The 57,082-nt window shown below is 61.9% G+C and carries 53 protein-coding genes (1 of these 53 cut by a window edge); 33 read left to right on the top strand and 20 right to left on the bottom strand.

Annotated elements, in window-relative coordinates:
* The 3 genes from rnd to GGI60_RS09245 form a co-directional block, all read left to right on the top strand.
* Positions 1-659 carry the 3' portion of a ribonuclease D gene (gene rnd, locus GGI60_RS09235; protein ID WP_183914984.1) on the top strand. It extends 487 nt beyond the left edge of the window, so the window shows 659 of its 1,146 coding nt (coding positions 488-1,146); the start codon falls outside the window, past its left edge; it ends in the stop codon at positions 657-659.
* A gap of 77 nt (positions 660-736) precedes the next feature.
* Entirely contained in the window at positions 737-1,798 is a 1,062-nt protein-coding gene (locus GGI60_RS09240; protein ID WP_183914986.1) for an adenylate/guanylate cyclase domain-containing protein, read from the top strand.
* 105 nt (positions 1,799-1,903) lie between these two features.
* Positions 1,904-3,262 (top strand): esterase-like activity of phytase family protein, encoded by a 1,359-nt coding sequence (locus GGI60_RS09245; RefSeq protein ID WP_183915006.1) that lies wholly within the window; start codon positions 1,904-1,906, stop codon positions 3,260-3,262.
* 260 nt (positions 3,263-3,522) lie between these two features.
* Here GGI60_RS09245 and ppx read toward each other — a convergent pair whose 3' ends face one another.
* The 4 genes from ppx to GGI60_RS09265 form a co-directional block, all read right to left on the bottom strand.
* Positions 3,523-5,043 (bottom strand): exopolyphosphatase, encoded by a 1,521-nt coding sequence (ppx, locus tag GGI60_RS09250; protein ID WP_183915008.1) that lies wholly within the window; start codon positions 5,041-5,043, stop codon positions 3,523-3,525.
* 12 nt (positions 5,044-5,055) lie between these two features.
* Positions 5,056-7,260, bottom strand: a complete 2,205-nt coding sequence (locus GGI60_RS09255) for an RNA degradosome polyphosphate kinase (RefSeq protein ID WP_183915010.1) — start codon at positions 7,258-7,260, stop codon at positions 5,056-5,058.
* A 64-nt stretch (positions 7,261-7,324) separates the two neighbouring features.
* Positions 7,325-8,038, bottom strand: coding sequence for a DnaA regulatory inactivator HdaA (gene hdaA, locus GGI60_RS09260; RefSeq protein WP_183915012.1), 714 nt, complete (start codon positions 8,036-8,038; stop codon positions 7,325-7,327).
* Positions 8,031-9,155 carry an AI-2E family transporter gene (locus GGI60_RS09265; RefSeq protein WP_183915014.1) on the bottom strand — a complete coding sequence of 375 codons (1,125 nt, stop codon included), beginning with the start codon at positions 9,153-9,155 and terminating at the stop codon, positions 8,031-8,033. Before GGI60_RS09265 ends, hdaA begins: the two co-directional genes overlap by 8 nt.
* 246 nt (positions 9,156-9,401) lie before the next feature.
* Here GGI60_RS09265 and purM point away from each other — a divergent pair, with 246 nt between their 5' ends.
* Complete coding sequence (gene purM, locus GGI60_RS09270) at positions 9,402-10,475, top strand: phosphoribosylformylglycinamidine cyclo-ligase (RefSeq protein WP_183934455.1); 1,074 nt, start codon at positions 9,402-9,404, stop codon at positions 10,473-10,475.
* Positions 10,472-11,143, top strand: coding sequence for a phosphoribosylglycinamide formyltransferase (gene purN, locus GGI60_RS09275; RefSeq protein ID WP_183915016.1), 672 nt, complete (start codon positions 10,472-10,474; stop codon positions 11,141-11,143). Before purM ends, purN begins: the two co-directional genes overlap by 4 nt.
* Here the strand turns inward: purN and GGI60_RS09280 are convergent.
* The 3 genes from GGI60_RS09280 to GGI60_RS09290 all read right to left on the bottom strand — a co-directional run bounded on the left by GGI60_RS09280 (position 11,140) and on the right by GGI60_RS09290 (position 15,230).
* Complete coding sequence (locus tag GGI60_RS09280) at positions 11,140-12,309, bottom strand: alpha-D-ribose 1-methylphosphonate 5-triphosphate diphosphatase (RefSeq protein ID WP_183915018.1); 1,170 nt, start codon at positions 12,307-12,309, stop codon at positions 11,140-11,142. The two genes, purN and GGI60_RS09280, sit on opposite strands and share 4 nt — an antisense overlap.
* A gap of 129 nt (positions 12,310-12,438) precedes the next feature.
* The gene (locus tag GGI60_RS09285; RefSeq protein ID WP_183915020.1) at positions 12,439-13,029 is read right to left on the bottom strand and encodes an NUDIX domain-containing protein; all 591 of its coding nucleotides are present in this window, start codon (positions 13,027-13,029) and stop codon (positions 12,439-12,441) included.
* Positions 13,026-15,230 (bottom strand): molybdopterin-dependent oxidoreductase, encoded by a 2,205-nt coding sequence (locus GGI60_RS09290; protein ID WP_183915022.1) that lies wholly within the window; start codon positions 15,228-15,230, stop codon positions 13,026-13,028. Before GGI60_RS09290 ends, GGI60_RS09285 begins: the two co-directional genes overlap by 4 nt.
* Positions 15,231-15,246: 16 nt before the next feature.
* Here GGI60_RS09290 and GGI60_RS09295 point away from each other — a divergent pair, with 16 nt between their 5' ends.
* Both GGI60_RS09295 and GGI60_RS09300 read left to right on the top strand, forming a co-directional pair.
* Positions 15,247-16,116, top strand: coding sequence for a 23S rRNA (adenine(2030)-N(6))-methyltransferase RlmJ (locus GGI60_RS09295; RefSeq protein ID WP_183915024.1), 870 nt, complete (start codon positions 15,247-15,249; stop codon positions 16,114-16,116).
* A 56-nt stretch (positions 16,117-16,172) separates the two neighbouring features.
* The gene (locus GGI60_RS09300; RefSeq protein WP_183915026.1) at positions 16,173-16,769 is read left to right on the top strand and encodes a glutathione S-transferase; all 597 of its coding nucleotides are present in this window, start codon (positions 16,173-16,175) and stop codon (positions 16,767-16,769) included.
* An 84-nt stretch (positions 16,770-16,853) separates the two neighbouring features.
* On the opposite strand, the gene GGI60_RS09305 is transcribed toward GGI60_RS09300, so the two are convergent.
* Positions 16,854-17,489 (bottom strand): outer membrane protein, encoded by a 636-nt coding sequence (locus tag GGI60_RS09305; protein ID WP_183915028.1) that lies wholly within the window; start codon positions 17,487-17,489, stop codon positions 16,854-16,856.
* Between the two features lie 364 nt (positions 17,490-17,853).
* Between GGI60_RS09305 and GGI60_RS09310 the strand changes: the two genes are divergently transcribed.
* The 5 genes from GGI60_RS09310 (at position 17,854) to GGI60_RS09330 (ending at position 22,385) form a co-directional block, all read left to right on the top strand.
* Positions 17,854-18,621, top strand: a complete 768-nt coding sequence (locus tag GGI60_RS09310) for an SDR family oxidoreductase (protein ID WP_183915030.1) — start codon at positions 17,854-17,856, stop codon at positions 18,619-18,621.
* Positions 18,618-20,657 (top strand): excinuclease ABC subunit UvrC, encoded by a 2,040-nt coding sequence (gene uvrC, locus GGI60_RS09315; protein WP_183915032.1) that lies wholly within the window; start codon positions 18,618-18,620, stop codon positions 20,655-20,657. The genes GGI60_RS09310 and uvrC overlap by 4 nt, the downstream gene beginning before the upstream one ends.
* 165 nt (positions 20,658-20,822) lie before the next feature.
* Positions 20,823-21,413 carry a CDP-diacylglycerol--glycerol-3-phosphate 3-phosphatidyltransferase gene (gene pgsA, locus GGI60_RS09320; protein WP_183915034.1) on the top strand — a complete coding sequence of 197 codons (591 nt, stop codon included), beginning with the start codon at positions 20,823-20,825 and terminating at the stop codon, positions 21,411-21,413.
* On the top strand, positions 21,410-21,664 hold the full coding sequence (gene moaD / locus GGI60_RS09325) for a molybdopterin converting factor subunit 1 (protein ID WP_183915035.1): 255 nt from the start codon (positions 21,410-21,412) through the stop codon (positions 21,662-21,664). The genes pgsA and moaD overlap by 4 nt, the downstream gene beginning before the upstream one ends.
* Positions 21,665-21,923: 259 nt before the next feature.
* Complete coding sequence (locus GGI60_RS09330) at positions 21,924-22,385, top strand: molybdenum cofactor biosynthesis protein MoaE (protein WP_183915036.1); 462 nt, start codon at positions 21,924-21,926, stop codon at positions 22,383-22,385.
* Between the two features lie 101 nt (positions 22,386-22,486).
* On the opposite strand, the gene GGI60_RS09335 is transcribed toward GGI60_RS09330, so the two are convergent.
* On the bottom strand, positions 22,487-23,383 hold the full coding sequence (locus GGI60_RS09335) for a branched-chain amino acid ABC transporter permease (RefSeq protein ID WP_183915037.1): 897 nt from the start codon (positions 23,381-23,383) through the stop codon (positions 22,487-22,489).
* Positions 23,384-23,448: 65 nt separating this feature from the next.
* On the opposite strand from GGI60_RS09335, the gene GGI60_RS09340 reads away from it, so the two are divergent.
* The gene (locus GGI60_RS09340; RefSeq protein ID WP_183934456.1) at positions 23,449-23,994 is read left to right on the top strand and encodes a CGNR zinc finger domain-containing protein; all 546 of its coding nucleotides are present in this window, start codon (positions 23,449-23,451) and stop codon (positions 23,992-23,994) included.
* Positions 23,991-24,494 (top strand): hypothetical protein, encoded by a 504-nt coding sequence (locus GGI60_RS09345; RefSeq protein ID WP_183915038.1) that lies wholly within the window; start codon positions 23,991-23,993, stop codon positions 24,492-24,494. The genes GGI60_RS09340 and GGI60_RS09345 overlap by 4 nt, the downstream gene beginning before the upstream one ends.
* A gap of 83 nt (positions 24,495-24,577) precedes the next feature.
* Here GGI60_RS09345 and ndk read toward each other — a convergent pair whose 3' ends face one another.
* A complete protein-coding gene (ndk, locus tag GGI60_RS09350; protein ID WP_004680549.1) occupies positions 24,578-25,000 on the bottom strand; it encodes a nucleoside-diphosphate kinase in 423 nt (140 codons plus the stop codon).
* An 81-nt stretch (positions 25,001-25,081) separates the two neighbouring features.
* A complete protein-coding gene (locus tag GGI60_RS09355) occupies positions 25,082-25,771 on the bottom strand; it encodes a glutathione S-transferase family protein (RefSeq protein ID WP_183915039.1) in 690 nt (229 codons plus the stop codon).
* A 138-nt stretch (positions 25,772-25,909) separates the two neighbouring features.
* Here GGI60_RS09355 and GGI60_RS09360 point away from each other — a divergent pair, with 138 nt between their 5' ends.
* The 6 genes from GGI60_RS09360 (at position 25,910) to GGI60_RS09385 (ending at position 33,728) form a co-directional block, all read left to right on the top strand.
* Entirely contained in the window at positions 25,910-26,419 is a 510-nt protein-coding gene (locus GGI60_RS09360) for a DinB family protein (protein WP_183915040.1), read from the top strand.
* Between the two features lie 143 nt (positions 26,420-26,562).
* Complete coding sequence (locus GGI60_RS09365; protein ID WP_183915041.1) at positions 26,563-27,612, top strand: diguanylate cyclase; 1,050 nt, start codon at positions 26,563-26,565, stop codon at positions 27,610-27,612.
* Positions 27,613-27,721: 109 nt separating this feature from the next.
* Positions 27,722-29,605, top strand: coding sequence for an ABC-F family ATP-binding cassette domain-containing protein (locus GGI60_RS09370; RefSeq protein WP_183915042.1), 1,884 nt, complete (start codon positions 27,722-27,724; stop codon positions 29,603-29,605).
* 128 nt (positions 29,606-29,733) lie between these two features.
* Positions 29,734-30,576, top strand: a complete 843-nt coding sequence (locus tag GGI60_RS09375; RefSeq protein ID WP_183915044.1) for a polysaccharide deacetylase family protein — start codon at positions 29,734-29,736, stop codon at positions 30,574-30,576.
* A gap of 65 nt (positions 30,577-30,641) precedes the next feature.
* Positions 30,642-32,684 (top strand): prolyl oligopeptidase family serine peptidase, encoded by a 2,043-nt coding sequence (locus GGI60_RS09380; RefSeq protein WP_183915046.1) that lies wholly within the window; start codon positions 30,642-30,644, stop codon positions 32,682-32,684.
* A gap of 117 nt (positions 32,685-32,801) precedes the next feature.
* The gene (locus GGI60_RS09385) at positions 32,802-33,728 is read left to right on the top strand and encodes a Gfo/Idh/MocA family protein (RefSeq protein ID WP_183915048.1); all 927 of its coding nucleotides are present in this window, start codon (positions 32,802-32,804) and stop codon (positions 33,726-33,728) included.
* Between the two features lie 55 nt (positions 33,729-33,783).
* On the opposite strand, the gene GGI60_RS09390 is transcribed toward GGI60_RS09385, so the two are convergent.
* Together GGI60_RS09390 and GGI60_RS09395 are read right to left on the bottom strand one after the other, a co-directional pair.
* Positions 33,784-34,233 carry a DNA polymerase III subunit chi gene (locus GGI60_RS09390; protein WP_183915050.1) on the bottom strand — a complete coding sequence of 150 codons (450 nt, stop codon included), beginning with the start codon at positions 34,231-34,233 and terminating at the stop codon, positions 33,784-33,786.
* Positions 34,233-35,723, bottom strand: coding sequence for a leucyl aminopeptidase (locus tag GGI60_RS09395; RefSeq protein WP_183915052.1), 1,491 nt, complete (start codon positions 35,721-35,723; stop codon positions 34,233-34,235). The genes GGI60_RS09390 and GGI60_RS09395 overlap by 1 nt, the downstream gene beginning before the upstream one ends.
* A 144-nt stretch (positions 35,724-35,867) precedes the next feature.
* Between GGI60_RS09395 and GGI60_RS09400 the strand changes: the two genes are divergently transcribed.
* The 7 genes from GGI60_RS09400 to rsmA all read left to right on the top strand — a co-directional run bounded on the left by GGI60_RS09400 (position 35,868) and on the right by rsmA (position 44,329).
* A complete protein-coding gene (locus GGI60_RS09400; RefSeq protein WP_183915053.1) occupies positions 35,868-36,641 on the top strand; it encodes a phosphatase PAP2 family protein in 774 nt (257 codons plus the stop codon).
* Between the two features lie 100 nt (positions 36,642-36,741).
* Positions 36,742-37,923: an LPS export ABC transporter permease LptF gene (lptF, locus tag GGI60_RS09405; protein WP_183915055.1), complete on the top strand. Its 1,182-nt coding sequence runs from the start codon at positions 36,742-36,744 to the stop codon at positions 37,921-37,923.
* Positions 37,920-39,008 carry an LPS export ABC transporter permease LptG gene (lptG, locus tag GGI60_RS09410; RefSeq protein ID WP_064682109.1) on the top strand — a complete coding sequence of 363 codons (1,089 nt, stop codon included), beginning with the start codon at positions 37,920-37,922 and terminating at the stop codon, positions 39,006-39,008. The genes lptF and lptG overlap by 4 nt, the downstream gene beginning before the upstream one ends.
* A complete protein-coding gene (locus tag GGI60_RS09415) occupies positions 39,008-41,338 on the top strand; it encodes an LPS-assembly protein LptD (protein WP_183915057.1) in 2,331 nt (776 codons plus the stop codon). Before lptG ends, GGI60_RS09415 begins: the two co-directional genes overlap by 1 nt.
* A gap of 184 nt (positions 41,339-41,522) precedes the next feature.
* Positions 41,523-42,467, top strand: coding sequence for a peptidylprolyl isomerase (locus GGI60_RS09420; RefSeq protein WP_183915059.1), 945 nt, complete (start codon positions 41,523-41,525; stop codon positions 42,465-42,467).
* A 6-nt stretch (positions 42,468-42,473) separates the two neighbouring features.
* Complete coding sequence (gene pdxA / locus GGI60_RS09425) at positions 42,474-43,502, top strand: 4-hydroxythreonine-4-phosphate dehydrogenase PdxA (RefSeq protein ID WP_183915061.1); 1,029 nt, start codon at positions 42,474-42,476, stop codon at positions 43,500-43,502.
* Positions 43,502-44,329: a 16S rRNA (adenine(1518)-N(6)/adenine(1519)-N(6))-dimethyltransferase RsmA gene (gene rsmA / locus GGI60_RS09430; protein ID WP_183915062.1), complete on the top strand. Its 828-nt coding sequence runs from the start codon at positions 43,502-43,504 to the stop codon at positions 44,327-44,329. The genes pdxA and rsmA overlap by 1 nt, the downstream gene beginning before the upstream one ends.
* A gap of 44 nt (positions 44,330-44,373) precedes the next feature.
* On the opposite strand, the gene gmk is transcribed toward rsmA, so the two are convergent.
* From gmk to fabD, 7 genes are all read right to left on the bottom strand, one after another.
* The gene (gene gmk, locus GGI60_RS09435) at positions 44,374-45,036 is read right to left on the bottom strand and encodes a guanylate kinase (protein ID WP_097580303.1); all 663 of its coding nucleotides are present in this window, start codon (positions 45,034-45,036) and stop codon (positions 44,374-44,376) included.
* Positions 45,037-45,039: 3 nt separating this feature from the next.
* Positions 45,040-45,927, bottom strand: a complete 888-nt coding sequence (locus GGI60_RS09440; protein ID WP_183915064.1) for a YicC/YloC family endoribonuclease — start codon at positions 45,925-45,927, stop codon at positions 45,040-45,042.
* 19 nt (positions 45,928-45,946) lie between these two features.
* On the bottom strand, positions 45,947-47,164 hold the full coding sequence (mltG, locus tag GGI60_RS09445) for an endolytic transglycosylase MltG (RefSeq protein WP_183915066.1): 1,218 nt from the start codon (positions 47,162-47,164) through the stop codon (positions 45,947-45,949).
* Between the two features lie 130 nt (positions 47,165-47,294).
* Complete coding sequence (fabF, locus tag GGI60_RS09450; RefSeq protein WP_183915068.1) at positions 47,295-48,557, bottom strand: beta-ketoacyl-ACP synthase II; 1,263 nt, start codon at positions 48,555-48,557, stop codon at positions 47,295-47,297.
* 92 nt (positions 48,558-48,649) lie between these two features.
* Entirely contained in the window at positions 48,650-48,886 is a 237-nt protein-coding gene (locus GGI60_RS09455; RefSeq protein ID WP_003547058.1) for an acyl carrier protein, read from the bottom strand.
* Positions 48,887-49,171: 285 nt separating this feature from the next.
* On the bottom strand, positions 49,172-49,909 hold the full coding sequence (fabG, locus tag GGI60_RS09460) for a 3-oxoacyl-[acyl-carrier-protein] reductase (RefSeq protein ID WP_183915070.1): 738 nt from the start codon (positions 49,907-49,909) through the stop codon (positions 49,172-49,174).
* A 30-nt stretch (positions 49,910-49,939) separates the two neighbouring features.
* Positions 49,940-50,884, bottom strand: a complete 945-nt coding sequence (gene fabD / locus GGI60_RS09465; RefSeq protein ID WP_183915073.1) for an ACP S-malonyltransferase — start codon at positions 50,882-50,884, stop codon at positions 49,940-49,942.
* Between the two features lie 209 nt (positions 50,885-51,093).
* Here fabD and GGI60_RS09470 point away from each other — a divergent pair, with 209 nt between their 5' ends.
* The 6 genes from GGI60_RS09470 (at position 51,094) to rplI (ending at position 56,813) form a co-directional block, all read left to right on the top strand.
* Positions 51,094-52,137, top strand: coding sequence for an aldo/keto reductase (locus GGI60_RS09470; protein WP_183915075.1), 1,044 nt, complete (start codon positions 51,094-51,096; stop codon positions 52,135-52,137).
* 191 nt (positions 52,138-52,328) lie between these two features.
* Positions 52,329-54,104, top strand: a complete 1,776-nt coding sequence (locus GGI60_RS09475) for an adenylate/guanylate cyclase domain-containing protein (protein WP_183915077.1) — start codon at positions 52,329-52,331, stop codon at positions 54,102-54,104.
* 255 nt (positions 54,105-54,359) lie between these two features.
* Complete coding sequence (rpsF, locus tag GGI60_RS09480; RefSeq protein ID WP_004680499.1) at positions 54,360-54,818, top strand: 30S ribosomal protein S6; 459 nt, start codon at positions 54,360-54,362, stop codon at positions 54,816-54,818.
* Between the two features lie 12 nt (positions 54,819-54,830).
* Complete coding sequence (rpsR, locus tag GGI60_RS09485) at positions 54,831-55,079, top strand: 30S ribosomal protein S18 (RefSeq protein ID WP_004680498.1); 249 nt, start codon at positions 54,831-54,833, stop codon at positions 55,077-55,079.
* A 147-nt stretch (positions 55,080-55,226) separates the two neighbouring features.
* On the top strand, positions 55,227-56,213 hold the full coding sequence (locus tag GGI60_RS09490; RefSeq protein WP_183915079.1) for a DUF2232 domain-containing protein: 987 nt from the start codon (positions 55,227-55,229) through the stop codon (positions 56,211-56,213).
* Between the two features lie 21 nt (positions 56,214-56,234).
* The gene (gene rplI, locus GGI60_RS09495) at positions 56,235-56,813 is read left to right on the top strand and encodes a 50S ribosomal protein L9 (protein WP_183915081.1); all 579 of its coding nucleotides are present in this window, start codon (positions 56,235-56,237) and stop codon (positions 56,811-56,813) included.
* The last annotated feature ends 269 nt before the right edge of the window (positions 56,814-57,082 follow it).

Raw genomic sequence — 57,082 nt, forward strand, 5'->3', positions numbered from 1 at the left:
TGAGTTCACAGCTCGACCGCGAAGGCCGCACGTCGTGGCTCCGCGAGGAAATGGACATTCTCGAGGCCCGCGAAACCTACGACATGCATCCTGATGACGCCTGGCAGCGGCTGAAGATGCGACTGCGCAAGCCGCAGGAGCTGGCGATCCTGAAATATGTCGCCGCCTGGCGCGAGCGCGAGGCGCGGGCGCGTAACGTGCCACGTTCGCGCGTATTGAAGGACGACGCGATCTATGAGATCGCCCAGCAGCAGCCCAAGGATGCCGAAGCGCTCGGCCGATTGCGCACCATTCCGAAGGGCTGGGAGCGCTCCGCCTCCGGCACGGCCGTCGTCGAAGCCGTCAATGCGGCACTCGCTCTTCCGAAGGCAGATATGCCGCATGTGCCGCGGCAGACGCAGGCGCCGGAGGGCGCAGCTGCCGCAGTCGAGCTGTTGAAGGTGCTGTTGAAGCTGATCTCGGAAAAACACGGCGTCGCGCCGAAGGTGATCGCCAACAGCGAGGATCTCGACAAGATCGCCGCTGATGGCGAGAAGGCTGACGTCGCTGCTCTGCACGGCTGGCGGCGCGATCTTTTCGGCGAGCCGGCGCTGCAGCTGATCCAGGGCCAGATCGGACTGCGATTCGCGGGCCGGAAGGTTGAAACCGTCGCGCTCTGACACCAAATCGAATTCGCTTGACGCTGTTTTCCCAGCTGAAACAATGGCCGGGTGAAACTGCGAAGCGAAGGGGCGGCATGCGGGAAATATCTCCGACGCAGAACTGGATCCTGATCGTCCTCGTCCTCGCGGTGAGCGGCGTCGTCTATGATTCGATGTTCTACTCCGATCAGACGCCGGTCATCGGGGCGATCTTCGCGCTGTTCATCGGCATGCCGATCATCGCCTTCGAGCGCAAGGTGCTGTTCCGCGGGCTCTACCGGCGCGTCCAGAAGCTGCCGACCTTCGCCTTCATCATCACCGAACTGGTGATCTACGAAATCCTGATGAGCATCGGTTTCGCCTTCGCCGGCCTGTTGCTTCGCTCGCTCGGCGTGCTGAAGCCGTCGTCGCTCCTCGATCTCATCATCATGCCGTTCGACGTCTTCCTCTATGCGCTTGCCGTCTGCTCGGCGCTGATCTTCATCCTGCGCGTGCGGGAGCTGCTCGGTCGCGAAGTATTCATCAGCATGCTCATCAGCCGCTATCGCAATCCGGTCAAGGAAGAGCGTGTCTTTCTGTTCATCGATCTCGTCGATTCGACGGCTTTTGCCGAAAAGCACGGCGACCTCCGTGCGCAGCAACTGCTGAGCTCGCTGTTTGCGACCTTCGCCGAGCCGGTGCGGCGCCACAAGGGCATGATCAACGACTATGTCGGCGATGCGGCGATCATTACCTGGCCGCTTGCCCGCGGCGTCAAGGATGCGCGCTGCGTGCGCTGCATCTTCGATATCATTGCCGATATCGAAGCCAATGCCGCCGGCTGGCGGAAAAATTACGGACAGGTGCCGAAGCTTCGCGCCGCTCTTCATGGCGGCGAGATCATCACCGCAGAAGTCGGCGTCGATCACCACAAGATCAGCTATTTCGGCGATACGGTTAATACGACCGCCCGGCTGGAGACGCTCTGCCGCAGCCTGAACCGGCAGGTGCTGATCTCCGCGGAGCTTGCCCGGCGCATGACCTTTCCCGACGACATCTCCTGCGACGATCTCGGCATCCATGCCGTCAAGGGACGCGGCCAGGCGCTCGGCGTCATGGCGCTTTCCTCGCGGGCGGTGACCGTGCTCAACACGCCCGCGGTCGTTTTGCACGGCTGAGCAACGCTCTTATCACCAGTCACCAAAGCTTCACCCAACCGTCAATTCGCTGACACGGAAGCCCTGCTAAGCGGAAGCCATTCGCATCCGTTCCATGGGGATATTATGAAGAACGTCCTTTTTGCTTCCGTATCGCTTTTCATTCTAATTGCCGGTCCCGTTTCGGCCGATCGGCAACAATTCCCGTCCAAGCTCGCCGGCCAGGCGATCCTGCCTGCCAACACCATGGTTGCGGCTCCGGCCGACGCCTCCGATTTCCTCAAGCATTCCGGCAAGTTCACGACGCCGGACCGCAGGCGCGCCGAAGCGCTCGGCACCGTTCCCGGCAAGGACGGCGCACGTGTGACTGACCTGAAGCTTCCGTTCGACGGCCAGCCGATCCAGGGTTTCTCGGGCATCAAGACCATGGCCGACGGCACCTTCTGGACGCTCTCCGACAACGGCTTCGGCTCCAAGGCCAATTCTTCCGACTCCATGCTGTTCCTGCATGAGATGAAGTTCGACTGGGCCGCCAACAAGGCCGAAGTCGTCAAGAACCTCTTCCTCTCCGATCCGAACAAGATCGCTCCGTTCCCGATCATGCTCGAAGGCACCGACACGCGCTACCTCACCGGCGCCGACTTCGACATCGAATCGATCCAGCCGGTTGCCGATGGTTTCTGGCTCGGCGACGAGTTCGGCCCCTATATCCTGAAATTTGATACGGCGGGCCGCCTGACCGATGTCATTGCGACCACACTCGACGGCAAGCCGGTGCTGTCGCCCGACAATCCGCTGATTCAGCTGCCGGGCAATCCGGCCGCGAAGATGCCGGTCTTCAATCTGAAGCGCTCCGGCGGCTTCGAAGGCCTTGCCATGTCGAAGGACGGCGCCAAGCTCTACGGCCTGCTCGAAGGCGCCATTTACAAGGATGACGGCACGATGGAAACGGCCGACGGCCACACCGCCATCCGCATTATCGAATTCGACGTCGCCGCCAAGAAGTGGACCGGCCGCAGTTGGCTCTATCCGTTCGATGACAAGGGCGTGTCGATTGGCGACTTCAACATGCTCGACGATACGACCGCTCTCGTCATCGAGCGCGACAGCGGCGCCGGCACCAAGGACAAGGCCTGCGCCGATCCGAAGCAGCCGAAGCCGGATTGCTTCGAGGCGCCTGCCGAGCTGAAGCGCGTCTACAAGATCGAGTTCAACGACGCCAATGCCGGCAAGGCCGTCCGCAAGATCGGCTATATCGACCTCTTGAACATCCAGGACCCCGACAACAAGAAGAAGGCCGGAGCCAAGGACGGCGTCTACGACATGCCGTTCGTGACGATCGAAAACGTCGATCGCGTCGACGCCACCCACATCATCATCGGCAACGACAACAACCTGCCCTTCTCAGCCGGCCGCGCCGTCGACAAGGCGGATAATAACGAGTTCAGCCTGCTTGAGGTTGGTAAGTTTTTGAACGCGAAGTAATTCGGGTTTGATGTGAGATGGAGGGGCGGTGCGGAAGTGCCGCCTTTTTCTTTGGTTTACGCACCCACTTCCTCCCTCATTCCTGTGCTCGTCACAGGAATCCAGTGCGCTCAAGTCCTTGAGCGCGGGAGACTCTTTAAAGGCAAGTGAGTCATTCACCGCGCGGACGCGCGGTGGCTGGATTCCTGTGACGAGCACAGGAATGAGGGAGAGTGGAGGGATGGCGCCGTCAACAACGGCCCGCCTTAAAAATCTCTGCCCTATTCGAACCGAAACGCCAGCCTCTTATTCGTCAGCCGCGACAGCTGCTGCAGGCGGCCGTCCAGGCGTTCGCCGGCGAAATCGCGGTATTCGGAGGGAACGACGAATTCGAGGTCGAAGTCCGGGTTCGATGATTTGCGGAAGGTCAGGTTCTTGACGATGCCCGGCATCGAGGCCGAGAAGAGGTAGACGACGCGGAGCATGCCGCCGAGCAGCTTGGCGCGCTCGATGAAGGGTGGCGTGGCGATCTGCGCAAGCGGGCCGGTGGCGCCGTCGTCGTGCAGCCCCTCGAAACGGTAATAATTGGTCAGTGCGATGAAGGCACGGCCGGGATGGCTGATGCCGACGAAGGAAGAGTGGGCGATGACGTTCAGTGCCTGCAGGCCACGATAATCAGGGTGGGCGCGCCAGCTGATATCGGCTAGCAGACAGGCGGCCTGACGATAGCGGCTTTCCTCTTCGGTTTCCTGGACGTCGAAGAAGGGCATCATCCGGCCGGTCCATTCCGCCAGTTCGCGGGCATGCTCGGGCGAACGGGCACGCAGGATCGCCAATTCACCGGCGGCGGCCAGCAGCGGATCGAGGCGTCGCTCACCCTCAGACAGCAGCGAGTAGAGATACCCCTCGCGCACGCCCTGCGCCGAGAAGGAAATCATCGACGGCCTCATCGCGCTCAGCACTTCCTTCATGGCGACGGCGCCGAAGGGCAGCAGCGACCGGCGGTGCTTGGACACGGCTTGCAGCGCCGGCTCTCTGGAATCGCGTGCGGTCACCACCTGTTCGAGGAACAGCATCATCGCCTCGAGCGAGACCTCATACCCCTGCATCATGTGCAGCGGATAATGGGTGATTTCCATGTGCAGCTTAGCGATGTTTCGCCAGGTGCCGCCGACGGCGTAGAAGGTGCGCCCCTCGCCTTTCGACAAGAGCTTTGCCGTCTTCACCTGCTTGCGGGCGAAGGCTCTAGCCTTGGAAAGCGAACCGCCGGCATATTCCGACAGGCGCAGGCCGCCGAGTGGCAGTGTGATGCCCTTGCCCACTTCCTTGCCCTTGATGTCGATCAGCTCCAGCGAGCCGCCGCCGAGGTCGCCGGCGATACCGTCTGGATCGTAGAAGCCGCTGATGATGCCGAGCGAGGCGAATTTCGCCTCTTCCTCGCCCGACAGCACGCGAACCTTGCGGCCGAGGATGGTTTCCGCCTGATGGATGAAATCGGGACCGTTGCTCGCCTCGCGCGCCGCGGCCGTCGCCAGCACATACATGGTGGCGGCGCGCGCCTGATCGGACAGGGCCTTGAAACGGTGCAGCGCCGCCAGAGCCCTGATGACGCTCTCTTCATTCATCTTGCCGGTGACGGCTATGCCCTTGCCGAGGCCGCAGAGGACCTTTTCGTTGAAAAGGATGGTCGGCGAGCGGGACAGGCCCTCGTAGACGACGAGACGGATGGAATTCGATCCGATGTCGACAACGGAGACCGGAGCGATCCCCGGAAGGCGCCCCTGGGCTTCAGATTCAACCATTTAGGTCCAGTATTACTTGTTGTTGCGGCCTTCGAGCAGGCCGGCGATGAGCTTCGGCGCGCTGGACTTCAAAGCTTCACCACGGCCCGAAAGGCTCGGATTGGTCATGAAATACTGCTGCGCATTGAACGGTTCCTCGCCCCTGCGCACTTCCATGCGGCGCGACGTACCGTCGGGCAATATCTCGTAGCTTTGTTGATTGTCAATCACGTTGCCGAGCATAATCTGTGACAAGACTTGCTCGTGAACGGTCGGATTCGTCAGCGGGACCATCGTTTCAACGCGGCGGTCGAGATTTCTCGGCATCATGTCGGCCGAACCGATGTAGACCAGCGCCTTGTCGGACGGCAGGCCGTGGCCATTGCCGAAGCAGAAGATGCGGCTGTGCTCGAGGAAGCGGCCGACGATCGACTTGACGCGGATCTTCTCCGAGAGACCGGGCACCTGCGGACGCAGGCAGCAGATGCCGCGCACGACGAGATCGATCTCCACGCCGGCGTGGCTGGCGCGATAGAGCGCGTCGATGATATCGGGATCGACAAGCGAATTCATCTTCATCCAGATCGCCGCCGGCGCGCCGTTGCGGGCATGCAGGATCTCTTCCTCGATGTGGCGCAGGATGCGCGGGCGCATCGTGTAGGGCGAAATCGCCAGCTGCATACCCTGTTCCGGCTCGCCATAGCCGGTGATGAAGTTGAAGATGTTCGCCATGTCGTGGGCGATAACGGGATTGCAGGTGAAATAGGAGAGATCCGTATAGATCTTGGCGGTGATCGGGTGGTAGTTGCCGGTCCCGAGGTGGCAATAGGTCCTGAGCTTGCCCTCCTCACGGCGGACGACCATCGACATCTTGGCGTGGGTCTTGAGCTCAATGAAGCCGAAGACGACCTGCACACCGGCGCGTTCGAGGTCGCGCGCCCAGCGGATGTTCGCCTCTTCGTCGAAGCGAGCCTTGAGCTCGACCAGCGCCGTCACCGATTTGCCGGCTTCGGCGGCGTCGATCAGCGCACGCACGATCGGGCTGTCGTTCGAGGTACGGTACAGCGTCTGCTTTATCGCCAGGACGTCAGGATCGCGCGCAGCCTGGAGAAGAAACTGGACGACCACGTCGAAAGACTCATACGGGTGATGGACGACCATGTCCTTCTCGCGGATGGCGGCGAAGCAGTCGCCGGCATGTTCGCGGACGCGCTCGGGAAATCGCGCATTGTAAGGCTGAAACCTGAGATCGTCGCGCGGCGCCTTGGTGATCTCCGACAGAGTGTTCAGCGCCAGGAGTCCCGGCAGAACGGCGACGCGATTGTCGGGGATGCTGAGTGCGTGCACGACGAACTGGCGCAGCGAGGCCGGCATTTCAGAATCGGTCTCGATGCGGATGACCTTGCCGCGGCGCCGCCGCTTCAGCGCCGTTTCGAAGAAGCGGACAAGATCCTCGGCCTCTTCCTCGACTTCGATATCGCTGTCGCGGATGACGCGGAAAGTACCCGAGCCCTGCACCTCGTAGCCCGGATAGAGCCGGTGGATGAAGATGTTGGCGACATCTTCGAGCGTGATGTAGCGGATCGTATTCGCATCATCCGGCAGGCGGACGAAGCGGTCGAGCGCCGGCGGCAGGCGCAGGAGCGCCGTCATCGGCTCGCGGCCGTTCTTGCTGACGAGCTGCAGGCCGATCGAGAAGCCGAGATTGGGAATGAACGGGAACGGATGGGCCGGGTCGATCGACAGCGGCGTCAAGACCGGAAAAATCGCCTGTTCGAATTCGGCGGCCAGCCACTGGCGGTCGGCATCGCTGAGCGCGCCGGGGCGCACGATCAGGATGTCTTCCTTGGCGAGGTATTGCTGCAGCACGGCGAGTGAGGCCTGCTGCTCCATCTGCAGATGGTCGATCTCCTGCAGGATCGAGTCGAGCTGTTCGGCCGGTGTCTTTCCGTCGGGGCTGCGGATGGCGATATTCTGGCGCACCTGGCCCTCGAGACCGGCGACGCGCACCATGAAGAACTCGTCGAGGTTGGCGGCCGAGATCGACAGAAAACGGACGCGCTCGAGCAGCGGGTGCTCGGTATTCAGCGTCTCTTCCAGCACGCGGCGATTGAATTGCAGCCAGGAGAATTCGCGGTTGATGAAGCGCTCCGGGCTGGTTAGCAGCTCTCCCAGCGGTGGGGTGTTGTCGTTGGTTTCCGGAGTGAGTTCCTGATGTTCTGCGACTGCGCTATCCATGGTCCACTACCCCGTTTTCAATCGCGACGGCAATTATATCAGTTTCACGACGGAACTGTGACAGTCAATCGGCCGGTTCCGAATTTCCCAATTCATTCAATACTTCGGCAGCAAGAGACCGGGTGATCTTCGTGCCCCGGGACAGGGCCAGCCGGTCGAGCCTTTCCACGATCGTCTGGGCCGCGTTCAGCGATCGCTCCATACGGTTAACGATATAGAGCACGAGTTTGTCATCTATATAAAGCTGCCGGTCGGCGAAGAGCTTGACGATAACCTGCGACAGCAGCGCTTCGTCGGGTTCGCCGATCTCGACGATCGTCGCAGCCTTCAGGCGCGAACGCAGATCGGGCAGAGAGACCGGCCAGGAGATCGGCCAGAGGCGGCTGGTCATCAACAGGCTGGTGCCATGTTCGCGAACGCTGTTGATGACGTGGAAGAGCGCATTGTCGTCAAAGCCGAGGCGGTCGGCATCCTCGAACAGCACCGGGCCGGCGGCGGCGGCGACGGCGGCGTCCGAGCCAAGCTCGGGATGAATGCTGACGGCGCCGCTTAGTTCCCGCCAGATGCGGGCGAGATGCGATTTCCCCGAACCGACCGGACCGGCAAGCACGACGACCGGCGATGGCCATGCCGGCCAGGCATCGACGATCGACACGGCGGCGGCAAGACGTTCCGAGATCAGGAGATCGTCGCGGCCGCTGGCGGAATCGTGCGAAAAGACCAGCGGCAGCTGCTCTCCGGCCTTGCGCTTCGGATCAGCGTTCTTCACGTCATTCATTGGGAACTGATTTCGTCTTCTGAGCGCGGCCACTCGGCGACCCGCCAAAATAAAGATCGCTCTGAAGGTAGCGCGAAAGCGCGAAACGAACAAGGACGCCGACGGCGGCGGCTGCCGGCACCGCGACCAGAAGCCCGACGAAGCCGAAGAGCGCGCCGAAGGCAAACAGCGCAAACATAAGCCAGACCGGATGGAGGCCGACGCTGGAGCCGACGAGCTTCGGCTGCAGAATGTTGCCTTCCAGGAATTGGCCGCTGAAGAAGACGACGAGCACCAGCCCGATCCAGGGATAATCCGGCCAGAACTGCACGATCGCCACCCCGACGGAAAGAACGAGGCCGACCAGCGAGCCGACATAGGGGATGAAACTGATCATGCCGGCAAAGAGGCCGATCAGCAGGCCGAAATTCAAGCCGACGAGCGAGAGGCCTGCGGCATAATAGATGCCGAGGATGAGGCAGAGCGAACCCTGGCCGCGAATGAAGCCGGCGATCGCCTGATCGATCTCCTTGGCGATCTGGCGGACATCGGCGACATAATCGCGCGGAATCCACTGATCGACCTTGGCGATCATGCGGTCCCAATCGAGCAGGATATAGAAGGCGACTACCGGGGTGACGACGAGCAGCGAGATGACGTCGACGATCGCCTTGCCGGAATTCCAGATCTGCGCGAAGAGCCCGGTCAGGAAGCCCATGCCTTCGGAAAGAATGCCGGAGAAATTATCCTTGATCGTGCCGGCCTGGCTCCGGACCCATTCCGGCAGAAGCGAGTTTTTGGAGGTGTCAATGAACTGCTGCAGCTGGCTGATATAGCCCGGCAGCCGCTCGGCGAAATCGTTGAACTGGCTGACGAGCACGGGAATAAGGATCATCAGCGCCAGCGTGAAGGTGATGACAAAGGCGATCAGGATGACGATCGTCGCCATCATGCGGCTGAGGCCAAGTCGCTGCAACCGGTCTGCCACCGGATCGAGGAAATAGGCGATCGCCATACCGGCGATGAAAGGCAGAAGGATCGAGCTGAAGACATAAAGAAAGGCGATGAAGAAGACGAGCACGGCCAGCCAGAAGAATATCTGGCGCTTGAGACTGTTGCCGCTGACATGCTGTGGCATCGCTTCCCCGCTGATCGCTCGCCGCCGCTAAACGCCGCGTCTTCCCCGACGCGGTCATTCAGCACATAGGATGCAGGCGTAAAGATGGTCAACCCTGTCGCGGTAATTCCGGAAAATGCCGGCTGAAGACGCGGGAAATTGGGGGCTTTTCCCATGCAGCGCTTGCATAAACGGCCCTGTCATGCAATTGCGACCGGCAGATGACGCGGCGTGTCGGCCGCCTGAAAACAGCCATCGGAGACCAGCATGAGCCAGTCTGGGAAAAACGGCCTGACCTACAGCGATGCGGGCGTCGATATCGATGCCGGCAATCTCCTTGTCGAGAAGATCAAGCCGGCGGTACGCTCGACGCGCCGTCCCGGCGCCGACGGCGAGATCGGCGGCTTCGGCGGGCTCTTCGACCTCAAGGCCGCGGGCTTTACCGACCCGGTGCTCGTCGCCGCCAATGACGGCGTCGGCACCAAACTGAAGATCGCCACCGAAGCCGATTACCACGACACCGTCGGCATCGACCTCGTCGCCATGTGCGTCAACGATCTGGTGGTCCAGGGCGCCGAACCGCTGTTCTTCCTCGATTATTTCGCCACCGGCAAGCTCGACCCCGACCAGGGTGCTGCGATCGTCGGCGGCATTGCCGCCGGCTGCCGCGAGGCCGGCTGTGCGCTCATCGGCGGCGAGACGGCTGAAATGCCGGGCATGTATTCCTCCGGCGATTACGATCTTGCCGGCTTTGCCGTCGGCGCTGCCGAACGCGGCAAGCTGCTCCCTTCCGGTGACATCGCCGAGGGCGACGTGATCCTCGGCCTCGCCTCCTCCGGCATTCATTCCAACGGCTTCTCGCTGGTTCGCAAGATCGTGGAACTGTCCGGCCTCGGCTGGGACGCGCCGGCGCCGTTCGCCAAAGGTAAGAAGCTCGGCGAAGCCCTGCTCGAGCCGACCCGCATCTATGTAAAACCGCTGTTGAAGGCGATCCGCGAGACCGGTGCGCTGAAGGCGCTCGCCCATATCACCGGCGGCGGCTTCCCGGAGAATATTCCGCGCGTGCTGCCGAAGCACCTGTCGGCCGAGATCGACCTTGCGGCCGTCAAGGTACCGCCGGTGTTTTCGTGGCTCGCCAGGACGGGCGGCGTCGAAGCCAAGGAGATGCTGCGCACCTTCAACTGCGGCATCGGCATGATCGTCGTCGTCGCCGAGGAGAATGTCGCCGCAGTATCGGACGCGCTCAAGGCCGAAGGCGAAAAGGTCGTCACGCTCGGCAGCATGATTGCCCGCGCCGAAGGCGCTGCCGGCACGGTCTACAAGGGTACGCTTGCCATATGAGCACGCCGCGCAAACGCGTCGTCGTCTTCATATCGGGTGGCGGCTCCAACATGATGGCGCTGGTCGCGGCTGCGAAGGCCGCCGATTATCCGGCCGAGATCGTCGGCGTGATCTCCGACAAGGCGGAGGCCGGCGGGCTTGCCAAGGCAGCGGCCGAGGGCATCGCCACCTTCGCCTTTCCCCGCAAGGATTACGCCAGCAAGGATGCGCACGAGGCGGCGATCTTTTCGGCGCTCGACGAGCTCTCGCCCGACATCCTCTGCCTGGCCGGCTATATGCGGCTGCTGACGCCGACTTTCATCCAGCGTTATGAAGGCCGGATGCTCAACATCCACCCTTCCCTGCTGCCGCTCTTCCCCGGCCTGCACACCCATCAGCGCGCCATCGACGCCGGCATGCGCATTGCCGGCTGCACCGTACATTTCGTCACCGAAGGCATGGACGAGGGACCGGTGATCGGCCAGGCCGCCGTTCCGGTACTTTTCGGCGACACAGCCGAAAGCCTTGCCGCACGGGTGCTGACCGTCGAACACCAGATCTATCCGCAGGCGCTGCGGCTGTTTGCAGAAGGCCGCGTGACGATGCAAGGCGGCAAGGCGATCGGCGCCGAGGCTTCGGGCGTTGCGCCCAAAGCTCAGCTCATCTCACTGATCGGCGATCGCGCTTAAGCCGCCAGCACCCGCAACGGATGCAGCGTGCCGTCGCTGTAGACGAAGCGGCCGGCGCGGAAAGTGGCGCGGATGCGGTTGATGTCGCCCGGCTCGACCGCCACCAGATCGGCGCGCTGGCCGATGGCGATTTCGCCCCGGTCCAGGAGACCGGCGGAGCGGGCGGCGTTGCCGGTCGCCATGGCGACGGCGGCCGGCAGGCCGCCATCCACCGTGTCGGCGAGCTTGAAGATGCCGGGCACGAATGCGGCCGGGTGATAATCGGCAGCGATGACGCTGAGCAAGCCCGCCCTTCCGGCATCGAGAGCGCTGAGATTGCCCGACATCGACTGGCCGCGCAACGCGTTCGGCGCACCCATCAGCGTCCAGAGCCCTCGGCGGCGCGCCTCTTCGGCTGCCGGGGCGGTGACCGGAAACTCGCTGATGGTAACGCCGAGGTCGTGCATTTCGGCCACCTTCTCGACGCTGTCATCGTCATGCGAGGCAAGCGACAGCCTGTGCTTCAGCGATAGCGCGACGATCTCTCTCAGCTTGGCCTCGATGTCCGGGTTATTGCGCATGGCGATGCGCTTGGCGACGATCTCGGCGGCCATTTCCTCGGAGATGGCGCGGCGCTCGGAAATGCTGAGGATATAGCTTTGCAGATTGTTGTACTGTCCCTGCCCCGGCGTGTGGTCGGTCAGCGAAACCATGTCGATCTGGTCGGCATTCAGCAGGCGCTCGAGCGCAGGCGCTGCGCCAACATTGGTGATTTCATAGCGGGCGTGGACGCGGTGGTCGATCAGCAGATCGTCGCGCAGCCGGTTGATGCCCTCGATCACCGCCGACGTCGTCTCCAGCGAGCGGACATGGCCGTAGACGCTTTCGGTGGCGAAGGAGACAGCGGCAAAGGCCGTCGTCACACCGGCGGCGGCAAGTTTCTTGTCGAGCTCGTGGATGCCGAAATCGATCGGCATGGTCGCATTCGGCCGCGGCGCGATCTCGCGCTCGATCATGTCACCGTGCAGATCGACGAATCCCGGCATCAGCAGCCGTCCGCCGCCATCAATCGCAGCCGCCACCACCGGCTCCGGCCGGATTTCGGCGATAGCGCCATCCTCAACACGCACGGAACCTTCGCTCACCACCTGGTCGGGGAGAACGAGGGTGAAATTACTGAGCCACATAGGCCTTCTCCTGACCGATCCGAGATTGGCAAGCCCGCAGCGGATAGAACCGCTCCATGACATTCGTATGAAATCGTAAGCGCTATTATCTCAACCTGGAAAACGTCATGGGCTCAACCGCCTCATCCGCTATCGAATTTTGTGCCTGTTCAAGGCTGCCCACTGCAGCAGCACGATCGTCTTGGTGTCGAAGATCTCGCCGGTTTCGATCATCCGGGTTGCCTCGTCCAGCGGAATTTCAAGAACCTCGATATCCTCATGCTCCTCGGCCAGACCGCCGCCTTCCGCGATGCGGTCGGCGGTATCGATGAAAGAAACGAAGAAATGGACGACCTCGGCGATAGCGCCGGGCGAGGGATAGGATTTGAAAAGGAAGCGAGCCTCACGCAGGCGGTAGCCGGTCTCCTCCATCGCCTCGCGGCGGATCGCCTGTTCGGGATGGTCGTCGTCAAGAAGGCCGGCCGGCACCTCGATCATCCAGGCGGGATCGCCGTTGAGATGGACGGCGAGACGGAACTGGCGCACGAGGACGACGAGATCGCGTTTCGGATCATAGAGCAGGATGCAAGCGGCCGGCGTGCGGTGGTAGACCTCCCGCTTCAGCCGCTGGGTCGCGCCCTTGCGGTCGATATAGTCGAGCAGATAGCTGCTCAGCCGCGTCCATCCATTCGACAGGATTTCCTCGCCGACGATCTTCACCCGTGATTTCGGCTGCATCATACCGTGTCCTTGCGAAGCCAGACCTTGTTGTCGTGCACGGCCGCGCCGCCATAAGGCGCGACCGGATCGGCGCCGGTCAGGACATTGATCCCCTCGCCGTCGACATGCGCCTTGTTCGGCCAGAGGCCCTCGGCGATCAGCACACCCGGCCTGACCTCGGTGGTGATACGGGCGTGGATGCGCAGATCGCCGCGGCGGTTGCCAATGCGGACAAGGTCGCCATGCGCAATGCCGTTGGCCTCGGCATCAACAGGATTGATCATGACCTCGGGACGACCTTCCTTCTGACGCGACGTCCTGGTTTCGGAAAAGCTCGAATTGAGGAAGTTGCGGGCCGGCGACGTGGCCAAGCGGAAGGGATGCTCGGGATCGGCCACTTCGATGACATCGACCTGATCGGGGAAGACAGGAAGCTCCCCATGCGGGCCGAGCGCGCCGATCGCCGCCGGCGGCTTGTTCGGCGCCGGCTGGTTGATCCAGTCCGGCCGGAAGTGGAACTTGCCATCGGGATGGGCAAAACCGTTGAGGAAATGCGCCTCCTCGAAAGCCGGCTGACGATCGAACCATTTGTGTTCGAGGAAATAGTCGTAACCTGGCAGGCCACTCGATTCGAGCACGCGGTCGACCATCTCGCGGGCGGTGAAGCCGAAGCCGGGACGATCGGCGACGCCGAGGCGTTTTGCCAGTTCCTCGATGACGAAGAGATTGGTGCGCACGGTTGGCGGCGGCTCGACCAGCTTCGGCCCGAGCAGAATATGGTTCTGGCCGCCGGCCCGGTAGATATCGTCATGCTCGACGAACATCGTCGCCGGAATGACGATATCGGCGATCTCGGCCGTCTCGGTCATAAACTGCTCATGCACGGCGACGAACAGCTCGTCTCGGGCAAAGCCGCGTCTGACCAGGCGCTGCTCGGGCGCGATGTTGGCCGGATTGGTGTTCTGGATCAGCATTGCCGTTACCGGGCCGCGATGGCGCAGGGCCACCGGATCGCCGGTCAGCACGCGGCCGATCTGCGACTGATCGAGCATGCGGATATCGGCATCCTTCATCGAGCGGCCGGTCAGTTCCGCATTGTTCATGCGGAAGATATCGCTGTTCGAATGGAAGGCGCCGCCGCCCTCATATTGCCAGGAGCCGAGCACGGTGGCGACCGAGGCGGCCGCATGCATGGCGACCGCGCCATTGCGCTGGCGAGTGAAACCGTAGCCCAGGCGGAAAAAGGTCTTCTTCGTCGCGCCCACGAGGCGGGCGAAGGCCTCGATCTCCTCGGCCGAAAGGCCGGTGATATCGGCCGCCCATTGCGGCGTCCTGGTTTTCAGATGCGCTTCGAGACCTTCGGGATCATCGGCATATTTCGCCATATAATCTCGGTCGGCATAGCCGTCGCGGAAGGCGATATGCATGACGGCGCAGGCCAGTGCCGCGTCGGTGCCGGGCCTGACGATCAAGGCCATGTCGGCCTGCTTCATCGTCGGATTGTCGTAGATGTCGATGACGACGATCTTGGCGCCGCGCTCCTTGCGTGCCTTGATGGCGTGGGTCATCACGTTGACCTGGGTCGAAACCGCATTGGTGCCCCAGATGACGACGCAATTGGTGCGGCCCATCTCGCGCGGGTCGGGGCCGCGCAGCACGCCGGTCGCCATGGTGAAGCCGGTCCAGGCCGGATTGGTGCAGATCGACGAGAAGAAACCGGAATAGCGCTTGGCGTGGCGCAGACGGTCGATCGAATCGCGCTGCACCCAGCCCATGGTGCCAGCGTAGAAATAGGGCCAGATCGCCTCGCTTCCGTCACGTGCCTCGGCCTTGACGAAGGCTTCGGCAATCTCATCCAGCGCGTCGTCCCAGGAGATCTGCTGCCACTCCCCTGCCCCCTTGGCGCCGCTGCGGCGCAAGGGATGCATCAGCCGCTCGGGATGGTAAAGACGTTCGGCATAACGGGCGACCTTGGCGCAGATGACGCCCGCGGTGTAGGAATGATCATTGGCGCCGCGCACGCGGCCGATGCGGCCGTCCTCAGATAGTTCGACCTCCAGCGCGCAGGTGGAAGGACAATCGTGTGGACAGGCCGTGTGGCCCAGCCTGGTGTCCGACTTCGGGGATTTGGCGTCGATGGGGGTCGCAATGTTCATGGCATTTGTATATTCCAAGCCTGGAATGGCCAAAAGCCAGAAAAACTCCCCATGACGCGAATTCATACGGACATCAGCGAAAATGAACTACCGCCACATCTACCACGCGGGCAATTTTGCCGATGTGCTGAAACACGCCGTGCTGGCGCGGATGATCCGCTACATGCAGAAGAAGGAAGGCGGATTCCGCGTGCTCGACACGCATGCCGGCACAGGGCTCTACGACCTTTCCTCCGAGGAGGCGCAGAAAACCGGCGAATGGCTTGAGGGCATCGGCAGGCTGATGGAAGCCGACCTCGGACCGCAGGTTTCCGAGCTGCTGGAACCCTACCTCTCGGCAATTCGCGAACTCAATCCCGAGGGCGGCATCCGCTTTTATCCCGGATCGCCGAAACTGGCGCGCATGCTATTCCGGCCGCAGGACCGACTGTCGGCGATGGAGCTGCATCCCGAGGACTATGCCCGCTTGCACCGGCTGTTCGAAGGCGATCACCATGCCCGCATCACCGAACTCGACGGCTGGCTGGCGCTCGGTGCGCATCTGCCGCCGAAAGAAAAGCGCGGCATCGTACTCGTCGATCCGCCCTTCGAGGAAGAGGACGAATATCAGCGTCTGGCCAAGGGGCTGGAGAGGGCCTATCGGCGCTTTCCCGGCGGCACCTACTGCCTGTGGTATCCGCTGAAGAAAGGCGCCCCGATCAAGGAATTCCACGAGACGCTGCAGTCGCTCGACATTCCGAAAATGCTCTGCGCCGAACTGACCGTACGCAGCGATCGCGGCATAACGGGACTGACGGGCTCCGGCCTCGTTATCGTCAATCCGCCTTTCACGCTGAAGGACGAATTGCATCAGCTGCTGCCGGCGCTGAAAGACCATCTGGCGCAGGACCGTTTCGCTTCGCACCGCGCCTTCTGGCTGCGCGGCGAGAACAAGACGGCCGCGGGCGATTGACCCTGCAACCGGCTTCGGGGATAGTCCGCGCCATCCACAATCTCGTCAGGTGTCCCATGAAGCTCCTTTGTTCGCCCGCATCGCCCTATTCCAGCAAGGTGCGGATGGCCGCGCATTTCCTGGGTATCGAGTTGAACGCCATCCGAGTCGACACCAATACCGGGCCGGCGATCCTGGTGGACAACAATCCGCTCGGCAAAATTCCCACCCTTCTGACCAATGACGGCGCTTCGGTCTTCGACAGCGTGGCGATCATGCATTATCTCGACCGGCTGACGAAGGGCGGGCTCTATCCATCCAAGAAGAGCAAGCGCACCGATGCGGAAGTCCTCGAAGCGCTGTGCGACGGCGTTTGCGATTGCCTGCTCACGATCGTCTACGAGCGGCGCTTCCGCGACGAGGAAAAGGTCCATCAGCCCTGGATCGACCGGCAATGGAAGAAGGTGACGGCCGGGCTTGCCCATCTCAGCGCCAAGCCGCCGAAACTCGGAAAGAGGCTCAATGGCGGACATTTTGCACTCGCCGCCATGCTCGACTATCTCGACCTTCGATTCAAGGACCAATGGGAAGCCGATCATGGACCGTTGATCGACTGGCTGGCGCAATTCGAAAAGAAATTCCCGGCTCATAGCGAGCTCAAGGCCAGCGCCTGATCCGGCAGCCGATTTACGAAGGATCGTGCCAACAAAAAAAGCCGGGCGACGTGCCCGGCTTCCTCGTATTTCTGTCCAGTCGGCTTAGAACTTGACGCCGATACCGAGCTTGACGCTGTTCTCGTCGTAACCGCGCGAGAAGCTGCCGGAGTCGAGGTCGTAATCCTTGCTCTGGTAGTCGGTGTAGCGATATTCCAGGCGCGTCGTGATGTTGTTGGTCACGAAGGCTTCAACACCGGCGCCGACCGTGTAGCCGTAGTTCGTTTTGCTTTCGTCCGAGGTGCCATCGGAAACCTTGACATTGCCGAGGGCAAGACCGGCCGTGCCGTAGAGCAGGAAGGGGTTCATGTCGTAGCCGACGCGGCCACGGACGGAGCCGTTCCAGCCATACTTGTTCTTGACGCCGCCCGAGGAAACGTCGTCACCGCTGTAGCCGAGATCGGATTCAACGCCGTAAACGATCTGGCCTGCTTGCCAGTTATAGCCGGTGAAGACCTGGCCGCCGAAACCGTAGGTGTGACGGTCGGAGCCGAAGTCACCCATATTGTAGGTGCCGGCGCCGCCGAGGTAGAAGCCCTCCCAGTTGCCGGCCGGCTTGACCGGGGCGTCCTGGGCGACCGGTGCTTCCGGAACCTGATCGACGGCATCGGCCGCCTGAGCTGCCGAGATGCCCGCGATTGCAAAAGCAGAGGCCATGAGGCCAGCAATGAGTACACGCATACTTTTCTCCTTTCAGTCCCGCGCCGCTTTCATCTGTCTATCAGCGAAGCATTGGCGGGGAAATTGCCAGATGTCCCTTCCGGATCGAGGCTGAAATTGAAACTGAAATGCGGATTTGAAAGAGCCAAATTGTGATATCATTGTGGCGGCCGCATGGCTGAAATTCGATGTTGCTTAAGCGCAACATACACTTCATTAACCATACCAAAGTGTTAAACTTAAAATACTTATTTTAAGAAATCGCGTTCTTAAATAATACATAGAATATCAGGGCGACGAAGGCAGCCGCAGCGGCCTATTTATATAATCTCCCCGGCCACCTATATAGTCTGCCAACAGACTCGCGGGATCAGAAGGCAAGATCTTGAACCACAAAAGACTTCGCGCGGCCCTAATAACAGGGGCTGCCAAGAGAATAGGCCGGGCAATCGCCGAAGACCTTGCTGCACATGGCTTTTCCGTCGCCATCCATGCAAACGGCTCCCTCGGCGAAGCCGAAGAGCTGGCGGCGGAATTGCGGCGGAAGGCATATCAGGCGATCGCGCTCAAGACCGACCTTACCGATATCGGCGAAACTAGCGAACTGATAAAAAGAGCGTCGGAAGCACTCGGTCCGATCGACCTGCTGGTCAACAATGCCTCTATCTTCCGCCAGGATTCGGCTCGCGCGTTCGATGCGGAAGCATGGGCGCAGCATTTCGATATCCATGTGCGCGCGCCCTCGATTCTGGCCGCAGCCTTTGCCGAACAGTTGCCTGACGAAACGAACGGACTGATCGTCAACATCATCGACCAGCGCGTCTGGGCGCTCAATCCGGGCTTCTATTCCTATACGCTCTCGAAGGCGGCGCTGTGGACCGCGACGCAGACGATGGCACAGACCTTTGCGCCGAAGCTGCGAGTCAACGCCATCGGCCCCGGCCCGACGGTGCGCAGTGCGCGGCAATCGGAAGAGGACTTCCAGGCTCAGATAGACGGGCTTATCATGAAGGCAGGGCCGGGATTCGGCGAGTTCGGACAAACGATTCGCTTCCTCTTCGACACGCCCTCGATCACCGGCCAGATGATTGCCCTCGACGGCGGCCAGCACCTCGCCTGGCAGACGCCCGACGTGGCGGAGATTACGGAATGAACGGACGAAAGCTGCCGGATGGCGGCGTTCTCTACGACGATACGGATGAGAGCGAAGACGATCTCGAGGTGGAAGGCGAGGTTTCCGCTGCCCCCCTCGCGGCAGCGGTCGACTGGAACGCCGGCAGCCTCAACGAGACCGGACTCATCGGCGCAGAACTGATCGGCGAATTCGTCAAGCGGCTGCCGAACAGCCCCGGCGTATACCGCATGTTCAATGCCGAAGGCGACGTGCTCTATGTCGGCAAGGCGCGCAGCCTGAAGAAGCGCGTTGGCAATTACGCCGTCGGCCGCGTGCATTCCAACCGCATCGCCCAGATGGTGCGGCAGACGGCGAACATGGAATTCGTGACGACGCGCACGGAAACCGAAGCGCTGCTGCTGGAAGCGAATCTGATCAAGCGCTTGCGGCCGCGATTTAACGTGCTGCTGCGCGACGACAAGTCGTTTCCCTATATCCTGATTACCGGCGATCACCGGGCGCCGGCGATTTTCAAGCATCGCGGCGCCAGGGCGCGAAAGGGTGATTACTTCGGGCCGTTCGCTTCGGCCGGCGCGGTCGGGCGGACGATCAATTCGCTGCAGCGCGCCTTCCTGATCCGCACCTGCACCGACAGCGTCTTCGAAACGCGCACCCGCCCCTGCCTGCTCTACCAGATCAAGCGCTGCTCCGGGCCCTGCACGCACGAGGTCAGCGACGAGGGTTACGCCGAACTGGTGCAGGAGGCGAAGGACTTCCTGTCCGGCAAGAGCCAAAAGGTGAAATCGCACATGGCCGAAGCGATGAACCAGGCGGCTGATGATCTCGACTTCGAACGGGCGGCGATCTACCGCGATCGCCTGGCGGCGCTTTCACATGTGCAGAGCCACCAGGGCATCAATCCTGCTGGAGTCGAGGAGGCCGACGTTTTCGCCATTCATCACGAAGGCGGCGTCTCCTGCATCCAGGTGTTCTTCTTCCGCACCGGCCAGAACTGGGGCAACCGTGCCTATTTCCCGAAGGCCGATCCGCAGCTTTCCAGCGCCGAAGTGCTGGGTGCCTTTCTGGCGCAGTTCTATGACGACAAGCCGGTGCCGAAACAGATCATGCTGTCGGAGACGGTTGAGGAACTGGAGTTGCTCGCCGCAGCGCTCAGCGAAAAGGCTGGCCACAAGGTGTCGATCCTGGTGCCGCGGCGCGGCGAAAAACGCGATCTCGTCGACCATGTCGTCGGCAATGCACGCGAGGCGCATGGGCGAAAACTTGCCGAGACCGCGTCGCAGTCACGGCTGCTCGAAGGCTTCAAGGACACCTTCGGGCTCGCCTATGCGCCGCAGCGCATCGAGATCTACGACAACTCGCATATTATGGGCACCAATGCCGTCGGCGGCATGGTGGTGGCGGGGCCGGAAGGCTTCGTGAAGAACCAGTACCGCAAGTTCAACATCAAATCGACCGACATCACCCCGGGCGACGACTTCGGCATGATGCGCGAGGTGATGACGCGGCGGTTCTCGCGGCTGATCAAGGAGGAAGGCATTCCCGACCGGACGGCGCAGGCAGCTGCCGCCGACGCCGCCGACATGCCCTTCCCAGCTTGGCCCGACGTGATCCTGATCGACGGCGGCCAGGGGCAGATGACGGCGGTGCGCGCCATCCTAGCCGAGCTCGGCATCACCAACAGCGTCACGGCGATCGGCATCGCCAAGGGTGTCGACCGCGATGCCGGGCGCGAACGCTTCTTTCCGCCGGGGCGGGAGAGCTTCACGCTGCCGCCGCGCGATCCGGTGCTCTACTTCATCCAGCGCATGCGCGACGAGGCGCATCGCTTCGCGATCGGCTCGCACCGGGCGCGGCGCAAGAAGGAAATGGTCAAGAACCCGCTCGACGAGATCGGCGGCATCGGCCCGTCGCGCAAGCGGGCGCTGCTGCAGCATTTCGGGACGGCGAAAGCGGTTTCGCGCGCCGCTCTTTCCGACCTGATGGCGGTGGAGGGCATCTCGGAGGCCGTCGCCAGGCAAGTTTACAACCATTTTCACGACGACGCCGCGAAATAGCCGGGGGCCGTCGTAAATTCCACGCAAAGGCAGTGAAAAGACAGAAACAATGTTGACGGTCTGCGGGCAAAGCCGTCATCTACGGCATCGGCCTCGAAAATCGGAATCGATTTTCGTAAAGACGCGCGGCGCTATCGCGGCGCATCAGTTCAGAGAAACGATCCCATGGCATCGCGTGCGTACAGCCTTCCCAACCTTCTGACTTACGGCCGCATCCTCGCCGTGCCGTTGATCGTCCTCTGCTTCTTCATCGAAGGCAGATTGTCGATCAGCAATACGGCGCGCTGGGTGGCGCTGTGGATCTTCATCATCGCCTCTCTCACCGATTTCCTCGATGGTTACCTCGCCCGCATCTGGAACCAGACGTCGAATATCGGCCGCATGCTCGATCCGATCGCCGACAAGCTGCTGGTCGCCTCGATCCTTCTCCTGGTCGCGGCCGACCAGACCATCGCCGGCTGGTCGATCTGGGCGGCGATCACCATTCTCTGCCGCGAAATCCTGGTGTCCGGTCTGCGTGAATATCTGGCGGCGCTGAAGGTCAGCGTGCCGGTGACACGGATCGCCAAGTGGAAGACGACGCTGCAGCTCGTCGCCATCGCCTTCCTGCTCGCCGGCCCTGCCGGCGACGAGATTGTCCCCTATACGACCCAGACCGGCATCGCGCTGCTGTGGATCGCCGCATTGCTGACCATCTATACCGGCTATGATTATTTCCGCGCCGGGTTGAAACATATCGTGGATGACGAGGAATGACGCGACTTGTCTATTTCGCCTGGGTGCGCGAGCGCATCGGCAAGGGTGAGGAGGAGATCGACCTCCCCTCTTCCGTCGTCACCGTCGCCGATCTTCTGAATCATTTGAAGAGCCTGGGCGAAGAATATCAGGCCGCACTTCAATATCCCGAGGTGATCCGCGTGGCGCTCGACATGGAGCATGTCGAGCATGACGAACCGATCGCGGGGGCGCGTGAAATTGGAATATTTCCGCCGATGACGGGGGGGTGATTGCGGTGACGGCCGTGCCAGATCTCCCTCCTCTGCCCTGCCGGGCATCTCCCCGACAGGTGCGGAGATTGGCTGGGAGTGCCGGCTCGCCCAAACAATCAAAGTTTCAGCCCGGCGGAAAGGTAAAGGGGCAGGAAGGTCGTGCCACGTGTGATCTCTCCACCCGTGGGGGAGATGGCCGGCAGGCCAGAGGGGGGCTTCCGCGGCACAGCGTTTCCGCATTCTTTGCAGTTGCATCAAAGCAGCGGAGGATTTCGCTGTGACCATCACCCCCACCATCCGTGTCCAGCGCGAGGATTTCGACCTTCAGGCCGAGGTAGACCTGCTCTCCAAGGGCAAACCCGGCGTCGGCGCCGTCGTCACCTTTTCCGGCCTATGCCGCGATGACGGCGGCATGCTCGCCGCGCTCGAACTCGAACATTACCCCGGCATGGCCGAAGCCGAGATGAGCCGCATCGGCGCACTCGCCATCGCCCGTTTCGGGCTGCTCGGGCTGACCGCCATCCACCGCTACGGTAAGATCGCCGTGGGCGAGAATATCGTGCTCGTCGTCGCGGCCGCGCCGCACCGGCAGGCGGCGTTCGATGGCGCCAACTTCGTCATGGATTACCTGAAGACCGCGGCCCCTTTCTGGAAGAAGGAGCACGGCAAGGGCGGCGCCGTCGGCGACTGGGTCGCGGCAAAGGATGCCGACGATGCCGCACGCGACAAGTGGAAATAAATCAGCGCATTTCCTGATTATCCGAGCGAGGGAAATGCGCTGCTCTTCTTGTTTTACGCAATTCCGGACGCAAAACCGCTGCGCACTTTTGCTGGAATTGCTCAGAGCACCACACGCTCTCTGCGGCTCATGACCAGCAATAGGACGAGCAGCGAGAAGATGACGAGATCGCGCCAGACGAAGGGGCCGTAGGCGCCCCATAGGGTTTCGACGACGGCAAGCGCGGCAGCGCCTCCGGCCGAGCGCAGGGGATCGGAATAGCCGCCGACAGCGGCGATCAGCAGCACTTTCAATCCGAACATCAGGCCGGCGCCGAAATCCATCGAGCCGTAATAAAAGGTGGCGAGGATGCCGCAGATCGTGGCGACCAGGGCCGCCGCCGCATAGGCAACGAGGAAGACGCGGCTGGCGCTGGTGCCGCAGAGCTCGGCGGCCAGCGGATCGTCGGTGACGGCGCGCCAGATGCGGCCCCAGGCGGTGCGCCTGAGGATTAACGCACCCACCGCGACGATGGCCGCCATCAGCGCCGTGTCGATCAGCTGGATATAAGTGAGGGTCACCTTGAACGGGCCGTCGCGCCAGAAGACGACCGTGTCGTTCAGAAACGGCGGCAGCCAGATCGCCCTTGTATCGGCGGCGAGCCGGGCGGTTTCCATCAGCACGATCATGATGCCGAGGGCGGCGACGATCACCGTATTCGGCGACTTGCTGACCAGCGGCAGCATGATCGAACGGCCGATCCAGATGCCTGCCGCCAGTGAATAGATGATCGCGGCACAGGCCCCGAGGGCAAGGGCCGCCGGCAACACCAGCCAGAAACGGTTGAAAGCGAGCTCGGTGAAAAGCAGCAGGATCTGGCCGGAGAAAGCGAAAATCGCCCCATAGGTGATGTCGGCCCGCTTGGTGACGCCGAAGGCGACGGCATAACCGAAGGCGAGCGCGGCATAGAGGGCGGCAAGCGGAACCGCATTCGCCAGCTGCTGCAGAAGATAGGTCATTCCGGACACTCCGCGTCGCCAAAATTATAACTGGTAAAACTCATTTCGCCAGTTATAATTTCATGATGAGCTTTTCCTGGACCCCTCACCGCTTTGCCGGCGGCGCGCTGGCACTCGATGTCGCCAACAGCGTCGTTCTGCGCCACGATGCAGCACGGCGGATCGACCGCTTTGCCGTCAGCAATCAGATGCGCGACTTTCCGCAGGCTGCCGCCGAATTCTGCGCCGAGCGCGCTCTCTTCGGCAAGATCGTCCCGGTGGCTAGGGAAAACGAGGCGGATTTCATCGCGCTGCGGGAAGCGATCGACCGCTATTTCCGCGAGCGTATACTAACGGGCGGCGACGACCAATCGCTGGCGGCACTGCTGGAGGCGATGGCGAAGGTGCTGCGCGAAGCCAACCCCGGCAGCGTGGCGGCGGCGACCGCCCATTCGGTGCTGCGTCTGATCGCCATGCCCGATCCGGAGCGCATGAAGATCTGCGGCAATTGCGGCTGGCTGTTCATCGACCGCAGCAAGAACAGGAGCCGGGCCTGGTGCGACATGGCAGTCTGCGGCAACCGCGCCAAGGCGAACCGGCACTACCGCCGCAAGAAGGAGGAAATCCCATGAGGAAACATCTGATCGTCACGGCGGCGGCAATTGGCTTGGCGCTGTCCGCCTGCCAGCGCCAAGCGGAAAACCTGGTCGAGGTCACCGGCCATCTTTTCGTCTTCAACTATCGCGTGGCGAGCGCCACCTATCTGCTGACTCTGAAGAAGACGGGACCTATTCCGGACGGTTCGGTCATCATCGCCGAATTCGAAAATCCTCAAGGCGGCGACCCGCTGGTGCTGAACCAGAAAATCTACCCGATCGACGACAAGATCGCGCTACAGAGCGAAAATCTCCATTGCGTGCGCAAGGACCGCCCCTATTCGGTGAATGTCCGGCTGGTGGACAAGGACGGCAAGGTGCTGCAGCAATTGAAGACTGAGTTCCGCTCGGACCTCGACCAGACGGTGCTACCGAGCAAGCCGCTCGTCGTTGGTGCGCTTTATGAAAAGAACCCGGAGGTCTTCAAGCCGGACGGCACCGTCGATTTTTCGAACACCGATAAATGCCCAGAATAGAGTGACCATAGAAAAAGCCGGAGCGAGGCCCCGGCTTTTGAGAGTCAATTCAAGGCATTGCGAGGCAATGCCGAAGCGTGGCCTCAGCCGACGATTTCGGTGTCGGAGAACCAGTACTTGATTTCCTGGGCAGCCGTTTCCGGAGCGTCCGAGCCGTGAACGGAATTTTCGCCGATCGACAGCGCATGAACCTTGCGGATCGTGCCTTCATCAGCGTTTGCCGGGTTGGTCGCGCCCATGATCTCGCGGTTCTTCAGGATGGCGCCTTCGCCTTCCAGGACCTGAACGACGGTCGGGCCGGAGGTCATGCCTTCAACGAGTTCGCCGAAGAAGGGACGGTCCTTGTGAACGGCATAGAAGCCTTCGGCTTCGCGGCGGCTCATCCAGACGCGCTTGGAGGCGACGACGCGCAGGCCGGCATCTTCGAGCATCTTGGTGATGGCGCCCGTCAGGTTGCGCTTGGTTGCATCCGGCTTGATCATCGAGAAGGTGCGTTCAATCGCCATAGTCAAATCCTCTGTTTTCTCGGGAAAAGTGGGCGGTCTTTACCCGCCCCAACGCCCGAAAACAAGAGGTCGACGGCAATTTCACGCCGCTGTCACAGTCCGGCCGCGGCTTTCATGGAGATCGAGGCAGCGTTCGAACCAGGCCAGGACGGGATCGTCGACGGCCAGCATCGCTAGACCAACGCAGACACGCAGCCACTGCAGCGCGCCGAAGACGATATAGTCGGCAAAGAGCGGCGTCTCACCGCCGATGAAAGGCTGGAACTTCAGCATGTGCCGGAGCGGCTCCAGCTTGGCGCCGAAGGCGGGTTTCTCCGCCTCACTGTCGGCGGCAATGACTTCCATCGACTTGCCGAGACGAGCTTCGCGGCTTTGACGGAAATAGGCCTTATCTTCCTCGTCGAGGATCGCATGGATGTCGAGAAGGGCGATCCGCATGATCGACGGATGGACGATCATCTGCGAATAGCCCTCCACCATGCGCGACAGCGCCTTGCCGCCCTCGCCGTTGAAGAGCGACGGCCGCTCCGGATAGGCCTCCTCCAGATAGAGAGCGATGGCGAAACTGTCGGGGATCAGCCTGCCGTTGTCATCGAGGACGGGCAAGGTCGGCGAGACACCGCCGCCGATTTCGCGGATTCGGGCGTATGTGGTCGGAATTTCTTCGAAATCGAGCCCCTTATGCGCCAGCGCCATCACCGCCTTCCAGCAATGGGGCGAAAAGAAGCGCCGCTCATCGGCGCCGCAGAGGGAGTAGAGGGCTCTGGTCATGACAGTCCTTTCGAGATCGAAACTCTGTGCATTCGACGACAGAAAGCGCCTGCGATCAAATCAGGAAATTTCATGGCGTCATCACTGCGATTTCGGCGGAAGCAAGCTAGATTGCCCTTCCCATGACAGGAGGAACGCATGCTCAGGCAATACAGGATGTTCGCCGCGTATAATCGCTGGGCCAATGCCAAGGTCTATGCGGCGGCGGCCGAACTCAGCGATCCGGAATTCCGCAGCGACCGCGGCGCCTTCTTCGGCTCGCTGCATCGAACCCTCAACCACCTGCTCGTTGCCGACCGGATATGGATGAAACGCTTCACCGGCACCGGCGAGGCGCCGACGAGCCTCGATGCCGTGCTCTTCGAGGAGTTCGATGCGCTTGCCGCTGCGCGTAAGGCAGAGGACGAGCGGATCATTGCCTGGACGGGCACGCTGGACGAAACAAGCCTTGCTGCCAACTTCACCTACTCGACGGTGACCCAACCGATCGTGATGACCCAGCCGCTGTGGACCGCGCTTTCGCATCTCTTCAACCACCAGACCCACCATCGCGGCCAGTGCCACATGACGCTGACGGCGCTCGGCAAGCCGAGCCTCGGGCTCGACCTCATCTATTTCCTGCGCAGCGAGGGCCGCGAGTGGATGTGAGCGTTTCCGCATCAACAGGGCATTAACCGCCTTTACCGGTTGCGCCTGGAATCCAGCACTTCCCATCCAGAAATTCAGCCTCTCTTAAAAGCTTGCGGGGCATAGCGGAATGACGGAAAAGGCCGGGGCCGCGAGGGATCATCATGCCGAATGCAAGCGCAAACGCACTGGTGCCGCGCGAAGCGGTGCGCCCTGGACCTATCGCGGACATCCAGAAAATCGCCCAGCACATGGCGCGTCTCAACATCGCCGGGCTACCGCGCAATTACGAACTCTTCCATGAGGCGATCGTCGGGCTCAATGGAGGCCTCGCACAGGATATCGCCGCACTTGGACCTCACCCCCAACAAGCAATGCTTGACGAGCTCGGGTTGAAATACCGCCTCGTCGGCCATTGCGGGCTGGCGGGCGAGACCTCGCGGTCCGAGGCGAGCCGTTTGCTGCGCGAGGTGGCGGAGAGGCTTGCCGAAGGGTTGCGGCACCGGGACGCCTTCGCGCGCGCCTGCGACACGATCCTAAAATCCGTCTCCAGTCATGAAGACCAGAGCCTTGCCGCCTTCATCGGCGAGCTCGACTACCTCTCGGCCTCGCTGATGAGCGTGTCCGCTGCGGAGATGCAAATCGGTGCCAGGCTGGCGGATGACATCAAGAGGCTGGAAACGCTCGAGCGCGGCATTTCGGCGATGCAGGCGGCCGCCGTCGCCGACAGGATCACCGGACTTCCCAATCGCATCGCGCTCAACCGCGTGATCGCCGACCTCTACGAGCGCGAAGAGGGTGCTGCCGGCAGTGCGCTTGTCATGGTCGATGTCGACAATTTCACCGATCTCAATGAGAGATATGGCACGCCGGCAGGCAACAAGCTCTTGAAGAAGCTCGCCGGCCTCTTCCAAAAGTCGGTCAAGAAGAACGACTTCGTCGTCCGCACCGAGGCGGACGAATTCGCCTTGCTGTTTTCCAATGTCGGCATGCAGGATGCGATGGCGATTGCCGAGCGCCTGCGCGCCTCCGTCGAAGACAATCTGGTCTTTGCGACCTCAGACAAGGGCGACAGCGGCAGGCTGACCATCTCGGTCGGCGTGGCGCTCAGCACGGACGCGGCAACACCGGGGCAGTTGCAGGCCAATGCCCGCGTTGCCCTCCTCGCCGCTCAATCGAACCCTCGCCAGCCGGTGCAGGCCTTCGGCCGCTGAGGCGGATTCGATCTCTTGCGGCGGATGAGAGCCTTGCCGGGCCGGCAAGCAAGCTGACCGGCGCCAAGTGCTCTTGCCTTGGCAAGCGCTTTCGGCCAAAACGCCGGCCATGATCACGCTCACCGAAATTTCCGCCCGCATAGCCGGGCGCCTGCTTCTCGACAATGCCAGCCTGTCGCTGCCTTCGGGCACCAAGGCCGGCCTCGTCGGCCGCAACGGCGCCGGCAAGTCCACGCTGTTTCGCGTCATTACCGGCGATCTCGGCTCAGAGACCGGATCGGTGTCGATCCCGAAGGCTGCGCGCATCGGCCAGGTGGCCCAGGAAGCGCCGGGAACCGAGCAGCCCCTGATCGAGATCGTGCTTGCCGCAGACAAAGAGCGCGCGGCCCTGCTTGCCGAAGCGGAAACGGCGAGCGATCCGCACCGCATCGCCGAAATCCAGATGCGCCTCGTCGATATCGATGCGCATTCGGCCGAGGCGCGCGCGGCGAGCATCCTCGCCGGCCTCGGCTTCGACAGGGAAGCGCAGGCCCGGCCCGCCTCCTCCTTCTCGGGCGGCTGGCGCATGCGCGTGGCGCTCGCCGCCGTGCTGTTTGCCGAGCCGGACCTGCTTCTGCTCGACGAGCCGACCAACTATCTCGATCTCGAGGGCACTATGTGGCTGGAGGATTATATTCGCCGCTATCCCCATACGGTCATCATCATCAGCCACGACCGCGACCTCTTGAACAATGCGGTCAATTCCATCGTCCATCTCGACCAGAAGAAGCTCACCTTCTATCGCGGCAATTACGACCAGTTCGAGCGGCAGAAAGCGGAAGCCGACGAACTGCAGACGAAGGCCAAGGCCAAGAACGAGGCAGCGCGCAAACATCTGCAGAGCTTCATCGATCGCTTCAAGGCCAAGGCCTCCAAGGCCCGGCAGGCGCAGTCGCGCGTCAAGGCGCTCGAGCGCATGGGCACTGTTGCGGCTGTTATCGAGGACCACGTACAGCCGATCACCTTTCCCGAGCCCGAGAAGCAGCCGGCCTCGCCGATCGTCGCGGTCCAGGGCGGCGCCGTCGGCTACCAGCCGGGCAAGCCGATCCTGAAGAACCTCAATCTGCGCATCGACAATGACGACCGCATCGCCCTTCTGGGTTCGAACGGCAACGGCAAATCTACCTTCGCGAAATTCATCTCCGGCAGGCTTGCCCCGGAGAGTGGCGAAGTGAAGCTTGCGCCCTCCCTGAAGATCGGCTTTTTCGCGCAGCACCAGCTCGACGACCTCATCCCCGAGCAGTCGGCGGTGGAGCATGTGCGACGGCTGATGCCTGGCGACTCGGAGGCCAAAGTGCGCGCCCGTGTCGCCCAAATGGGACTCGCGACCGAGAAGATGGCGACCGCCGCCAAGGATCTTTCCGGCGGCGAAAAAGCCCGCCTGCTGATGGGCCTTGCCGCCTTCCATGCGCCGAATCTGCTCATTCTCGACGAACCGACCAACCATCTCGACATCGACAGCCGGCGCGCACTGATCGAGGCGCTGAACGACTACGAAGGCGCCGTCATCCTGATCTCGCACGACCGTCACCTGATCGAGGCGACGGTCGACCGGCTGTGGCTGGTCAACGGCGGCACGGTCACCGCCTTCGAAGGCGATATGGACGAATATCGTGACCTGATCGTCGCCTCGGGCAAAAAAAAAGAAGAAAAGCCGCAGCCGGCTGACGATGCGACCTCCAAGGCCGATCAACGCAAGCTCAATGCGGAAAGGCGCGCTTCGCTGACGCCACTGAAGAAAAAGATCAACGAAATCGAATCGTTGACGGCGAAGCTGGAGAAACAGATTCAGGCGCTTGACGCGGAACTTGCAAATCCCGCTCTCTACGAGAAGACGCCCGCCAAGGCGGCCGAAAAGGCAAAGCAGCGCGGCGAGGCCGCGGCAAAACTCGCTGCTGCCGAGGAAGAATGGCTGATGCTGTCGTCGGAATACGAAGAAGCGAGGGCGGGATAGCCACAGTCCTGGTGGAAAGCGCGGCGAAGTGGCGCGCATCAAGACAATTGCCGGCGATCTCAACCGATCGTTAACCATAATTCGAAAGGTTGTCTCAACATTCATTACCGATTTGTTGAGCCCTTTCCATGCATCGCTTTTCCGTCCTGGCCTGCATCGCCCTTACGGCCGCCCTCTCCGCCTGCAGCACGACCAGACAACCCCCCGACACATCGATCAAGACCTCCTCGGTGATCGCGCCCGAGGAGCGCAAACTCGCCTATGCCGACGACGAAGCGGCGCCGCGCATGACCGGCTGGCACCATCTGGCCGGACGGACGCTGGAAGTCTCCTCGCTCGCCGATCTCAAGCTGCAGGATAAGGAAGTGATCCTCAGCTTCGACGACGGCCCGATCCCCGGCCGGACCGACAAGGTGCTGGCGATCCTCGACCAGTTCGGCGTCAAGGGCGCATTCATGATGGTCGGCGCGATGGCGGAGATGCACCCGGCGCTCGCCCGCAAGGTGGCGATGGACGGCAATACGATCGGCAGCCATACCTATGACCATGCCGACCTCAGCTCGCTGAGTTTCGATGCGGCGATGGCGGAGGTGATAAAGGGCCAGCTGGCGGTGACCAAGGCGACGGGAAGCGACGTCTCCTTCTTCCGCTTCCCCTATCTCTCCGAGAGCCACAGGCTGCGTGCCGCGATCGCCATGCGCGACATGGTGGTCATGGATGTCGACATCGACAGCAAGGACTATTTCGCCACGACGCCGGCCTCCGTCACGCAGCGGACCATGGACCAGTTGCACAAGCGCGGCCGCGGCATCATTCTCATGCATGACATCCATAAGCGCACGGCGAAGATGCTGCCGACCCTGCTTTCGAAACTCGAAGCCGAAGGCTACAAGGTTGTGACGCTGAAGTTCAAGAAGACGCAGGCCCCGACCAATCTCGTCGCTTCGGCCGATTTCGTGATGACCCGCTAACGCGGGTTGTCAAGTCGAGACCGGCTGCCTAGATCTGATCGACGTCAACGGAAGCCGGTAGGGACATGAACCTTCATCTCGAAGCGGACGAGGATCCGCGCACCCGCCAGTTCATCGACGAACATAACGCGCTGTCCGACGCGGCATTGAGGACGCCGGAATTCGCTGAGGATCGCGATGCGATCAAGACGCTGATCGAGCGTCAGGACCGGCTGATCGTGCCGATGCGCCGCGGCGGGTGGCTGTTTGATTTCCGTCAGTCCAAGGACAATCCGCTCGGCGTCTGGCTGCGCCTGCCGGCCGATCAGCAGCCGTTGCCGGAGGCCGATTGGGAGGAGGTCTTCGATCTCGACGCCTTCTGCGTCGGCGAAGGCAAGCGCTGGACCTGGCGCGGCGTCGTCACCTGCCCCTGGGAACCGACGCGCGTGCTGCTCACGCTTTCGGACGGCGGCTCGGACCTTGTCCGCCTGCTCGAATTCGACGCAGAGAACAAAGAGATCGTGACGGGCGGCTTCGACACGCCGGCGGCGCGATCGCATGCCAATTGGCTAAGCCGCGACGAGATCTGCTATTTCGGCTCCATCGACCGATTTTCGGCGACCCGTTCGGGATGGCCGCGCGTCGGGCGGCGATTGAGACGCGGGCAACGGCCGGAAGATGCCTCCATCCTCTTCGAAGCCGCCGACGAGGACGTCTATGGCTTCAATCTCGTAATCGACCCTGCCCTGTCGGGCACCTCAGCGGATGCCGGCTTGATCGACATCTTCGTCGCCGCGCACGAGATCGGCGTCGCCAGCGCCTATCTGATATCCGATGACGGCAGGCAACAGCGCATCGACCTGCCTAAGGAGGCGGACTTTCAGTTCAACCACGATCACTGCCTCTGGCGGGCAAAGACCGACGAGCGCGTTCCGACAGGCAGCCTGGTGCTGCAGCGCTTCGATCCGAACTCTCAGACAGTTCCGCTCGGGCCGGAGCGGATCTTGTTTCAACACGGTGAAGCCCAGTCGATCTCGCAGATGATGCTGATGCGCGAGTGGTGCGTGTTCATTGTCTCCGACCGGCTGCGCCCGCGTCTCATGGTGCTCGACCTGACGAAGCCCGATGCCGAACAGCGGGAAATCGCGCTGCCGGCGGATATCCAGACGGCTCATTTCAGGCCGCTCCATGCGGATCTGCATCTCGGCGACGACACGCTCTACATCGTCGGTCAGGGTTTCCTGCAGCCACCCACCTGCTATCGCCTCGAACTTTCCGATCGCAGCAAGCCGCCCGAGCCGGTGTTGACCGCCGTGGCCCCGAGCTATTTCGATGCGACCGGCATGTCATCCGAGCTGCTGGAGGCGGTTTCCGAAGATGGAACGAGGGTTGCCTATCGGCTGGTCCTGCCGAGACAGTGGACCAGGGGCGCGCTGCCGGTGCTGATTTACGGTTATGGCGGCTTCGACGTTGCGCTATCGCCGAATTATTCCGGCGTGACCGGTCGCTGGCTTGAGCAAGGCGGCGCCTATGCACAGGCTTATATCCGCGGCGGCGGTGAATTCGGGCCCGACTGGTATCGCAGCGCCAAACGGCAGGGGCGAGACAGGGCCTTTGCCGATTTCGTCGCCATCGCCCGCGATCTCGTCGCCCGCGGCTACACCGTGCCGTCGCGGATCGCCTGCCAAGGCGGCAGCAATGGCGGTCTGCTGACCGGCGTAATGCTGACGCGCTATCCGCACGATTTCGGCGCGATCTGGTGCCAGGTGCCGGTGCTCGATATGACCCGCTTCCACCTGTTCAGCGCAGGGCAGGCCTGGATGGACGAATATGGCGATCCGGAGGTCCAGGTGGATCGGGACTTCATGCTCGGTTATTCACCGCTTCACAATGTCAGGCCGGCGAGCGAGATCGCTTATCCGCCGATCTATATCGAAAGCTCCACCAATGACGACCGTGTGCACCCCTCGCATGCACGCCGCTTTGCCGCGCGGCTGGAGGAGGAAGGACACAAGCCGCTCTTCCATGAATTCGGCCTGGGCGGGCATGGCGGCGACGGCGATTCGCAAGAGCGCGCCGCCCGCGCGGCGATGGGTTACAGCTTCCTTCGCCAAACTATCATGAGATAGACGGGCCATCATGGGGTAGGATGAAGCAATAGAATGAAGGGAGAGCTTGTCGGCGCTCCTCTTTCTGCTACAAGACGCGCAATAAATCATACTTTTCACAGGTTCGAGCGAAACACCATGTCTCCCATCAATCTCGCCATCGTCGGCGTCGGCAAGATCGTCCGCGACCAGCACCTCCCCTCCATCGCCAAGAACGCCGATTTCAAACTCGTCGCCACGGCCAGCCGTCACGGCACGGTCGACGGCATCAACAGCTATACGACGATCGAGGCGATGCTCGACGCCGAGCCTTCGATCGACGCCGTTTCGCTCTGCATGCCGCCGCAGTACCGCTATGAGGCCGCTTATAAGGCGCTCGTCGCCGGCAAGCATGTCTTCCTGGAAAAGCCGCCCGGCGCGACGCTGAGCGAAGTGGCCGACCTGGAGGCGCTTGCCGGAAAGCAGGGCGCGTCGCTTTTTGCCAGCTGGCATTCGCGCTATGCGCCGGCGGTCGAAGCCGCCAAGGCGTTTCTTGCCTCGACCACGATCAAGAGCGTTCATGTGATCTGGAAAGAGGATGTCCGCCACTGGCATCCGAACCAGGACTGGATCTGGCAGGCCGGCGGTCTTGGCGTTTTCGATCCCGGCATCAACGCGCTGTCGATCGTCACCCACATCCTGCCGCGGCCGATCTTCATCACCGAGGCGGTGCTCGAATTTCCCGAAAACCGCGATGCGCCGATCGCCGCCGACATTCATTTCCGCAATGCCGACGGCCTGCCGGTCCGCGCCGAATTCGACTGGCGCCAGACCGGCAAGCAGAGCTGGGACATTGTCGCCGAAACGGCAGCCGGCCAGATGGTGCTTGCCGAAGGCGGCGCCAAGCTTTCGATCAACGGGACGCTGACCTTCGCCGAACCGGAGCAGGAATATCCCTCGCTCTACCGTCGCTTTGCCGAAATCATCAAGGCCGGCAAATCGGATGTCGATCTGGCGCCGCTGCGCCATGTTGCCGACGCCTTCATGCTCGGCAAGCGGAAATTCGTCGAAGCCTTCCACGATTGAGCCACTTGGCGGTCCTTGCCCGTCAGCCCGACGGCAAGGACCTAGAGGGGCCTGCTCAGGCCTTCTTCTCCCACCGTCCTTCCGGCGTCTGCTGCCAATAGGTGAGGTTATGCCCCTCGCCTTTCAGCCTCTTCCATTGCGCGCGCGCCGCTTCCAGTTGCTCCTGATCGTGACCGTCGAACATGAAGACGATGCGCTCGTAAGGGTCTGCCGGCGGCGGCTCGGCGCCGTCGACGATGAAACGCACCGTCGCCGCATTGGCGTTGTCCGACGTGACCGTCAAAAGCACCGGCTGGTTCTCGGCGAAATCGGCCTGGTCGGTGCCGTGCGGCAGGAAACTCTCTTCGCGGAACGTCCAAAGATGCGCATCGAGCGCATCGCGCCGCGCCGGCTCACGCGTCTGAACGGCGACGCGCCAGCCGCGCTCGACGCTTTTGTCGATGAGCGGCGGAAGCGCGTCTTCCAGCCTGGATTCGGTCAGATGATAGAAGAGAATGTCGGTCATCAGGCTTCATAATGGGCGCGGACGAGCTCGTCGAGCAGGCGCACGCCGAAACCCGATCCCCAGGACTGGTTGATCTCGTCCTGCGGCGAGCCCATCGCCGTGCCGGCAATATCGAGATGCGCCCAGGGCGTGTCCTGCACGAAACGCTTGAGGAAATGCGCTGCGGTGATCGAGCCGGCCTGGCGGCCGCCGGTGTTCTTCATGTCGGCGAACTTGCTGTCGATCAGCTTGTCGTAATCCTTGCCGAGCGGCATGCGCCAGAGTTTCTCGTTGGTCGAAAGGCCGGCTGCCGTCAGCTGGCCGGAAAGCTCATCGTCATTGGAAAACAGACCGGCATGAACATTGCCGAGCGCCACGACGATCGCGCCGGTCAGGGTGGCGAGATTGATCATGAACTGCGGCTTGAAGCGATCATTGCAATACCAGAGCGCGTCGCAGAGCACGAGGCGGCCCTCGGCATCGGTATTGATCACCTCGATCGTCTGGCCGGACATGGAGGTGACGATGTCACCGGGACGCTGGGCGTTGCCATCAGGCATGTTCTCGACCAGGCCGATGATGCCGACGGCGTTGACGGCCGCCTTGCGGGAGGCGAGCACATGCATCAGCCCGGTCACGGCTGCGGCGCCGCCCATATCGCCCTTCATGTCTTCCATCCCGGCGGCCGGCTTGATGGAAATGCCACCGGTATCGAAGACGACGCCCTTGCCGATGAAGGCGACGGGACGATCCTTGGATTTGCCGCCTTTCCACTGCATGATCGCGAGACGCGGCGGGCGCACGGAACCCTGGGCGACGCCGAGCAAGGCGCCCATGCCAAGACGGCGCATTTCCTTCTCGGTCAGGATTTCCACGTCGACGCCGAGCTTTTCCAGCTCCTTTGCCCTGGCGGCGAATTCGACGGGGCCAAGTGCATTCGGCGGCTCGTTGACAAGGTCACGGGCAAGATTGACGCCGCCTGCGATCGCTTCGGAATCGGAAAATGCTTTCTTGGCGCCGGTCACGTCGGCGGTGACGATCGTCACCTTGACGGGTTTCGCCGGTTTCTCCTCGTCGTCATTCTTCTTTGTCTTATAGGCGTCGAAGCTGTAGCCCCGTAGCAGCATGCCGAGCGCAAAATCGGCGGCCGCGCGCGCGTCCGTCGTCAGGCCGGGGACGTCGAGGAAGACGGCAGCCTTGTCGGTATTCTTGATTTTCGATGCCGCAGCACCGCCGGCCTTCAGCCAGTCATGGGCGGTGAGTTCGGCGGCCTTGCCAAGCCCGAGGACGACGATGCGTTCGACCGGCGCACCTTCCGGGGCGACGATATCGAGCGCGGCCATGGATTTGGCGGAGAATCGCGCGATCTTCGCAGCCTTGGCGATCACGCCTGCCGGATCGGCCGTTTCAGCGCCTGCGGCGCCGTCGGCCTCCGCAGTCTTCAACAGGATCGCCAGGCCGCCATGGAGCTTCGCCGACTTCGAGAATGAAATTTCAAACTTTGCTGACATGTCTTCTCCGCTGGGATTCTCTGAAATCCGTCCCTGGCGGATAATTTCGCGTTTGTCGGGTCTGTCAATGGCTTGCGACACTTGTTATGGTCGCCCGCGGCCGTCCAGGCTCACATGTTTTCGTCAGTTTCGTAGATATTCGCGTTGACAGGTTTTTCGAAAAATCGATGGCGGGGCCCGGTGATCCGCCTGCCGAAGACGAGTTTCGGTGCATTCATGCTGTTGTTCTGGGCGTGGTGGGGGCTGCTGATCGTCTTCCGCGCCTTCCCCGGGATCGACATCTATTTTTCCCAGCTTTTTTTCGTTGGCACCGAGTGCGACGCGACCGTCTCTGCCGGAAGCATCTGCGGCGGCTTTCCCTATCGCGACTCGGGGAACTTCGACCTGCTGCGCACCATCTTCTTCCGCCTCCCCTATGTCGTCGCGATCGTAATGGCGTGGAAACTCATCGAATGTTACCAGCAGCACGGCGCAACCTTCAACGCCGAGCGGGCGCGCAAGCTCAAAGTCGCCTTGGGAACGCTGCTGATCGGGCCGGTGCTGCTCGTCAATGTCATCCTGAAGGAACATTGGGGCCGGCCGCGGCCGGTGCAGACGGATATTTTCGGCGGCGCCTTGCATTTCGTCGAGGCCGGTTCGCTTGCCGGCAAATGCGTTTCAAACTGCTCCTTCGTCTCCGGCGAGGCGGCGAGCGCAGGATGGCTGTTCTGCCTGCTGCTTTTCGTCCCGAAATCGCTGCGCTACGCGCTGGTGCCGCCCATCGCCGCGATCTCGATCCTTACGCCGGCCATGCGGCTATCCTTCGGCGCGCATTACCTCTCCGACGTGACGCTCGGATGGCTGTCCTCGCTTGTCGTCTTCGCAGCGCTGCTGGCGTTAACTGAGTCGCAACAGAGCCAAAAAAATTCTGAAATTTGAATGAATTTTTGACACCTGCTTGTCGCAAAAGCGCGACAAAGAGCGTAGAGGGATTCTCCTGCAAGCCGTTTGGGGCCTGCAGGTGCTTTCAAGGGCCGGCATGAAACTACTCGAGACATACATATTGCGGCGCGTCGGCCAGATGTTTCTCGTGGCGCTCCTGCCCGTGCTGGCGATCATTTGGACGACACAGGTGCTGCAGCGCATCAACCTCGTCACCGACAGCGGCCAGTCGATCGGGTCGTTCGCCAAGCTGGCGACGATGATCCTGCCGTCGATCATTCCTGTCGTGCTGCCCTTCGCGCTTGTCATCGCCATCACCCAAACGCTGACGACGATGAACAACGATTCCGAGCTGACCGTCATCGACGCGGCCGGGGCACGGCGCAGCATTCTGATCCGCCCGATCCTGCTGCTTGCCGCCGTCATCAGCGTCTTTTCCTTCTTCGTCGACAATATCGTCGAGCCGCGGGCAAAGACCGTGGCGCGTCAGATGATCGCCGAAACCTATGCCGATCTTCTCTCCTCGGTTATCGAGGAAAAAACCTTCCGCAAGATCGACGAGGGGCTCTATGTGCAGATCTCGAAGCGTCTGGCGGGCCGCATGCTGAAGGGCCTGTTCGTCGCCGACGAGCGGGACCCGGCCTACGAGCTGATCTATTACGCCAAGGAAGGCGCGGTCGACGACACCGGCACGACGCTGATCATGCATGACGGCGAGGTGCATCGCAAAACGCCAGACGGCAACGTCTCGGTCATCAATTTTGATTCCTATTCCTTCGACCTCTCTGACATGACGGAGAGCCGCGGTCAGGCGACGCTGAAAGCCAGCGACCGCGACCTGTGGTTCCTGTTCAATCCGGATCCGAACGACAAAGACTATACGATCCGGCCGCAGAGCTATCGCGCCGAGTTGCATCGGCGACTGACGGACTGGATCCTGCCCGTCGTCTTTGCCCTGTTTTCGCTGGCGATCGCCGGCGATGCGCGGTCGCATCGCGAAGCACGGCTGCATCCGATGGTGAGCGCGCTCGCCTATGCCTTCGCGTTCCGATGGGCTGCGTTCTACGCGGCGAACCAAATCGACACCGATCCGGAATATATCGCCGTTCTCTACGCCATCCCGATCGTCAGCAGCATCGTCTCGATCATCTTCCTCAGCATGCACAAGCGGCTCGTCATGCCTTCGTTCATCCGGGAGCGGATATCGGCTTCCTGGAGACGCACGCAGGAAAGACTGCTTGCCGCGACCAGCAGGTCCGGCGGGGGCGCTGCCCAATGATGTTCGGAACATTGTCGCGTTATTTCTTTCGCCGCTACCTGGCGACGACGGGCTGGTTCCTGATCGGCGTGTCGGCGATCGCCTTTCTCCTCGATTTCAGCGAGACGGCGGGCCGCATGTCCGGCCTGCCCGGCTACACCATCGGTGGCGGCATCGTGATGACCGCCGTGCGCCTGCCGCTCATCCTGCAGCAGACAATCCCCTTCATCGCGCTCTTCGTCGGCATGACGGTGCTGATCGGGCTCAATCGCAAATATGAGCTCGTCGTTACCCGCGCGGCCGGCATCTCGGTCTGGCAGTTCATGTTTCCCTTCATCGCCGGTTCGCTGGCGCTCGGCGTGCTGACGATGACGGCGCTCAACCCGCTTGCCGCCTGGGGGCAACGCCAGGCACTGCTCGTCGAATCCGACTGGCGCGGCGAAAACGCGGTTCTGCGTAAGGCACCGCAGATTCCGTGGCTGCGCCAGATCAGCGGCCGCGACGATGTCATCATCGGCGCCCAGACGGTCCAGGAGAACGGCACCAAGCTGGTTGACGCCGTGTTGATCCATTTCGATTCAAGCGGCCGAGTCATTCTGAGACAGGATGCCGCCACGGCAAAGTTGGAAGATGGTTACTGGCAGCTTAACGGTGTCGTTGAGCGTAAGCCTGGGGAAATCCCGCTGCGCAAAGCTTCGGTCCAACTTCGCACCAATCTGAAACAGGATTTCGTCCAGGAGCGGCTGACAGCGCCGGAAACAATTGGTTTCTTTGACCTTTCCAACCGCATCGCGGCGGCCAAATCCTTCGGCATCTCGACCAAGGCATTGGAGACGCAATTCAACTCTCTGTTGTCCCAGCCATTGCTGCTGGTGGCCATGACTCTCATTGCTGCAACAGTGTCCCTAAAATTTAGCCGGTTCAACCAATCCCGCCCCGTGATTCTGGGTGGAATCCTGTCAGGCTTCATGCTTTATGTCATCACCGTGCTTGTAAAAGCATTCGGAAGCAGTGGAGTCGTGCCTCCCTTCGTGGCGACCTGGATACCGGTGGTCGTCGCGCTGGCCTTGGGCGCGACTATTTTGCTTCATCAGGAGGACGGCTAGTGGCGGTAGGCGACCGCAAGTATTTTAGTAAACAACTGGTTGCCCTGCTTGTCGGTGCGGCTCTATGTTCCTATTTCGGCAGCGCCCCGGCATCCTACGGCCAGGCCAGCACGCCTGAGCAAAATATCAAGAATAAGATTCCCGAAGGCGCCAAGCTGCTGCTTTCGGCCAATGAACTCGTCTATAATCGTGACGCCGACCTCGTCTCGGCGGTCGGCGGCGTGCAGATCAACTATGGCGGCTACAAGATGGTCGCGCAGAAGGTCGAGTACAATCAGAAGACCGGCCGGATGATGGCGATCGGCAATGTCGAGATGGTCAGCCCGGACGGCAACCGCATCTATGCCGACAACCTAGACGTGACCGACAACTTTGCCGACGGGTTCCTGAACTCGTTGCGCATCGAGACCTCCGACAATACGCGTATCGTCGCCGAAAGCGGCGAGCGTGTCGGCGGTACGAAGATGATTCTCAACAAGGGCGTCTACACCGCCTGCCTTCCCTGCGCCGAAGATCCGAAGCGTGCGCCCTTCTGGCAGGTCAAGGCCAAGCGCGTGATCCAAAACGGCGAGACCCATACGATCCGTCTGGAGCGGGCCCGCTTCGAGCTGCTCGGTTACCCGATTGCCTTCGTGCCGTTCATCGAGGTTCCCGACAATACGGTGAAACGCAAGTCCGGCTTCCTGTTCCCGACGATGAGCCTGTCGCAGAATCTCGGCTTCGGTCTTTCCATTCCTTATTATTACGTGATCTCGCCGAGCATGGATGCGACGGTCACCGCAACCGGCTACACGGCCCAGGGCTTCCTCGTCGAAGGCGAATTCCGTCAGCGCTTCGAAAACGGCACGCATATCCTGCGCGTCGCCGGCATCGACCAAGCGAGCCCGGGCAATTTCAGCTCCGGTACGAGCGATGCCGAAGCCGAACAGCGCGGCATGGTGGCGTCAAAGGCGGAGTTCCGCATCAATCCGCGCTGGACGTTCGGCTGGGACGTCATGATGCAGAGCGACAACAATTTCTCGAAGACCTACAAGCTCCGCGGCCTGAGCGGCACGGATCGCACGAACCAGATCTACCTGACCGGCCTCGGCAAACGGAATTATTTCGACATGCGGGCGTTTTATTTCGACGTCCAGGATGCCGACCGCACGAACACCGCCGAAAAACAGCAGGCGATCGTCTATCCCGCGCTCGATTATCATTATGTCGCCCCCCAGCCGCTTGCAGGCGGCGAACTGTCCGCGGATGTCAACCTGACGAATATTTCGCGCACACATGACGACTTCTATACTGTCGACGGATTCGACCGCTTCCGCGGCCTGAAAGGCCAGACGTCGCGCCTGACCGCCGAACTTCAATGGAAACGCACGTACGTCACGCCGACCGGCCTGGTGATCACGCCGCTTCTGGCCGCGCGCGGCGACGCTTTCGCGCTGAACATGAATGATCCAACCGGTTACGCCGGCAATTACCTTGACGATAATTCCGCCACTCGTTCGATGCTCACCGCCGGCTTAGAAGTGCGTTATCCAATTCTGATGACGACGGAAAACAGCACCCATATCCTCGAACCGATCGCACAGATCTATGCCCGTCCCGACGAGCAACTCGCCGGCCGGCTGCCAAACGAGGATGCACAAAGCTTCGTCTTCGATGCCACGTCGCTTTTCGACCGCGACAAGTTCTCAGGCTACGACCGTATTGAAGGCGGCACCCGCGCCAATGTCGGCGTCCAGTATACCGGGACTTTCGACAGCGGTTACAAGCTGCACGGCATCTTCGGCCAGTCTTACCAGATCGCCGGCCAGAACTCGTTCGCAACCGATGACCTCGTCAATGTCGGCGCGGATTCTGGCCTCGAAACCGACCGCTCCGATTATGTCGGCCTCGGCGGCGTCGAAACGCCATACGGTGTGTCCGTCGCCGCCTCCTACCGTCTCGACGAGAAGGATTTCGAGTTCCGGCGCGGCGACCTGACGACGGCCTATCAGAACGACACCTTCCAGACGCAGGTGACCTACACCCATCTCAGCGCCCAGCCGGCCTATGGTTTCGCCGAGGACAATGACGAGATCCAGACCAGCAGCAAAGTCAAGTTCAAGGACTACTGGTCGATCTTCGGCGGCATCGCGTGGGATCTGAACAATGATGTGATCAGCCGCCGTACACTCGGCCTTTCCTATGAGGACGAATGCACGATCTTCACGATCGCCTATACGGACAGCAGGGATTCCGAGGACGAGTCGGCAAGCGACTGGACGATCGGGGCGCGGCTGACTTTCCGGACGCTCGGCGACATCAAGATCGGCACCGATACCCTCTCCAACTAGCGGGCGGACGGCGTGAATATCACCTCAAGTCATTCTTTCGCCGTAAGCCTGTGCAGGACATTGCCGCCAGTCGATATCTGAGGCATAGGGGATTTGCGCCGTGACGGAAGCGATTTCCGCGTGTCTCGCACTGTGGTAGGAACGCCGCGAACAACGTCTCGCGGCGCTATTGGGAGGTCAACAGATGACTGACGCGAAAAAAGCCATAACCGCCTTTCTCGCCGGCGCAGCACTTGCCTTGCTGACAGGCCTTGCGGGCCCGGCGCTGGCGGCAAGCGAAGTGCAGGCCGTGGTGAACGGCACTGCCATCACCAGCGGCGATGTCGCCAAGCGACAGGCCTTCCTGCGCCTGCAGCATACGGCAGCCGATGCCAAGACCGCCAAGGAGCAGTTGATCGACGAAACGCTCAAGCGGCAGGAGGTCGCCCGCGTCCATATGTCGGTTTCGCAGCAGGACGTCGATGCGTCTTTCGCGCGCTTTTCGGCCGGCAACAAGCTTTCCGTCGAGCAGATGTCGCAGATCCTCGACCGTGCCGGCGTCGGCGTCGACCATTTCAAAGGCTTCATCGCCGTGCAGATGAGCTGGCCGCGTGTCGTCAATGCGCGTTACGGCTCGACCTCGCGGCTGTCGAATTACGATCTCGTCTCGCGCATGATGCAGAACAACAAGCAGAAGCCGGTGACGACGGAATATATGCTCCAGCAGATCATCTTCGTTATCCCGCAAGCCAAGCGCGCCGCCATCACCGGCAAGCGCAAGGGCGAAGCCGAGGCGTCGCGCTCGAAATTCCCCGGCTGCGACCAGGCAAAGGTCTTCGCCGCAACGATGCGCGATGTCGCCGTGCGCGACCTTGGCAGGATGCTCGCTCCCGAGATCCCGCCGGATTGGAAGCCGCTCGTCGAGCAGGCCAAGGGCAACACGACCGGCACCCGCGTTACCGACAAGGGCGTCGAATACCTGGCGATCTGCAGCCAGCGCCAGGTCTCCGACGACCAGGCCGCTGAAATGGTCTTCCGTCAGGAGGATCTCGACAAGTCCAAGGCCGGCAAGAACGGTCCGCCGGAGAATGAGAACAGCAAGAAATACCTAGATGAACTGCGCAAGAAGGCGCAGATCGCCTATCGCTGACCGACGATGGCGACACCGTTCTCACGACCGCTTGCACTGAGCCAGGGCGATCCCGCCGGCATCGGGCCGGATATCACGCTGATGGCCTGGCTTCGGCGGCGTGAACTCGGGCTCCCGCCTTTTTTCCTGATCGGCGATCCTGATGTCTTGGCCTTGCGAGCCCGCCAGCTCAACCTGGCGGTTTCTATCCGTGAGATCGCCAGGGCCGACGAGGCCATCGGCATATTTGCCGATGCGCTGCCCGTCATCAGCGTGCCGGCCGGCATCGAGGTGGTGGCCGGTGAACCGCATGTGGCAACGGCCAAAGGCACGATCGCGGCGATCGAAAAAGCCGTATCGCTTGTCATCGGAGGCGAGGCGCTCGCGGTCGTCACCAATCCGATCGCCAAGGCCGTTCTCTATGAGGCGGGCTTTCGCTTTCCCGGCCATACCGAATTTCTCGCCGATCTGGCTGCCAGGGCAACCGGCAGCCCGGTGACCCCTGTCATGATGCTGTCCGGACCGAAGCTCAGGGCCATTCCCGTCACCATTCACATTCCGCTTCGAGACGTGCCGCAGGCGCTGACGGAGGAATTGGTCATGGAAACCTGCAGGATCGCTCACGACGATCTGAGGCAGCGCTTCGGTATCGATGCGCCGCGGCTCGCGGTTGCCGGCCTCAATCCGCATGCCGGTGAAACCGGGACGATCGGGAGGGAAGACGAGGATGTCATCCGCCCGGCCATCGAGCGCCTGCGCGACGAGGGCATTGACGCCATCGGCCCCCTGCCCGCCGATACGATGTTCCATGACGAGGCGCGGGTGCGATACGACGTCGCCATCTGCATGTATCACGATCAGGCCCTGATCCCCGCCAAGGCGCTCGGCTTCGACGACAGCGTCAACGTCACGCTCGGACTTCCCTTCGTGCGCACCTCGCCGGATCACGGCACCGCTTTCGGCATTGCCGGCAAAGGGCTGGCGCGCGAGCAGAGCCTCGTTGCGGCGCTGAAGCTCGCCTTTCACCTCGGCCGCACTTGGGAAAGCCGCCGCTGATGGCAGCACTCGATGGCCTGCCGCCGCTTCGCGACGTCATTCAGCGTCACGGCCTCGATGCGCGAAAGGCGCTCGGGCAGAACTTCCTGCTGGATCTCAACCTGACGCAGAAGATCGCCCGCACGGCCGGCGCGCTCGAAGAAACGACCGTGATCGAGGTCGGCCCAGGCCCAGGTGGGCTGACGCGCGCGATCCTGGCCCTCGGCGCCAGGAAGGTGATCGCCATCGAGCGGGACACGCGCTGCCTGCCGGCTCTCGCCGAGATCGCCGATCACTATCCGGGCCGGTTGGAGGTGATCGAAGGCGATGCGCTGAAGACGGATTTCGAGTCCCTGGCGCCGGAAGGCCCGGTCAAGATCCTCGCCAACCTGCCCTACAATGTCGGCACGCAGTTGCTGGTCAACTGGCTGCTGCCGAGGGCTTGGCCGCCGTTCTGGCAGTCGCTGACGCTGATGTTTCAGAAGGAAGTCGGCGAGCGTATCGTCGCCAGCGAGGACGACGACCATTACGGCCGTCTCGGCGTGCTCTGCGGCTGGCGGACCGAGGCGCGCATGGCCTTTGACGTGTCACCGCAAGCCTTCACGCCGCCGCCGAAGGTGACGTCGACGGTGGTGCATCTGACGCCCCGGGAAAATCCCATCCCCTGCTCCGTCGCCAATCTGGAAAAGGTGACGCAGGCCGCCTTCGGCCAGCGCCGCAAAATGCTGCGCCAGAGCCTGAAGCCCCTCGGCGGCGAGAGTTTGCTCGTCAAGGCCGGGATCGATCCGGCGCGGCGAGCGGAGACGTTGTCCGTCGAGGAATTCTGCCTTCTGGCAAACAGCCTTTAAAGCGCCCTCAACCGCTGTGCAGCCTTGCGCGATATGCTTTTAATTTAGAGCGACGGCGTCTCTTCCAGCAATCCACGGACGAAATCGAACATGCCATGGCGGCGGTCGCGGCGCAGGCGTTCGGCCTTGACGATCGACTGGACGGAGTCGAAGGCGGCGTTGAGATCGTCGTTGACGATGACATAGTCATATTCGCGCCAGTGGCCGATCTCGGCGCGGCTGTTGGCAAGACGCGTCTGGATGACCTCCTCGGAATCCTCGGCGCGGCGATGCAGCCGCGACTGGAGTTCCGTCATGGTCGGCGGCAGCACGAAGATCGAGACGACGTCGGCCGACATCTTCTCCTGCAATTGCTGGGCGCCCTGCCAGTCGATGTCGAAGAGCATGTCACGTCCCTCGGCCATGGCTTGCTCCACAGGCTCACGCGGCGTGCCATAGAAATTGCCATGCACCTCGGCCCATTCGAGCAGCGCGTCGCTATCGCGCAGCCGCTCGAACTCGCGCACACTCTTGAAGTGGTAATGCACATCCTCGACTTCGCTCGGGCGGCGCTGCCGCGTGGTGACGCTGACGGAGAGGCCGATTTGCCTGTCCTGCTCCAGCAGCGTGCGCGCGATGGTGGACTTGCCGGCGCCGGACGGCGACGAGATGACAAGCATCAGACCGCGACGGGCGATCTGCACGGGCGAGGATTTCGCCGGTTTCATGTCCTACTCCAAATTCTGGACCTGCTCGCGGAACTGGTCGATCACGACTTTCAACTCGATGCCGGCGGCGGTAACCGCCGAGGCATTCGACTTCGAGCAGATGGTATTCGATTCGCGGTTAAATTCCTGTGCAAGGAAGTCCAGCCGGCGTCCGGCAGGCCCCCCTTTCACCAGGAGATCGCGCGCTGCAGCGATATGCGCCTTCAGGCGGTCGATTTCCTCGCGCAGATCCGCCTTGGTTGCCAACAGCGCGGCTTCGGCATGCAGTCTGTCGCGGTCAAGCGCGGCCATGCCGTCCATCAACAAGGCGACCTGTGCCGCGAGCCGGGAGGCGATCTCCTGCGGCGAGCGCGAGGGATCCGTCTCGATCGTCCGCGTCAGGCCCTCGATCGTTGCGACGTGGTCGAGAAGGATGCGGGAGAGCGCCGCGCCTTCCTGCTCGCGCATCGCCCGGAGGTCGGCAAGCGCGCCCATGAGGCCGGCGGCAATATCGGCATCCCGGGCGGCCAGCGCCTCCTCGCCGTCCTCACCCTCGCGGAACTCCACGATGCCGCGCACCAGAAGCAGCGTATCGAGCTTCAGCGGCGAAGGATCGATTACGTCCACCAGCTGCTCGCGCATCGCAAGCACGGCGGCAAGCGCTTGTCTGTTCAGCACCGCCTCGAAACGGTTCTCGTCGGCAGTGACCGAAAGCGAAGCCTGCAGGTTGCCGCGGCTGAAACTTTCGCCGGCAAGGCGGCGGACCTCCGCCTCCATGCGTTCAAGGCCGGGCGGCAGGCGCAGGCGCAGGTCGAAGCCCTTGCCGTTGACCGAGCGCAACTCCCATGCCCAGCGCCAGCGGCCGCTCGTTCCCTCGCGCCGCGCAAAACCGGTCATGGACTGCAAAGCCATGCGAGCCTCCCGAAATCTGTCAGTTGATCTTCTTTTTCTTCGGCGGCACGACAGTTGCGCCGTTCTCGCCCGGCTGCTCTTCCGGCTGGCCATCGACCGCAATATTCGGATCCGAACCCTTGTCAGCCTCGAGCTTGCGCCAGCGCTTGACGTTGGCATTGTGCTCTTCGAGCGTCGCGGCGAAAACGTGGCCGCCAGTGCCGTCGGCGACGAAATAGAGATCCTGGGTTTTCCAAGGGTTGGCGACGGCTTCCAGCGCATCCTTGCCGGGATTGGCGATCGGCGTCGGCGGCAGACCCTTGATGACATAGGTATTATAGGGCGTGTCCCGCTTCAGGTCCGACTGGTAGATCGGCCGGTCGGCCGGCTTTCCCTCGCCCCCGAAGAGCCCGTAGATGATCGTCGGATCGGACTGCAGGCGCATGCCCTTGCCAAGCCGGTTCAGGAAAACGGAGGCGACATGGGCACGTTCGTCGGGAACGCCGGTCTCCTTCTCGACGATGGAGGCGAGGGTGACGAATTCTTGCTTGGATCGCAGCGGCAGCGAGGAATCACGCTTGTCCCAGACCTGATCGACGAGCTTCTGCTGTGCCGCCGCCATCTGTTCGATGATTTCCGAACGCTTGGTGCCACGCGAGAACTTGTAGGTGTCAGGACGCAGGCTGCCTTCGGCCGGCAGTGCGGCCGGCAGGTCACCTTCCAGGACCGGATCCTGCAGCATCCGGTCAAACATCTGGCGAACCGTCAGGCCTTCGGGGAAGGATACCGAATAGAGGATGGACTTGCCCGATTTCAGCAGCTCCATGATATCGCTCATGGAGGCTTTCGCCTTGATCTCGTATTCGCCCGCCTTCAAGCTCTCGCCGGCGGAAAGATGCGTCGCCGTCAGATATCGGAAGATGCGGGCATCGGAGATGATCGCATTGCGCTCGAGGTTCGAAGCGATTTCGGCGAGACCCGCGCCGTTGCGGACGATGAAATTGGTGTTCGTCTGCAGCGGACCCGGGCTCTGATAGGTCGATGTCGCGTAGTAGAAGGCGATGACCGCGACGACGCAGACCAGGACCGCCATCGTCATGATGAAGTTCAGAAAGAGGACGATCTGGCTGCGCGCGTTCCTGGAGCGCTTCGGCGGCTCCGGAACACGCTCCGGACGCAGGGCCTCGTTCGGCGACTTCGGGATGATCGGTCCCTTCTGCGCTTGGCTGTCGTTCCTCTGGTTCGTCGTATCGCTCACCGGCAATCCTCTAAAACTTGGCCCTCATTCCGCTATTTCGCGAAGCAATGCGGCAAAAGCAGGTTCTGCCACAGTTCAACGAAGCCGCTGCCGGTCGTTCAACTCCAGCGCGCCCGCTATGGCAAGCCCTTTACTGCGCGTAACGGCGCAGCACGAGCGACGCGTTCGTGCCGCCGAATCCGAACGAATTGGACAGGGCCACGTTGATTTCTCGCTCGCGCGCCTTGTGCGGAACAAGATCGATCGCCGTCTCGCGTTCGGGATTGTCGAGATTGAGCGTCGGCGGCGCGATATTGTCACGGATGGCCAGCGTCGCGAAGATCGCCTCGATGGCGCCGGCCGCGCCGAGAAGGTGTCCGGTCGCCGACTTGGTTGAGGACATGGAGATCTTCGACGCCGCATTGCCGACCAGCCGCTCGACCGCTCCGAGTTCGATCGTGTCGGCCATGGTCGAAGTACCATGGGCGTTGATGTAGTCGATATCGGCCGGCGTCAACCCGGCGCGCTTCAGCGCCATCGCCATGCAGCGACCGGCCCCCTCGCCGTCTTCGGACGGCGCGGTGATATGATAGGCATCGCCCGATAGGCCGTAACCGACGACCTCGGCGTAAATCCTGGCGCCGCGCGCCCTGGCATGTTCCAGTTCTTCGAGCACGACGATGCCGGCGCCCTCGCCCATGACGAAGCCGTCGCGGTCGCGGTCATAGGGGCGCGAGGCCTTCTGCGGATCGTCGTTGTGCTGGGTCGACAGCGCTTTGCAGGCGGCAAAGCCTGCGAGCGAAATGCGGCTGACGGGGGATTCCGTGCCGCCTGCGACCATGACGTCGGCATCGCCAAGCGCGATCAGGCGCGCGGCATCGCCGATCGCATGCGCGCCCGTCGAGCAGGCGGTGACGACCGAATGATTGGGTCCGCGCAGCTTGTGGCGGATCGACACCTGACCGGAAACCAGATTGATCAGGCGGCCGGGAATGAAGAAGGGGGAGATACGGCGCGGGCCCTTGTCGCGCAGGGTGTAGCCTGCCTCGACGATGCCTTCGATGCCGCCGATACCGGAGCCGATCAGCACGCCGGTGGCGATCTGGTCCTCGTCGCTCTCGGGATGCCAGTTCGCGTCGGCAAGCGCCATGTCGGCGGCAGCCATGCCGTAGATGATAAAGGGATCGACCTTGCGCTGTTCCTTCGGCTCCATCCACTGATCGACATTGAAGGTGCCGTCGGCGCCGTCACCGAGCGGAATACGGCAGGCGATCTTGGCGGGAAGGTCGTCGACCTCGAATTCGGTGACGAGGCGAGCGCCGTTCTGGCCGGCGAGCAGCCGCGACCACGTCACCTCAGTCCCGCATCCCAAGGGTGATACCATGCCGGTACCAGTGATGACGACACGTCTCATCGCGTGCTTCCCCCGTCTCTTATGTTCTATGGAGAAATAGGCCGAAAAGAAAAGGGCGGACTCCAGGCCCGCCCTTTCTCAAATCTACAGGATCAGGCCTGGGCCTTCTCAATAAACTTCACTGCATCGCCAACCGTCAGGATCGAGTCGGCAGCGTCGTCGGGGATTTCAACGCCGAATTCTTCTTCGAAAGCCATGACAAGTTCGACCGTGTCGAGCGAGTCGGCGCCCAGATCGTCGATAAAGCTGGCGCTCTCGACGACCTTGTCGGCATCGACGCCAAGATGATCAATAACAATTTTCTTTACGCGTTCTGCGATATCGCTCATGTCGGTTTCCTCGACCTTATGTCCTGATCGGAATGCCGTTGCGGCACCCTACCCTGTTTCAGCCTGCGATGTATTCAGACATCCTCGGCAAACTCGTTTACCCGGCTTCAGAGATTTCCGAGGCTTGCGAAAAGCCCGCCGGTCCGTCTGCTTTCTCGGGACGACTGTTCACAGTCATGGCCCGCTTAACATGGTTTAAGTCTGCCGCAAAGCCAGAAAATCAACGCTTCGTGATTGCTCAACATGCTATTGGCGGAATTATCCCTGCGCCGATGGTTTGTCGTTTCAGATCATCGCCATGCCGCCGTTTACGTGCAGCGTCTGACCGGTCATGTAGGCAGCCTCGGAGGACGCAAGATAGGCAACCGCCGAAGCGACTTCGCCGCCCGTGCCCATCCGCTTCATCGGGATCGTCCCCATGATAGCTTCCTTCTGTTTATCGTTCAGCTTGCCGGTCATGGCGCTTTCGATGAAGCCGGGTGCGACACAGTTGACGGTCACGTTGCGGGTGGCGATTTCCTGCGCCAGCGACTTGGTGAAACCGATCATGCCGGCCTTGGAGGCGCAATAGTTGGCCTGCCCCGGATTGCCGGTAACGCCGACGACGGAGGTGATGTTGATGATGCGGCCATAACGGCGGCGCATCATCGGGTGCGTCAACTCGCGCGTCAGGCGGAACGTCGACGTCAGATTGACTTCGAGGACGGCGTCCCAGTCCTCGTCGCTCATGCGCACGAAGAGGCCGTCCCTGGTGATGCCGGCATTATTGACGAGGATATCGACGCCTTCGAGTTCGGCTTCGGCCTTCTGGCCGAGCGCCTTGACCTCGTCGCGGTCCGACAGGTTGGCCGGGAAGATCTTGACGCGCTCGCCGAGCTCGGCCGCCAGCGCTTCCAGCTTCTCGACGCGGGTGCCGTGCAGGCCGACGATGGCGCCCTGCTTATGAAGAAGGCGGGCGATTTCCTCGCCGATACCACCCGATGCGCCGGTGACGAGAGCCTTGCGGCCGGAAAGATCGAACATGGAAACGTTCCTTATATCTGGAGATATCAATCAGGCCATGAGGGCGGCGACGGCCGCGTCGATATCCGCCGGGCCGCCGATGGAGATGCCGTTGACTGTTTTGTCGATGCGGCGAGCAAGACCGGTCAGCACCTTGCCGGAACCGAGTTCATAAAGCGTGGTGACGCCATTGCCGGCGAACCACTCCACGGTCTCGCGCCAGCGGACCTGGCCGGTCACCTGTTCGACCAGGAGGTTCGCGATCTCGTCGGCACCGGTCACAGGGGCGGCGCGAACATTGGCGATGAGGGGCACGAGCGGATCGGACTTGGCGACCGTCGCCAGCGCCGCGCGCATGGCCTCGGCCGCAGGCGCCATCAGCTTGGAATGAAAGGGAGCCGAGACCGGCAGCAGGATGGCGCGCTTGGCGCCCTTATCGGTTGCCAGGCCGGCCGCCTTTTCGACGGCAGCCTTCTCGCCCGAGATGACGATCTGGCCGCCGCCATTGTCGTTGGCGATCTGGCAGGCGCCGGTGGCGGCAGCCTCTTCGCAGACGGCGACGACATCGGCATGTTCCAGTCCGATGATCGCCGCCATGGCACCGACGCCGACGGGAACGGCGGCCTGCATGGCATTGCCGCGAATGCGCAGCAGCCGCGCCGTATCGGCGAGTGAAAAGGTGCCGGCGGCGCAAAGTGCCGAATATTCGCCGAGCGAGTGGCCGGCGACATAGGCGACCTTGGACTTCAGATCCAGCCCCTTGGCTTGGAGAACACGGACCACGGCGATCGAGACGGCCATCAGCGCCGGCTGGGCGTTCGCCGTCAAGGTCAACGTGTCCTCGGGACCGTTGAACATGACGTCCGAAAGCTTTTCACCGAGCGCCTCGTCGACTTCTTCGAAAACGGCGCGGGCTTCCGCGAAATTCTCGGCCAGATCCTTGCCCATGCCGACGGCCTGACTGCCCTGGCCGGGAAAAGTGAAAGCAATGGTCATTCTGATGTCCCTGATTGCGCCCCTCGAGGCTGTTTTGCCTCCAATTGACATTCTTTCCGGCAGAGTCAAGTGGCGGCACCTTCTGCGCAAAGCCTTTCGCCCCGGCGCAAAAGCCCGGTTTTTGCTCTTGCGCTCTGTCGAATCCGGCCTAGATTTGCCCGGTCCTCCCAAGGCTTCCATCTCCAGATCGTTCCCAGGGTTTTTTCTCCATGAAGTACAAGTCACTCGGCCGCACAGATATTTCCGTTTCAGAAATCTGCCTTGGCACCATGACCTGGGGCTCGCAGAATAGCGAAACCGACGCGCATGCGCAGATGGATTACGCCGTCGAAAAGGGAGTCAATTTCTTCGATACCGCCGAGCTCTACCCGACAACGCCGGTCTCGCCCGAAACGCAGGGCTGGACCGAAGACTATATCGGCAGCTGGTTCAGCAAATCAGGCAAGCGCAGCGATATCGTGCTGGCCACCAAGGTCGCCGGCCGCGGCCGCGATTATCTGCGCGGCGGCGAGGGCGCGAATGCAAAAAACGTCCGCCTGGCGCTCGAAGCCAGCCTGAAGCGGCTGCAGACCGATTACGTCGATCTCTACCAAGTCCACTGGCCGAACCGCGGCCATTTTCACTTCCGCCAGAACTGGGGCTACAATCCGTTCACCCAGGATCGCGAGAAGGCCGTCGCCAACATGCTCGAGATTCTGGAGACGCTCGGCGCGCTGGTGAAGGAGGGCAAGATCCGCGCGATCGGCCTTTCCAACGAAACCACCTGGGGCATACAGAAATATCTGACGCTCTCCGAACAGAAGAGCCTGCCGCGCGTCGCGAGCGTCCAGAACGAATACAATCTGCTCTACCGCCATTTCGACCTCGATCTCGCCGAGCTCTCGCATCACGAGGACGTCGGACTACTCGCCTATTCACCGCTCGCCGGCGGCATCCTGACCGGCAAATATGTCGATGGCGGCAGGCCGAAGGGGTCGCGCGCTTCGATCAATCCCGATATCGGCGGCCGCCTGCAGCCGTTGCAGGAGCCGGCAACCAAGGCCTATCTGGAAATCGCTGTCCGATACGGTCTCGACCCGGCGGCCATGGCGCTCGCCTTCTGCCTGTCGAGACCCTTCATGACATCGGTCATCATCGGCGCGACGTCGATGAAACAGCTCGATACTGACCTGAGTTCCGTCAATCTCAAGCTGTCGATCGAGGTTTTGGCTGAAATCGAAAAGGTTCACCGCCAGTACCCGATGCCGATGTGAGGCAAACGGACGTCCCGCAATCGATGCGGCCATTCGCGATCGGATCCCTCCCCGCCGAGCGAACATCGCCTAGCCCTCGCACCACGAACTGCAACGCCGAGTTCACGCTCCGGAGGCGATTTCGCTTCTCCGTTCTCGGCATTTCAGCTAGATTTATATAGTTCTGGCGGCGCCGCAGGAGCGCTCACCCCGTGGAACGAAAGCTAGCAGTGATACTTGCCGGCGACGTTGCCGGTTACACTCGCCTTGTTGCAGCCAACGAGGAAGACGCCCTTGCGACACTCAGTGTCTATGGCGCCACCATCGGTGATCTGGTGCGCGAGCATGGCGGGCGGATTTTCGGCAGCGCCGGAGATAGCGTGGTCGCCGAATTCCACAGCGCAGTACAAGGCGTCCGTGCAGCCGTCGCGATCCAGCGCGCCCTCCATCGCCGAAATGCGGACCTGCCTGTGGATCGACGCATGGAGTTCCGCCTTGGGCTCAACCTCGGCGATGTCGTCGTCTCCGGAGACAACTTGCTTGGCGACGGCGTGAACGTCGCCGCCCGCCTTCAAGAAGTGGCGCTGCCTTCAGGTATCTGCATTTCCGGGGCTTTGCGGGAGCAGATCGAGGGCAAGCTGGACTTTCCGCTCGTGTCGATGGGCGATCGCGCTCTGAAAAACATTCCCCGCCCCGTGCCCGTGCATCGGGTTGACTGGAGCCGCGAGGACCCTGTTGAAGCGGGGGTGCTCGGCGGACCACTCAGACTGCCTGACAAACCGTCGATCGCCGTATTACCCTTCGTCAACATGTCCGATGACCCGGAGCAGGAGTTCTTCGCCGATGGCTTGACCGAAGACATCATCACGGCGCTCTCGCTTTATCGCTGGTTTTTCGTCATCGCTCAGAACTCGTCCTTTGTGTTTAAGGGGCGCGCGGTTGATGTGAAGCAAATCGGGCGCGATCTCGGCGTGCGCTATATCGTAGAAGGCAGCGTGCGCAGGGTCGGGATGCGTATTCGCGTCACAGGCCAGTTGATCGAGGCGGAAAGCGGCGTGCACCTCTGGGCACAACGCTACGACCGTGAAATCGCCGATATCTTCGCCATTCAGGACGAACTTACCCAAAACGTCGTCGGGGCCATCGAGCCTGAAATCCTTATCGGCGAGAGCCGCCGTGCGCTGCTGCGAACCACGGACAACCTGGATGCCTACGAGAGCCACATGCGCGGCACCTGGCTGCATAACGCACAGGATACGGCAGAGCATTTCACCGAGGCCATCATCTGGCATCGGCGAGCCATCGAACTCGATCCCAGCTTTGCGCGCGCCCACATGATGTTGGCCCGCTCGCTCTACGCCCGCTGTCTCCGCGGCTTCAGCGACGACGTCGACAGGGACAGCACTGAACTTCGCCTCGAGGCAGAGCGTGCTGTCGCGCTCGACCCGCGCGATCCCTACTCTCATTATGTTATGTGCCTCGGCCATTTTGCGGCCCATAACGCTCCAGCCGCGGTCGAGGCGTCCCAGCAGGCGATCGATCTCAACCCCAATTTTGCACTAGCGCATATGGCGCTCGGATGGGCTCGCATTTTCGCCGGCCATTTCGCCGAAGCCTGCGACCCGCTCCACATGGCCCTGCGGCTCAGTCCGCATGACCCCTTTACCTATCTCTTTTTCGACCGACTAGCGTTGTCTCATTACCATCTCGGCAACTACGAGGAGGCCACTCACTATTCCGAACGCGGACTGTCGCTCCGCCGCGCCTATTTCAACCGACTCGTGCTCCTCGCGAGTCTAGGACAGCTCGATCGCCACGACGAAGCGCGGCGGCTAATACCGGAAATTCTAGCACACGCACCGATGGACCTCGAACACTACTGGAAGTTTCTGACACCATATGTCGCCACCAACCACTACGACCATTTCGTCGACGGTTTACGCAAAGCAGGACTACCTTTGTTGAACTCGCCGCGAGAACAATGCTGACTGTCCCTTGCGTTTCGCGCAAAAATCCGTATAAGCGCGCCTGTTCGTTAGCCCGGTCTTCTGGCTGGTGGCTGAACGGAGGGCCGGTTTCCTCTCGGAAATCGTTCGGAACGGAAGCGTTCCAGCCTCCCGTGTCTCCGCTCTCGACCGTCTCGGAAACGCTTTTCTTGCCTGGGTCAGCCCAATCAGGAGCAGTCGTTGAGGCTTAGCCGCCGAATACCGGGTTGAACCAAACGCAAGAAAGGCAAAGCTGTCATGGCTCTTTATGAACATGTATTCCTTGCCCGGCAGGATATTTCCGCTCAGCAGGTCGATGCCCTCGTAGAACAGTACAAGGGTGTGATCGAAGCAAACGGCGGCAAGGTCGGGCGTATCGAGAATTGGGGCCTCAAGTCCCTCACCTACCGCATCAAGAAGAACCGTAAGGCGCACTATGCGCTGATGGACATTGATGCCCCGGCTGCTGCGATCCAGGAAATGGAACGCCAGATGCGCATCAGCGAAGACGTCCTTCGCTACATGACCATCGCCGTCGAAAAGCACGAAGAAGGCCCGTCTGCCATGCTGCAGAAGCGCGACCGCGACGACCGCGGCCCGCGTGAAGGCGGCGACCGTGGCCCGCGCCGCGAATTCGGTGATCGTCCGCCGCGCCGTGACGGCGACTTCCAGCGTGGTCCGCGTCCCGATCGCGCCCCCCGCGAAGACCGTGCATAAGGAGATATAAGAATGTCTGAAGCTTCCTCCGCACCGGTCCGCCGCCCGTTCCATCGCCGCCGCAAGACCTGCCCGTTCTCCGGCGCAAACGCTCCGCGGATCGACTACAAGGACGTCCGCCTGCTGCAGCGCTACATTTCCGAGCGCGGCAAGATCGTTCCGTCCCGCATCACGGCCGTTTCCCAGAAGAAGCAGCGCGAACTCGCCCAGGCGATCAAGCGCGCCCGTTTCCTCGGCCTGCTGCCGTACGTCGTCGCCTAATAGAATATGTGACCCCCGGATTTCTGATCCGGGGGTTGCTCCCTTCCGCGATGGGCGCGGATCGGAACTGTTAAAACCCATGTTGAGACGTTTCTGAATTCGATTCAGCAACATCCTCTAACTGCTTGATGAAGCAGGACAGCGACCTTGAAACGACTGGATCTTAAAACGCTTCTGACCGGCGCACTCGCCGGCTTGACCGCTGCCCTGCTGGTGCTGGGCGCGAGCGTGCAGCCGTCGTTTTTTAGTGCGTTCCTCTATACTGCTTCGGCACTGCCGATCCTGCTTGTCGGGCTCGGCTGGGGCAATGTCGCCGCCATTGTGGCCGTCGTCACTGCAGCTGCACTCGGCGCGGTCTTCATCTCGCCCTCCTTCGCGCTGATCATGACGCTGGTGACGCTGCTGCCGGCCGGCTGGCTCAGCCACCTCGCCAATCTCGCCCGCCCCGCATCCGAACTCGGCGGTCCGGACCACCTGCTCGCCTGGTATCCGCTCTCCGATATCCTGCTGCATCTTTGCGGCCTGGTGACGTTCGCCGTCATCGTCATCGGTGTGATGATCGGCTACGGGCCCGAGATCACCGATTCGATCGTCGACCTGCTGATTGCCTCGGTCAAGCAGCAGCAGCCGGAATTCATGCCGGATCCGGCGGCGACCGCGCAGACCAAATCGGTGATCCTGCTGATGCTGCCGGCTTTGCAGGGCGGCATATGGGTGACGATGCTGTTCGCTGCCTATTATTTCGCGGTGCGCATTGTCGCAGCATCCGGCCGCGGCCTTCGCCCCCGCGAGGACATTCCCTCGTCGCTGCGCATGAACCGCAACTCGATCTTCATCTTCCTCGCCGGGCTTGCCGCCTGCTTCTTCGGCGGCGTTCCGGCGCTGATCGGCGCAACCGTGATCGGCACTTTCGGCGCTGGCTTCATGCTCTCCGGATTCGCCTCGCTGCATTTCCGCACGCGCGGCAAGGACTGGCGTTTGCCGGCCCTCATCCTCTGCTACCTGGCTTCGATGCTCATGCTGCTGCCAGCCCTCCTCATCCTGGTCGTGGGTCTTAGCGATACGCGCAAGGCGATCGCGCTGACCCCGACGAAAGATGCCGATACCCCGAAGCAATCCGATACGAAAATCTGAGACACAAGAAAGGAAAAGAAAATGGAAGTCATCCTTCTCGAACGCATCTCCAAGCTCGGCCAGATGGGCGAAACCGTAAAGGTTCGCGACGGCTTTGCCCGCAACTACCTGCTGCCGCTCGGCAAGGCGCTGCGCGCCAACGCCGCCAACAAGACCCGCTTCGAAGCCGAGCGCGCGACACTTGAAGCCCGCAACCTCGAGCGCAAGTCGGAAGCCCAGAAGGTCGCCGACGTTCTCGACGGCAAGTCCTTCATCGTTGTGCGCTCCGCCGGCGAAACCGGCCAGCTCTACGGCTCGGTCGCTGCCCGTGACGTCGTCGAGATTCTCGCCGCCGAAGGCTTCAACATCGGCCGCAACCAGGTGCACCTGAACACGCCGATCAAGGCGATCGGCCTGCACAAGGTCGAGCTGCAGCTGCATGCCGAAGTCGAAATCCATGTCGAGCTGAACGTTGCCCGTTCCGCCGAAGAGGCTGAGCGCCAGGCCAAGGGCGAAGAACTCACCTCGGTCGACGCGATCTACGGCGTCGACGAAGACGCGCTGCGTCCGGAAGATTTCTTCGATCCGGAAGCCGACGGCATCGACGAAGACGAAGCATAAGGTTCGCCGGACACAATCCGCGACAGGAAGCCCGGCCGTTGCGCCGGGCTTTTTCGTTCGTCCGCTTGATGGGAAACAACCGGGGAGATCACCTTTTACCGGGGGATTTCCCGATGTTTTTGCTGCGTGCCCGATGTCATCGCGTTACCATGTCCATCTCCGGAACGAATGAGCTGAGTCGGCTCCGTGCCGTGTCCTCAGGGTGACACTTCCGGTATTTCTCGCTTGTGTCGCTGAGGACTGTGGAGAAGTCGAACAACGTGCACAGC

It is taken from the genome of Rhizobium lentis (assembly GCF_014200175.1).
Taxonomy (GTDB): Bacteria; Pseudomonadota; Alphaproteobacteria; order Rhizobiales; family Rhizobiaceae; genus Rhizobium; species Rhizobium mulingense.

Bases quoted from the DNA above. Each gene is read 5' to 3' on its own strand.
- GGI60_RS09240 (WP_183914986.1), top strand. From the start codon at position 737: ATGCGGGAAATATCTCCGACGCAGAACTGGATCCTGATCGTCCTCGTC.
- GGI60_RS09245 (WP_183915006.1), top strand. From the start codon at position 1,904: ATGAAGAACGTCCTTTTTGCTTCCGTATCGCTTTTCATTCTAATTGCC.
- ppx (WP_183915008.1), bottom strand. From the start codon at position 5,043: ATGGTTGAATCTGAAGCCCAGGGGCGCCTTCCGGGGATCGCTCCGGTC.
- GGI60_RS09255 (WP_183915010.1), bottom strand. From the start codon at position 7,260: ATGGATAGCGCAGTCGCAGAACATCAGGAACTCACTCCGGAAACCAAC.
- hdaA (WP_183915012.1), bottom strand. From the start codon at position 8,038: ATGAATGACGTGAAGAACGCTGATCCGAAGCGCAAGGCCGGAGAGCAG.
- GGI60_RS09265 (WP_183915014.1), bottom strand. From the start codon at position 9,155: ATGCCACAGCATGTCAGCGGCAACAGTCTCAAGCGCCAGATATTCTTC.
- purM (WP_183934455.1), top strand. From the start codon at position 9,402: ATGAGCCAGTCTGGGAAAAACGGCCTGACCTACAGCGATGCGGGCGTC.
- purN (WP_183915016.1), top strand. From the start codon at position 10,472: ATGAGCACGCCGCGCAAACGCGTCGTCGTCTTCATATCGGGTGGCGGC.
- GGI60_RS09280 (WP_183915018.1), bottom strand. From the start codon at position 12,309: ATGTGGCTCAGTAATTTCACCCTCGTTCTCCCCGACCAGGTGGTGAGC.
- GGI60_RS09285 (WP_183915020.1), bottom strand. From the start codon at position 13,029: ATGATGCAGCCGAAATCACGGGTGAAGATCGTCGGCGAGGAAATCCTG.
- GGI60_RS09290 (WP_183915022.1), bottom strand. From the start codon at position 15,230: ATGAATTCGCGTCATGGGGAGTTTTTCTGGCTTTTGGCCATTCCAGGC.
- GGI60_RS09295 (WP_183915024.1), top strand. From the start codon at position 15,247: ATGAACTACCGCCACATCTACCACGCGGGCAATTTTGCCGATGTGCTG.
- GGI60_RS09300 (WP_183915026.1), top strand. From the start codon at position 16,173: ATGAAGCTCCTTTGTTCGCCCGCATCGCCCTATTCCAGCAAGGTGCGG.
- GGI60_RS09305 (WP_183915028.1), bottom strand. From the start codon at position 17,489: ATGCGTGTACTCATTGCTGGCCTCATGGCCTCTGCTTTTGCAATCGCG.
- uvrC (WP_183915032.1), top strand. From the start codon at position 18,618: ATGAACGGACGAAAGCTGCCGGATGGCGGCGTTCTCTACGACGATACG.
- pgsA (WP_183915034.1), top strand. From the start codon at position 20,823: ATGGCATCGCGTGCGTACAGCCTTCCCAACCTTCTGACTTACGGCCGC.
- moaD (WP_183915035.1), top strand. From the start codon at position 21,410: ATGACGCGACTTGTCTATTTCGCCTGGGTGCGCGAGCGCATCGGCAAG.
- GGI60_RS09335 (WP_183915037.1), bottom strand. From the start codon at position 23,383: ATGACCTATCTTCTGCAGCAGCTGGCGAATGCGGTTCCGCTTGCCGCC.
- GGI60_RS09340 (WP_183934456.1), top strand. From the start codon at position 23,449: ATGAGCTTTTCCTGGACCCCTCACCGCTTTGCCGGCGGCGCGCTGGCA.
- GGI60_RS09345 (WP_183915038.1), top strand. From the start codon at position 23,991: ATGAGGAAACATCTGATCGTCACGGCGGCGGCAATTGGCTTGGCGCTG.
- ndk (WP_004680549.1), bottom strand. From the start codon at position 25,000: ATGGCGATTGAACGCACCTTCTCGATGATCAAGCCGGATGCAACCAAG.
- GGI60_RS09355 (WP_183915039.1), bottom strand. From the start codon at position 25,771: ATGACCAGAGCCCTCTACTCCCTCTGCGGCGCCGATGAGCGGCGCTTC.
- GGI60_RS09360 (WP_183915040.1), top strand. From the start codon at position 25,910: ATGCTCAGGCAATACAGGATGTTCGCCGCGTATAATCGCTGGGCCAAT.
- GGI60_RS09365 (WP_183915041.1), top strand. From the start codon at position 26,563: ATGCCGAATGCAAGCGCAAACGCACTGGTGCCGCGCGAAGCGGTGCGC.
- GGI60_RS09370 (WP_183915042.1), top strand. From the start codon at position 27,722: ATGATCACGCTCACCGAAATTTCCGCCCGCATAGCCGGGCGCCTGCTT.
- GGI60_RS09375 (WP_183915044.1), top strand. From the start codon at position 29,734: ATGCATCGCTTTTCCGTCCTGGCCTGCATCGCCCTTACGGCCGCCCTC.
- GGI60_RS09380 (WP_183915046.1), top strand. From the start codon at position 30,642: ATGAACCTTCATCTCGAAGCGGACGAGGATCCGCGCACCCGCCAGTTC.
- GGI60_RS09385 (WP_183915048.1), top strand. From the start codon at position 32,802: ATGTCTCCCATCAATCTCGCCATCGTCGGCGTCGGCAAGATCGTCCGC.
- GGI60_RS09390 (WP_183915050.1), bottom strand. From the start codon at position 34,233: ATGACCGACATTCTCTTCTATCATCTGACCGAATCCAGGCTGGAAGAC.
- GGI60_RS09395 (WP_183915052.1), bottom strand. From the start codon at position 35,723: ATGTCAGCAAAGTTTGAAATTTCATTCTCGAAGTCGGCGAAGCTCCAT.
- lptF (WP_183915055.1), top strand. From the start codon at position 36,742: ATGAAACTACTCGAGACATACATATTGCGGCGCGTCGGCCAGATGTTT.
- lptG (WP_064682109.1), top strand. From the start codon at position 37,920: ATGATGTTCGGAACATTGTCGCGTTATTTCTTTCGCCGCTACCTGGCG.
- GGI60_RS09420 (WP_183915059.1), top strand. From the start codon at position 41,523: ATGACTGACGCGAAAAAAGCCATAACCGCCTTTCTCGCCGGCGCAGCA.
- pdxA (WP_183915061.1), top strand. From the start codon at position 42,474: ATGGCGACACCGTTCTCACGACCGCTTGCACTGAGCCAGGGCGATCCC.
- rsmA (WP_183915062.1), top strand. From the start codon at position 43,502: ATGGCAGCACTCGATGGCCTGCCGCCGCTTCGCGACGTCATTCAGCGT.
- gmk (WP_097580303.1), bottom strand. From the start codon at position 45,036: ATGAAACCGGCGAAATCCTCGCCCGTGCAGATCGCCCGTCGCGGTCTG.
- GGI60_RS09440 (WP_183915064.1), bottom strand. From the start codon at position 45,927: ATGGCTTTGCAGTCCATGACCGGTTTTGCGCGGCGCGAGGGAACGAGC.
- fabF (WP_183915068.1), bottom strand. From the start codon at position 48,557: ATGAGACGTGTCGTCATCACTGGTACCGGCATGGTATCACCCTTGGGA.
- GGI60_RS09455 (WP_003547058.1), bottom strand. From the start codon at position 48,886: ATGAGCGATATCGCAGAACGCGTAAAGAAAATTGTTATTGATCATCTT.
- fabG (WP_183915070.1), bottom strand. From the start codon at position 49,909: ATGTTCGATCTTTCCGGCCGCAAGGCTCTCGTCACCGGCGCATCGGGT.
- fabD (WP_183915073.1), bottom strand. From the start codon at position 50,884: ATGACCATTGCTTTCACTTTTCCCGGCCAGGGCAGTCAGGCCGTCGGC.
- GGI60_RS09470 (WP_183915075.1), top strand. From the start codon at position 51,094: ATGAAGTACAAGTCACTCGGCCGCACAGATATTTCCGTTTCAGAAATC.
- rpsF (WP_004680499.1), top strand. From the start codon at position 54,360: ATGGCTCTTTATGAACATGTATTCCTTGCCCGGCAGGATATTTCCGCT.
- rpsR (WP_004680498.1), top strand. From the start codon at position 54,831: ATGTCTGAAGCTTCCTCCGCACCGGTCCGCCGCCCGTTCCATCGCCGC.
- rplI (WP_183915081.1), top strand. From the start codon at position 56,235: ATGGAAGTCATCCTTCTCGAACGCATCTCCAAGCTCGGCCAGATGGGC.